This window comes from Leisingera sp. JC1, from assembly GCF_001679925.1.
Classification (GTDB): Bacteria; Pseudomonadota; Alphaproteobacteria; order Rhodobacterales; family Rhodobacteraceae; genus Leisingera.
Map to the genome: position 1 here is coordinate 1 of NZ_LYUZ01000081.1, position 55,370 is coordinate 55,370.

54 protein-coding genes (1 of these 54 running past the window's edge) are annotated in these 55,370 nt (G+C 63.3%); 22 read left to right on the plus strand and 32 right to left on the minus strand.

Features of this window, described 5'->3' with window-relative positions; all coding sequences use genetic code 11:
• The first annotated feature begins 85 nt into the window (after positions 1-85).
• A complete protein-coding gene (locus tag A9D60_RS26545) occupies positions 86-328 on the plus strand; it encodes a hypothetical protein (RefSeq protein ID WP_175392923.1) in 243 nt (80 codons plus the stop codon).
• A gap of 104 nt (positions 329-432) precedes the next feature.
• Here A9D60_RS26545 and A9D60_RS08065 read toward each other — a convergent pair whose 3' ends face one another.
• Genes A9D60_RS08065 through pdhA form a run of 4 tightly spaced genes read right to left on the minus strand, consistent with a single transcriptional unit; the run spans position 433 to position 4,414 of the window.
• Entirely contained in the window at positions 433-1,767 is a 1,335-nt protein-coding gene (locus tag A9D60_RS08065) for a pyruvate dehydrogenase complex dihydrolipoamide acetyltransferase (protein ID WP_065267104.1), read from the minus strand.
• A gap of 1 nt (position 1,768) precedes the next feature.
• A complete protein-coding gene (locus tag A9D60_RS08070; RefSeq protein WP_065267105.1) occupies positions 1,769-2,029 on the minus strand; it encodes a hypothetical protein in 261 nt (86 codons plus the stop codon).
• A gap of 8 nt (positions 2,030-2,037) precedes the next feature.
• Positions 2,038-3,408: a pyruvate dehydrogenase complex E1 component subunit beta gene (locus A9D60_RS08075; protein ID WP_065267106.1), complete on the minus strand. Its 1,371-nt coding sequence runs from the start codon at positions 3,406-3,408 to the stop codon at positions 2,038-2,040.
• Positions 3,409-3,424: 16 nt separating this feature from the next.
• Positions 3,425-4,414: a pyruvate dehydrogenase (acetyl-transferring) E1 component subunit alpha gene (gene pdhA, locus A9D60_RS08080; RefSeq protein ID WP_065267107.1), complete on the minus strand. Its 990-nt coding sequence runs from the start codon at positions 4,412-4,414 to the stop codon at positions 3,425-3,427.
• 280 nt (positions 4,415-4,694) lie between these two features.
• Between pdhA and A9D60_RS08085 the strand changes: the two genes are divergently transcribed.
• Complete coding sequence (locus A9D60_RS08085) at positions 4,695-5,450, plus strand: SDR family oxidoreductase (RefSeq protein WP_065267353.1); 756 nt, start codon at positions 4,695-4,697, stop codon at positions 5,448-5,450.
• Positions 5,451-5,501: 51 nt separating this feature from the next.
• On the opposite strand, the gene A9D60_RS08090 is transcribed toward A9D60_RS08085, so the two are convergent.
• From A9D60_RS08090 to A9D60_RS08100, 3 genes are all read right to left on the minus strand, one after another.
• On the minus strand, positions 5,502-5,801 hold the full coding sequence (locus A9D60_RS08090; RefSeq protein WP_065267108.1) for an FtsB family cell division protein: 300 nt from the start codon (positions 5,799-5,801) through the stop codon (positions 5,502-5,504).
• 147 nt (positions 5,802-5,948) lie between these two features.
• Positions 5,949-7,091, minus strand: a complete 1,143-nt coding sequence (locus A9D60_RS08095) for a M24 family metallopeptidase (protein ID WP_065267109.1) — start codon at positions 7,089-7,091, stop codon at positions 5,949-5,951.
• 140 nt (positions 7,092-7,231) lie between these two features.
• Entirely contained in the window at positions 7,232-8,422 is a 1,191-nt protein-coding gene (locus tag A9D60_RS08100; protein WP_065267110.1) for a phosphoglycerate kinase, read from the minus strand.
• Positions 8,423-8,561: 139 nt separating this feature from the next.
• Here A9D60_RS08100 and A9D60_RS08105 point away from each other — a divergent pair, with 139 nt between their 5' ends.
• Positions 8,562-9,068, plus strand: a complete 507-nt coding sequence (locus A9D60_RS08105) for a peptidylprolyl isomerase (RefSeq protein ID WP_039123978.1) — start codon at positions 8,562-8,564, stop codon at positions 9,066-9,068.
• On the plus strand, positions 9,061-9,612 hold the full coding sequence (locus A9D60_RS08110) for a peptidylprolyl isomerase (RefSeq protein ID WP_065267111.1): 552 nt from the start codon (positions 9,061-9,063) through the stop codon (positions 9,610-9,612). Before A9D60_RS08105 ends, A9D60_RS08110 begins: the two co-directional genes overlap by 8 nt.
• A 15-nt stretch (positions 9,613-9,627) precedes the next feature.
• Here A9D60_RS08110 and A9D60_RS08115 read toward each other — a convergent pair whose 3' ends face one another.
• The 3 genes from A9D60_RS08115 to A9D60_RS08125 all read right to left on the minus strand — a co-directional run bounded on the left by A9D60_RS08115 (position 9,628) and on the right by A9D60_RS08125 (position 12,177).
• Positions 9,628-10,158: a hypothetical protein gene (locus tag A9D60_RS08115; RefSeq protein WP_065267112.1), complete on the minus strand. Its 531-nt coding sequence runs from the start codon at positions 10,156-10,158 to the stop codon at positions 9,628-9,630.
• 146 nt (positions 10,159-10,304) lie between these two features.
• Positions 10,305-10,856, minus strand: a complete 552-nt coding sequence (locus A9D60_RS08120; RefSeq protein WP_065267113.1) for a bactofilin family protein — start codon at positions 10,854-10,856, stop codon at positions 10,305-10,307.
• Positions 10,846-12,177 carry a M23 family metallopeptidase gene (locus A9D60_RS08125; RefSeq protein ID WP_065267114.1) on the minus strand — a complete coding sequence of 444 codons (1,332 nt, stop codon included), beginning with the start codon at positions 12,175-12,177 and terminating at the stop codon, positions 10,846-10,848. Before A9D60_RS08125 ends, A9D60_RS08120 begins: the two co-directional genes overlap by 11 nt.
• Before the next feature lie 585 nt (positions 12,178-12,762).
• Between A9D60_RS08125 and A9D60_RS08130 the strand changes: the two genes are divergently transcribed.
• A complete protein-coding gene (locus A9D60_RS08130) occupies positions 12,763-13,248 on the plus strand; it encodes an imm11 family protein (protein ID WP_141117878.1) in 486 nt (161 codons plus the stop codon).
• 66 nt (positions 13,249-13,314) lie between these two features.
• Here A9D60_RS08130 and A9D60_RS08135 read toward each other — a convergent pair whose 3' ends face one another.
• From A9D60_RS08135 to A9D60_RS08145, 3 genes are all read right to left on the minus strand, one after another.
• Positions 13,315-13,824: a ribosome modulation factor gene (locus A9D60_RS08135; RefSeq protein WP_065267116.1), complete on the minus strand. Its 510-nt coding sequence runs from the start codon at positions 13,822-13,824 to the stop codon at positions 13,315-13,317.
• A gap of 95 nt (positions 13,825-13,919) precedes the next feature.
• A complete protein-coding gene (locus A9D60_RS08140; protein WP_065267117.1) occupies positions 13,920-14,762 on the minus strand; it encodes a ferritin-like domain-containing protein in 843 nt (280 codons plus the stop codon).
• 251 nt (positions 14,763-15,013) lie between these two features.
• Positions 15,014-15,475, minus strand: a complete 462-nt coding sequence (locus A9D60_RS08145; RefSeq protein ID WP_065267118.1) for a peroxiredoxin — start codon at positions 15,473-15,475, stop codon at positions 15,014-15,016.
• Positions 15,476-15,525: 50 nt separating this feature from the next.
• Here A9D60_RS08145 and A9D60_RS08150 point away from each other — a divergent pair, with 50 nt between their 5' ends.
• From A9D60_RS08150 to A9D60_RS08170, 5 genes are all read left to right on the plus strand, one after another.
• A complete protein-coding gene (locus A9D60_RS08150; RefSeq protein ID WP_065267119.1) occupies positions 15,526-18,993 on the plus strand; it encodes a YhdP family protein in 3,468 nt (1,155 codons plus the stop codon).
• A 61-nt stretch (positions 18,994-19,054) separates the two neighbouring features.
• Positions 19,055-20,140: a tRNA preQ1(34) S-adenosylmethionine ribosyltransferase-isomerase QueA gene (gene queA / locus A9D60_RS08155; RefSeq protein WP_065267120.1), complete on the plus strand. Its 1,086-nt coding sequence runs from the start codon at positions 19,055-19,057 to the stop codon at positions 20,138-20,140.
• Positions 20,141-20,309: 169 nt separating this feature from the next.
• Positions 20,310-21,584 (plus strand): MFS transporter, encoded by a 1,275-nt coding sequence (locus A9D60_RS08160; RefSeq protein WP_065267354.1) that lies wholly within the window; start codon positions 20,310-20,312, stop codon positions 21,582-21,584.
• Between the two features lie 138 nt (positions 21,585-21,722).
• Complete coding sequence (locus A9D60_RS08165) at positions 21,723-22,301, plus strand: DUF924 family protein (RefSeq protein WP_039182771.1); 579 nt, start codon at positions 21,723-21,725, stop codon at positions 22,299-22,301.
• A gap of 159 nt (positions 22,302-22,460) precedes the next feature.
• A complete protein-coding gene (locus A9D60_RS08170) occupies positions 22,461-22,895 on the plus strand; it encodes a GFA family protein (RefSeq protein ID WP_254656649.1) in 435 nt (144 codons plus the stop codon).
• Positions 22,896-22,901: 6 nt separating this feature from the next.
• Here the strand turns inward: A9D60_RS08170 and A9D60_RS08175 are convergent, their stop codons facing one another.
• Positions 22,902-23,315 (minus strand): hypothetical protein, encoded by a 414-nt coding sequence (locus A9D60_RS08175; RefSeq protein ID WP_175392924.1) that lies wholly within the window; start codon positions 23,313-23,315, stop codon positions 22,902-22,904.
• Between the two features lie 193 nt (positions 23,316-23,508).
• On the opposite strand from A9D60_RS08175, the gene lpdA reads away from it, so the two are divergent.
• The 3 genes from lpdA (at position 23,509) to uvrA (ending at position 29,273) form a co-directional block, all read left to right on the plus strand.
• On the plus strand, positions 23,509-24,903 hold the full coding sequence (lpdA, locus tag A9D60_RS08180) for a dihydrolipoyl dehydrogenase (protein WP_065267123.1): 1,395 nt from the start codon (positions 23,509-23,511) through the stop codon (positions 24,901-24,903).
• Positions 24,904-25,069: 166 nt separating this feature from the next.
• Positions 25,070-26,239, plus strand: a complete 1,170-nt coding sequence (locus tag A9D60_RS08185) for an MFS transporter (RefSeq protein ID WP_065267124.1) — start codon at positions 25,070-25,072, stop codon at positions 26,237-26,239.
• Positions 26,240-26,414: 175 nt separating this feature from the next.
• Positions 26,415-29,273, plus strand: coding sequence for an excinuclease ABC subunit UvrA (uvrA, locus tag A9D60_RS08190; protein ID WP_065267125.1), 2,859 nt, complete (start codon positions 26,415-26,417; stop codon positions 29,271-29,273).
• Between the two features lie 96 nt (positions 29,274-29,369).
• On the opposite strand, the gene A9D60_RS08195 is transcribed toward uvrA, so the two are convergent.
• Positions 29,370-29,804 carry an excinuclease ABC subunit A gene (locus tag A9D60_RS08195; protein ID WP_065267126.1) on the minus strand — a complete coding sequence of 145 codons (435 nt, stop codon included), beginning with the start codon at positions 29,802-29,804 and terminating at the stop codon, positions 29,370-29,372.
• 121 nt (positions 29,805-29,925) lie between these two features.
• Here A9D60_RS08195 and A9D60_RS08200 point away from each other — a divergent pair, with 121 nt between their 5' ends.
• Entirely contained in the window at positions 29,926-30,696 is a 771-nt protein-coding gene (locus A9D60_RS08200; protein WP_065267127.1) for a helix-turn-helix domain-containing protein, read from the plus strand.
• Positions 30,697-30,712: 16 nt separating this feature from the next.
• Here the strand turns inward: A9D60_RS08200 and A9D60_RS08205 are convergent, their stop codons facing one another.
• The 5 genes from A9D60_RS08205 to A9D60_RS08225 all read right to left on the minus strand — a co-directional run bounded on the left by A9D60_RS08205 (position 30,713) and on the right by A9D60_RS08225 (position 36,046).
• Positions 30,713-31,051, minus strand: coding sequence for a hypothetical protein (locus A9D60_RS08205; RefSeq protein WP_254656650.1), 339 nt, complete (start codon positions 31,049-31,051; stop codon positions 30,713-30,715).
• Between the two features lie 98 nt (positions 31,052-31,149).
• Positions 31,150-32,721, minus strand: coding sequence for a choice-of-anchor L domain-containing protein (locus A9D60_RS08210; RefSeq protein WP_065267128.1), 1,572 nt, complete (start codon positions 32,719-32,721; stop codon positions 31,150-31,152).
• 216 nt (positions 32,722-32,937) lie between these two features.
• The gene (mmsB, locus tag A9D60_RS08215) at positions 32,938-33,813 is read right to left on the minus strand and encodes a 3-hydroxyisobutyrate dehydrogenase (RefSeq protein WP_065267129.1); all 876 of its coding nucleotides are present in this window, start codon (positions 33,811-33,813) and stop codon (positions 32,938-32,940) included.
• Positions 33,810-34,856, minus strand: coding sequence for an enoyl-CoA hydratase/isomerase family protein (locus tag A9D60_RS08220; RefSeq protein ID WP_065267130.1), 1,047 nt, complete (start codon positions 34,854-34,856; stop codon positions 33,810-33,812). The genes mmsB and A9D60_RS08220 overlap by 4 nt, the downstream gene beginning before the upstream one ends.
• Positions 34,857-34,906: 50 nt before the next feature.
• Complete coding sequence (locus tag A9D60_RS08225; RefSeq protein WP_065267131.1) at positions 34,907-36,046, minus strand: acyl-CoA dehydrogenase family protein; 1,140 nt, start codon at positions 36,044-36,046, stop codon at positions 34,907-34,909.
• Positions 36,047-36,359: 313 nt separating this feature from the next.
• Here A9D60_RS08225 and A9D60_RS08230 point away from each other — a divergent pair, with 313 nt between their 5' ends.
• Positions 36,360-38,108, plus strand: coding sequence for an O-linked N-acetylglucosamine transferase, SPINDLY family protein (locus A9D60_RS08230; RefSeq protein WP_083194133.1), 1,749 nt, complete (start codon positions 36,360-36,362; stop codon positions 38,106-38,108).
• A 79-nt stretch (positions 38,109-38,187) separates the two neighbouring features.
• On the opposite strand, the gene A9D60_RS08235 is transcribed toward A9D60_RS08230, so the two are convergent.
• The 3 genes from A9D60_RS08235 to A9D60_RS08245 form a co-directional block, all read right to left on the minus strand.
• On the minus strand, positions 38,188-38,790 hold the full coding sequence (locus A9D60_RS08235) for a L,D-transpeptidase (protein ID WP_065267132.1): 603 nt from the start codon (positions 38,788-38,790) through the stop codon (positions 38,188-38,190).
• A 148-nt stretch (positions 38,791-38,938) separates the two neighbouring features.
• The gene (locus tag A9D60_RS08240; RefSeq protein WP_065267133.1) at positions 38,939-39,973 is read right to left on the minus strand and encodes a fatty acid desaturase; all 1,035 of its coding nucleotides are present in this window, start codon (positions 39,971-39,973) and stop codon (positions 38,939-38,941) included.
• 202 nt (positions 39,974-40,175) lie between these two features.
• On the minus strand, positions 40,176-41,675 hold the full coding sequence (locus tag A9D60_RS08245) for a CoA-acylating methylmalonate-semialdehyde dehydrogenase (protein WP_065267134.1): 1,500 nt from the start codon (positions 41,673-41,675) through the stop codon (positions 40,176-40,178).
• 137 nt (positions 41,676-41,812) lie between these two features.
• Here A9D60_RS08245 and A9D60_RS08250 point away from each other — a divergent pair, with 137 nt between their 5' ends.
• The 3 genes from A9D60_RS08250 (at position 41,813) to coaD (ending at position 43,826) form a co-directional block, all read left to right on the plus strand.
• Positions 41,813-42,709 carry a LysR family transcriptional regulator gene (locus A9D60_RS08250; protein WP_065267135.1) on the plus strand — a complete coding sequence of 299 codons (897 nt, stop codon included), beginning with the start codon at positions 41,813-41,815 and terminating at the stop codon, positions 42,707-42,709.
• A 55-nt stretch (positions 42,710-42,764) separates the two neighbouring features.
• Complete coding sequence (locus tag A9D60_RS08255; RefSeq protein WP_065267136.1) at positions 42,765-43,202, plus strand: CBS domain-containing protein; 438 nt, start codon at positions 42,765-42,767, stop codon at positions 43,200-43,202.
• A 123-nt stretch (positions 43,203-43,325) separates the two neighbouring features.
• Positions 43,326-43,826 (plus strand): pantetheine-phosphate adenylyltransferase, encoded by a 501-nt coding sequence (gene coaD, locus A9D60_RS08260; protein WP_065267137.1) that lies wholly within the window; start codon positions 43,326-43,328, stop codon positions 43,824-43,826.
• 87 nt (positions 43,827-43,913) lie between these two features.
• Here the strand turns inward: coaD and A9D60_RS26550 are convergent, their stop codons facing one another.
• Positions 43,914-44,057 (minus strand): hypothetical protein, encoded by a 144-nt coding sequence (locus A9D60_RS26550; protein WP_175392925.1) that lies wholly within the window; start codon positions 44,055-44,057, stop codon positions 43,914-43,916.
• A 75-nt stretch (positions 44,058-44,132) separates the two neighbouring features.
• Positions 44,133-45,134 (minus strand): type I glyceraldehyde-3-phosphate dehydrogenase, encoded by a 1,002-nt coding sequence (gene gap, locus A9D60_RS08265; protein ID WP_065267138.1) that lies wholly within the window; start codon positions 45,132-45,134, stop codon positions 44,133-44,135.
• A 244-nt stretch (positions 45,135-45,378) separates the two neighbouring features.
• On the opposite strand from gap, the gene A9D60_RS08270 reads away from it, so the two are divergent.
• Positions 45,379-46,350 carry a DUF808 domain-containing protein gene (locus A9D60_RS08270; protein WP_065267357.1) on the plus strand — a complete coding sequence of 324 codons (972 nt, stop codon included), beginning with the start codon at positions 45,379-45,381 and terminating at the stop codon, positions 46,348-46,350.
• 29 nt (positions 46,351-46,379) lie between these two features.
• Here the strand turns inward: A9D60_RS08270 and A9D60_RS08275 are convergent, their stop codons facing one another.
• Together A9D60_RS08275 and tkt are read right to left on the minus strand one after the other, a co-directional pair.
• Complete coding sequence (locus A9D60_RS08275; RefSeq protein WP_065267139.1) at positions 46,380-47,102, minus strand: hypothetical protein; 723 nt, start codon at positions 47,100-47,102, stop codon at positions 46,380-46,382.
• Positions 47,103-47,217: 115 nt separating this feature from the next.
• Positions 47,218-49,239, minus strand: a complete 2,022-nt coding sequence (gene tkt, locus A9D60_RS08280) for a transketolase (protein ID WP_065267140.1) — start codon at positions 49,237-49,239, stop codon at positions 47,218-47,220.
• A 243-nt stretch (positions 49,240-49,482) separates the two neighbouring features.
• Between tkt and A9D60_RS08285 the strand changes: the two genes are divergently transcribed.
• From A9D60_RS08285 to A9D60_RS08295, 3 genes are all read left to right on the plus strand, one after another.
• A complete protein-coding gene (locus A9D60_RS08285; protein WP_065267141.1) occupies positions 49,483-50,316 on the plus strand; it encodes a colicin transporter in 834 nt (277 codons plus the stop codon).
• Positions 50,316-50,717, plus strand: coding sequence for a cell division protein ZapA (locus A9D60_RS08290; RefSeq protein WP_039182842.1), 402 nt, complete (start codon positions 50,316-50,318; stop codon positions 50,715-50,717). The genes A9D60_RS08285 and A9D60_RS08290 overlap by 1 nt, the downstream gene beginning before the upstream one ends.
• A gap of 211 nt (positions 50,718-50,928) precedes the next feature.
• Complete coding sequence (locus A9D60_RS08295; protein ID WP_065267142.1) at positions 50,929-52,095, plus strand: calcium-binding protein; 1,167 nt, start codon at positions 50,929-50,931, stop codon at positions 52,093-52,095.
• Positions 52,096-52,175: 80 nt separating this feature from the next.
• Here A9D60_RS08295 and grxD read toward each other — a convergent pair whose 3' ends face one another.
• From grxD to purL, 5 genes are all read right to left on the minus strand, one after another.
• Positions 52,176-52,538: a Grx4 family monothiol glutaredoxin gene (grxD, locus tag A9D60_RS08300; protein WP_065267143.1), complete on the minus strand. Its 363-nt coding sequence runs from the start codon at positions 52,536-52,538 to the stop codon at positions 52,176-52,178.
• A gap of 107 nt (positions 52,539-52,645) precedes the next feature.
• On the minus strand, positions 52,646-52,879 hold the full coding sequence (locus A9D60_RS08305; protein WP_065267144.1) for a hypothetical protein: 234 nt from the start codon (positions 52,877-52,879) through the stop codon (positions 52,646-52,648).
• A 6-nt stretch (positions 52,880-52,885) separates the two neighbouring features.
• The gene (locus A9D60_RS08310) at positions 52,886-53,122 is read right to left on the minus strand and encodes a BolA family protein (protein WP_039182851.1); all 237 of its coding nucleotides are present in this window, start codon (positions 53,120-53,122) and stop codon (positions 52,886-52,888) included.
• A gap of 71 nt (positions 53,123-53,193) precedes the next feature.
• Positions 53,194-53,706, minus strand: coding sequence for a hypothetical protein (locus A9D60_RS08315; protein WP_065267145.1), 513 nt, complete (start codon positions 53,704-53,706; stop codon positions 53,194-53,196).
• 77 nt (positions 53,707-53,783) lie between these two features.
• On the minus strand, positions 53,784-55,370 hold the 3' portion of the coding sequence (gene purL / locus A9D60_RS08320) for a phosphoribosylformylglycinamidine synthase subunit PurL (protein ID WP_065267146.1). Its footprint extends 579 nt past the window's final position; only the last 1,587 of its 2,166 coding nucleotides appear in the window; its start codon lies beyond the right edge, outside the window; it ends in the stop codon at positions 53,784-53,786.

The window sequence follows — 55,370 nt, forward strand, 5'->3', positions numbered from 1 at the left end:
GAACTGTAGATCTAGCTGTCTCAGTGCACACTATGCGGACTTTGCTGCCATTGACTGCTGACCTAACAAAAAATAACCACACAGAATGGATGTGATAAAAGTGTTCCCATATTTCTCAACTGACCGAGTTCACTCGGAACGCCGTTTTGCGATTGTGAGGCGGTCGGACGGTTTTTTTGCCATTGCCGATCAATACTATTACAGATCCGCTGACGAGGATGGTTCAGTCTATGCAGAGGGCTGGGCATCACTACCAGCCAATGGAGTCTTCGCCAATGAAGCTTTGGCTGAACAAGAGATCAACACACGAATAGCGGTTTGGGGCTGACCGCTTCGGGCTCGAAGCGGCCAATTGAGACGAGCGGTTGTATCACACACTAAAAGCCCCGGCGCGGAGGCCGGGGCTTTGGTGTTTTGACTGATGGCTGCCCCTCAGGCCAGCATCACCATCGGGTTTTCCAGGTTGTCGACGATCGCCTTCAAGAGGTCCGCGCCGAGGGCGCCGTCGATGACGCGGTGGTCGACCGACATGGTGACGCTCATCACGGTGGCGACCTTCAGCTCGCCGTCGGAACCCACGACCGGCTTCTTGACGCCGGAGCCGACCGCCAGGATGCCCGCGTGCGGCGGGTTCACGATGGCGTCGAAGTTGTCGATGCCGAACATGCCGAGGTTGGAGATCGCGAAGCTGCCGCCCTGGTATTCATGCGGGGCCAGCTTGCGCTCGCGGGCGCGGGAGGCGAGGTCTTTCATCTCTGCCGACAGCGCGGAGAGCGATTTGGTGTCGCTGTCCTGCAGGACCGGGGTGAACAGACCGCCCTCGATGGCGACGGCGACCGCCACGTCGGAGGCTTTCATTTTCAGCACCCGGTCTCCGGCCCAGACCGCGTTGGCGTCCGGCACCGCTTGCAGCGCCAGCGCCACCGCCTTGATGATGAAGTCGTTGACCGAGAGCTTCACACCGCGGCCTTCGAGCTGCTTGTTCAGCTCGCCGCGGAACTTCAAGAGCGCATCCAGCTGGATGTCGCGGCGCAGGTAGAAATGCGGGATGGTCTGCTTGGCCTCGGTCAGGCGGGCGGCAATGGTCTTGCGCATGCCGTCGAGCTTGACTTCTTCATACTCGCGGCCCTCGTACATGCGGGCAACCATGTCGGCGGAGGGGCCGGCCGGGGCTGCTGCGGCAGCGGGGGCTGCTGCGGCGGGGCCAGTGTCGGTGCCACCTGCCTTAGCTGCGGCTGCAGCCTGTGGCTTGGCGTCCATGACGTCGGCCTTGACGATGCGGCCCTTGGGACCGGAGCCTTTGATGGCGCTCAGGTCCAGGCCCTTGTCGGCGGCGATGCGGCGCGCCAGCGGTGAGGCGAAGATGCGGCTGCCGTCGGCGCCCTGCGGGGCGGCGGGGGCGGCTTTGGCCTCTTCCTTGGGCGCGGCTGCGGGGGCCTCAGCTTTGGCCGCGGGGGCCTCTTCCTTGGCCGGGGCGCCGCCGCCGCTGGAGGTGCCGGAGGACTGGATGTCATCGGCGCTTTCGCCGTCTTCCAGCAGCACCGCGATGGGGGTGTTGACCTTTACGCCCTCGGAGCCTTCGGCGATCAGGATCTTGCCGACCACGCCTTCGTCCACGGCTTCAAATTCCATGGTGGCCTTGTCGGTTTCGATCTCGGCGATCAGGTCGCCGGAGGAGACGGTGTCGCCCTCCTTGACCAGCCATTTGGCAAGGGTGCCTTCCTCCATGGTGGGAGAAAGCGCGGGCATCAGGATTTCGGTGGGCATGTCAGCGCTCCTCAATCAGAACAATTTGGTCATAGGGCGCCCTGGGGCGCCGGGTGCCGCGGGCCAGTTGGGTTATCGCGGCTTCGATCTTGTCTTGCTTCTCCGCCATCCAGACGTAGGCTTCCTGATGGGAGGGCCGCGAGCCGATCAGCCGTGTGTCTGCTGCCAGCCGTTCGGGAACCAGTGCGGTGACTGTGCGCCCGTCGACGGTCAGCGTGACGCGGTAGCATTCGGTTTCGGGATCACGGCCCCTGATGTCCATCTTCGTCCTTAGCGGTAGGTCACTTGCTTCACGGCCTCTACCACCTCATCCGTGGTGATCAGCGCGTGGCGTTCCAGGTTGGCGGCATAGGGCATCGGGACGTCCTTGCCGGTGCAGGTCACAACCGGGGCGTCCAGATAGTCGAACGCCTGCTGCATCACTTCAGACGCGATGTAGCTGCCGACGGAGCCCTGCGGCCAGCCTTCCTCGACGGTGACCAGGCGGTTGGTCTTCTTGACCGATTCAATCACCGTGGGCAGGTCCATCGGACGCAGGGTGCGCAGGTCGATGACCTCAGCCGCGATGCCGTCCTGGGCCAGCTTTTCAGCCGCTTCCAGCGCGTATTTCATGCCGATGCCGAAGGAGACGATGGTGGCGTCCGAGCCTTCGCGCCAGATACGGGCCTTGCCGAAGGGGATGGTGAAATCGTCCATCTTGGGCACGTCAAAGCTTTGCCCGTAGAGGATTTCATTCTCCAGGAAGATCACCGGGTTGTTGTCGCGGATCGCGGTTTTCATCAGGCCCTTGGCGTCGGCGGCGGAGTAGGGCATCGCCACTTTCAGCCCGGGGATCTGCATGTACCAGGCGGCGTAGTCCTGCGAATGCTGGGCACCGACGCGGGCGGCGGCGCCGTTGGGGCCGCGGAACACCATCGGGGCGCCCATCTGGCCGCCGGACATATAGAGCGTTTTGGCTGCCGAGTTGATGATGTGGTCAATCGCCTGCATGGCGAAGTTGAAGGTCATGAACTCGACAATCGGGCGCAGGCCGCCGAAGGCGGCGCCGGTGGCGATGCCGGCAAAGCCGTGTTCGGTGATCGGGGTGTCGATCACCCGCTTGGAGCCGAATTCGTCCAGCAGGCCCTGGGAGACCTTGTAGGCGCCCTGATACTCGGCGACTTCCTCGCCCATCAGGAACACGTCCTCGTCGCGGCGCATTTCCTCGGCCATGGCGTCGCGTAGCGCTTCGCGCACGGTGGTCTGCACCATCTCAGTGCCTTCCGGGTAGTCGGGTTCCAGCACACGGCTTTCGACCGGTGCAGGCGCGGCGGCAGCAGCGGGGGCTGCGGGCGCCTCAGCTGCGGGTGCCGGGGCTTCAGCAGCCGGGGCAGGGGCTGCGGAGGCGTCATAGCTTTCGCCGTCTTCCAGCAGCACCGCGATGGGGGTGTTCACCTTCACGCCCTCGGTGCCTTCGCCGATCAGGATCTTGCCGACGGTGCCTTCGTCGACGGCTTCGAACTCCATCGTCGCCTTGTCGGTTTCGATCTCGGCGAGGATGTCGCCGGAGCTTACGGTATCGCCTTCCTTGACCAGCCATTTGGCCAGGGTGCCTTCCTCCATGGTCGGCGACAGGGCGGGCATCAGAATTTCAGTTGCCATGTCTTGTTCTTCCCTCTCAGGCGTAGATGTCGGTCCAGAGTTCGTCCAGGGCGGGCTCGGGGCTTTCCTTGGCGAATTCTGCGGATTTGTTGACGATCTCCTTGATCTCTTTGTCGATCGCCTTGAGATCCTCTTCGGTGGCGTGCTTGCCGGTCAGCAGCATTTCGCGGACCTGCTCGATCGGGTCGCGCTCCTCGCGCATCTTCTGGACCTCTTCGCGGGTGCGGTACTTGGCCGGGTCGGACATCGAGTGGCCGCGGTAGCGGTAGGTCTTGACCTCAAGGATGTAGGGGCCGTCGCCGCTGCGGCAGTGGGCCACGGCGCGCTCTCCTGCTTCCTTGACGCTGAGGACGTTCATGCCGTCGACCGCTTCGCCCGGGATGCCGAACGCCTTGCCGCGTTCCCAGATCTCGGCGCTGGAGGTGGAGCGCTGCTGAGATGTGCCCATGGCGTACTGGTTGTTCTCGATCACGAAGACCACCGGCAGCTTCCACAGGGCGGCCATGTTGAAGGTCTCGTAGACCTGGCCCTGGTTGGCGGCGCCGTCGCCGAAATAGGCGAAGGTCACACGGCCGTTGCCCTTGTACTTGTCGGCGAACGCAAGGCCCGCGCCGAGCGGCACCTGGGCGCCGACGATGCCGTGGCCGCCATAGAAATGCTTCTCCTTGGAGAACATGTGCATGGAGCCGCCCTTGCCCTTGGAGTAGCCGCCCTCGCGGCCCGTGAGCTCGGCCATGACGCCGTCCGGGTCCATGCCGCAGGCCAGCATGTGGCCGTGGTCGCGGTAAGAGGTGACGCGCTTGTCGCCTTCCTCGGCTGCGGCCTCAAGTCCCACAACAACCGCTTCCTGGCCGATGTAGAGGTGGCAGAAGCCGCCGATCAGGCCCATGCCGTAGAGCTGGCCCGACTTTTCCTCGAATCGGCGGATCAGCAGCATCTCGCGGTAGTGTTTGGTCAGTTCTTCGGCAGAAACGTTTGGTTTCTTTGCGCTTTTTCTAGCGGCCATGGTGGTCAGCTCCCCCTGAAGGCTAGATAGTTTAGTGTTAAACAAATTCATAGCGGGTTTTGGCCCGGCTGGATAGTGCTATTCTGCCGCGGACTGAACGCAGGGTAAAGATCCGCCGACGGCCGCGCTGAAATGCAACATCCTGAGCCGGGTGCTAGGACGGGGCCGGCCCGGATCTTGCGGTTCCGGTCCAGGCTGCGCGGCAAGCGCAAGAACCGGGTCGATCTGGCTTGGTCTTCCTCCTTAGCTGAATGGCATGCACAAACAGAAAGGCATGACCATGGAACTGAAAGACAAGACAATCATCATCACCGGGGCAAGCAGCGGGATCGGCGCCGCCGCGGCGCTCTTGTTTGCCTCCGAGGGGGCGAATGTGGTGCTGGGCGCGCGCCGGGAGGCGCGGCTGAAATCCATTGCCGGGCAGATTGAGCAAAGCAACGGGCGCGCTGTATTTCTGGCCGGGGATGTTTGCGACGGATCTTATGCAAAGGCGCTCGTCGATTTGGCCGAGGAGCAATTTGGCGGACTTGATGGCGCGTTCAACAATGCAGGCATGATGGGGGAAGTCGGCCCCGTTGCGGAGATGGCGCCCGGCAATTGGCAATCCGTTCTTGAAACCAACCTCACCAGCGCATTTCTGTCAGCCCGGGCCCAGATCCCTGCGCTGCAAAGACGGGGCGGCGGCGCTATTGTCTTTACCGGAACCTTTGTGGGGGTCAGCAACGGCGGCATGCCGGGCATGGCGGCCTATGCCGCGTCAAAGGCCGGGCTGCTGGGGCTGACCCAGTCGCTGGCCTCAGAGCATGCGGCTGAGGGCATCCGGGTGAATACGATCCTGCCGGGAGGCACCAGAACGGATATGGCTGGCGACGATCCGGCTGTTCATGAGTTTATCGCCGGTTTGCACCCGCTCAAACGGATGGCGGAGCCGAAGGAGATTGCACAGTCTGCCATGTTCCTGCTGTCTGACAGGGCAAGCTTTATGACCGGTGCTCCGGTCTCTGTTGATGGCGGTATTTCGGCCCGGCTGATTTGACTGTGCTGCCGCTGGCTGCGGAGCGGCCGGCGGCAATCTTTGCTGAAAGGATCAGCGGATCACGATCTCGTCCGCGCGGACGAGACCGAGAACCGTGCGTGCCTGTTCGTCGAGGAGGTCAAGGTCGAGGTAATCGTCGGACAGGCGGCGTGTCAGATTTTCCATCTCGCCAATGCGGGACTGGAGGCGGCCAAGATCCTGCTGAAGTTCTTCTGCTTCGGCCTGGATCTCAACCCGTCTGAACAGCCCGAAGTCGCCCTGCACCGCCGCAAAGGTGAAGTACGCGCTGAGCGCGAAGGCGATGGCAAAAAAGGCGATGGCGCCCAGGGACGGGCGGTTGCTTCGGGTCACTTTGGAGGTGCCTGTATGTTACTGCTCATATTGTATTTTGCGCCGTTTCCCGGCGTCTGAAACCAGCATGCCACAAGCGGCTATGCTTGGGAATCCCAAATCTGTCCACAGGGGTGTTTTTTATGGGCCTCTGGCGGGCCCGGATGGTCAGAGGATCATGTCCTGCAGCGCCTTGGGGTGGGAGGTGATCTGCTCGTAGCCGTCATCGGTGATGATGAAGCTGTCACCGACCTGGGCGCGGAATGTGTCTGTGGCGACAGAGCCGTCGACCGCAAACACCATGCCGGGCTGCAAGACGGTGGTGTCGCCGGTGACCAGCTGCGGGCGCTCAAGAAAGCTGAAGCCGGTGGCGCGGCCGCAGCGGAACGGGTAGCTGAAGCCTGCGTCCTGGATCACCTCTGCATAGGCGCGGTGAACGTCCTGCGCTTCAATACCGGGGCCGAGGACCTCCAGCGCGGCCTGCTGGCTGGCCACGGCCACCTCGTAGATGCGGGCCTGTTCCGGGTCAGCCTCGCCGATCCAGAAGGTGCGGTCAAAGCCCAGTTTGAAGCGGTGGAAATTGGTCATGCCGCAGAAGCAGAGGAACACCGGCTCGCCGTGCTGCATGACGCGGGTGGAGGCGCGGTGGTGGGTCTTGGTAATGTCCCGGCCTGAGGCCATGATCTGCAGGAAATGGGTGCTGGGCGACATGTTGGCATCGCGGTAATGGCTGCGCAGCAGCTCAGCCGCGGTGCGGGTGCCGGCCTGGGAGGTGGCGATGGCGACCTCGTATTCCGGCACACCGGCGGCAATGGCGCCGCGGCCGGCTGCCATCATGGCGCCGGCGACCTTGCCTGCGTGGCGGGCCAGTTGCAGTTCCTCCGCCGATTTGATCATCCTGAGGTCCGACAGCGCCGGGGTGATGCTGGTGATCTCTGCGCTGCCCGCCAGCTCATCAACGCAGGCGCGCACCATCGACGGCATGTGGTCGGGCTCAATGGCAAAGCGGGTGGCGCCTGCCAGGGCGGCTGGCAGTTCGGCGCGCCATTCGGCCCCGTCGCCGTCGTTCCAGGCGGCGATGCGGTCTACCTGCGCGACCTCCTCGGCCATTACCACGTCGATCACCGGGGTGATCAGCAGGGACGGGCCGTCGCGGTGAACCACCAGGATGGTGGGGCGGCCGAACTCCATATGCAGGTAGTCGTAATAGCCGGTGAGGTAATAGACGCTGTCGTCGTCGGTGACCAGGGCAACGCCGATGCCGGCCTCAGCCATCTTCTGCCTTAGACGGATCATGCGGTCCTGGAACATGGCGGGCCTCCGCTTTTGCCGGTGTCTTGACGCAACGCTAAGGGGGCAGGCAGGGCCGGGGCAAAGGTTTTATTGTCCCGTGACAATGAAAACGCCCCGGCGGTTAGGCCGGGGCGCGGTCATGCGGGAAGGCGTGGGGCTTACTGGTCCAGCGCCGCGACGCCGGGCAGGGTTTTGCCTTCCATCCATTCCAGGAAGGCGCCGCCGGCGGTGGAGATATAGGTGAAGTCGCCCGCCGCGCCGGAGGCGTTCAGCGCTGCCACGGTGTCGCCGCCGCCGGCAACAGAGATCAGCTGGCCGGAGCGGGTCATGGCCGCTGCTTTCAGCGCGGCGGAGTTGGTGGCGGCGTCGAAGGGTTCCAGCTCGAACGCGCCGAGGGGGCCGTTCCAGATCAGGGTCTTGCTGTTGGCAAAGACCTCGATGATGCGGGCGACGCTTTCGGGGCCGGCATCCAGGATCATGCCGTCTTCGGGGCACTGGTCTGCTGGCAGGATTTCATGCGGAGCGTTGGATTCGAACTTCTTGGCGACCACGATGTCGGAGGGCAGGATGATCTCGCAGCCCGCGGCCTCAGCCTTGGCGAGGATCTCGGCTGCGGTGTCCTTCATGATGCGTTCGGCCAGCGAGATGCCGACCGGCAGGCCCTTGGCCACCAGGAAGGTGTTGGCCATGCCGCCGCCGATCACCAGGTGGTCAACCTTCTCAATCAGGTTGCCCAGAAGTTCCAGCTTGGTGGAGACCTTGGCACCGCCGACCACGGCTGTCACCGGGCGCTGCGGCTGGCCGAGCGCGCTTTCCAGCGCTTCCAGCTCTGCCTGCATCAGGCGGCCGGCGCAGGCGGGCAGCAGGCGGGCCAGTGCCTCGGTCGAGGAGTGCGCGCGGTGGGCGGCAGAGAAGGCGTCGTTGCAGTAGACCTCGCCCAGGCGCGCCATGCCGGCGGCCAGGTCCGGGTCGTTCTTGGTTTCAGCGGCGTGGAAGCGGGTGTTTTCCAGCAGGAGAACTTCGCCCGGCTGCAGCGCGTCTGCGGCGGCCTCGGCGCCTGCGCCGACGCAATCGGCGGCAAACAGCACCTTGGTTTCAAAGGCGCGCTCCAGCGTCGGCACCAGCTGATTGAGCGACAGGTTCTCGCGGCGCTCACCGCCCGGGCGGCCGAAGTGGGCGAGCAGGATCGGCTTGCCGCCGGCGGCCAGAATGTCGCGCACGGTGGGGGCGATGCGGCGGATGCGGGTGGAGTCGGTCACCACGCCGTCGACGATCGGCACGTTGATATCCACGCGCACCAGCACGCGCTTGCCGTTCAGTTCCATGTCGTCGAGTGTTTTCCAGCCCATCTGCCGAGCTCCCTATGGTGAAAGTTCAGGTAAATCCGCGCGCTGTTTCGGGGGTTTTTGCGCATCAGTCAATGCTCCCTTGGCATTTCCGGGCGCTGCCCTTAACTATCGTTGCAAATTTCGACGACAGGAGGGCCAGATGGCCGAGATTAAAGATCCCGAAAACACCGTCATCATTGAACTGAAGGACGGCAATGTTGTTATCGAGCTTCTGCCCGACGTGGCGCCGAAGCATTCCGAGCGGATGAAGGAACTGGCCCGTGCAGGTGAGTATGACAACGTCTGCTTCCACCGCGTGATCGACGGTTTCATGGCGCAGACCGGCGATGTGGCCAATGGCGACATGGAAGACGGCTTCAACATCCGCATGGCGGGCACCGGCGGCTCCGACCTGCCGAACCTGCCGGCCGAGTTCTCCAAGCTGCCGCATGACCGCGGCACCCTGGGCGCGGCACGCTCTGCAAACCCGGACAGCGCCAACTCGCAGTTCTTCATCAACTTCAAGGACAACCACTTCCTGAACGGCCAGTACACCGTTTACGGCCGTGTCATCGAAGGCATGGAGCATGTGGACGCCATCACCCGCGGCGAGCCGCCTGCGAACCCGGACCGGATGATCTCCGTCAAGGTTGCTGCGGATGCGTAAGGCGCTGACAGCCCTGGCCCTGCTGGCGGCGGGGCCTGCCTTTGCTTCCGGCCTGGAAATCCAGGTCGAAGGCGAAGCCAACGGCACCATCAAGATCGACCTCTTTGAGGACGTGGCGCCCAAGCATGTGGAGCAGATCAGCGCGCTGGCGGCGGAAGGCCAATACGATGGCGTGGTGTTCCACCGGGTGATCGAGGGCTTCATGGCGCAGACCGGCGACGTGGAATTCGGCAAGCTGGAAGGCGGCGACATGAGTTATGCCGGGCGCGGCGGCTCCAGCCGCCCGGACCTGCCTGCCGAGTTCTCCGACCTGCCGTTTGATCGTGGCGTCGTGGGAATGGCGCGCTCGCAAAGCCCGAACAGCGCCAATTCGCAGTTCTTCATCATGTTCGATGCGGGCCACTTCCTGAACGGCCAGTACACGGTTGTCGGCAAGGTGACCGAGGGCATGGATGTGGTCGACGCCATCAAGCGCGGCGCCGGCAACAACGGCTCGGTGATCGGCCAGCCCGACGCGATGACCAAGGTGACCGTGACCGAATAAGCGGGTCCCGCCCGCTCAGGCGATACGAAGGCCGCGCTGGASGWCSTCCAGCGCGGCCTTTTGCTTGTCTGTCAGGCTGCCGCTGCCGAATTTTGCGATGTCTTTCAGGATTTCGGCCAACGCCGGGAAATCGGCTTGCCCGGACAGTTTGTAAAGCCGCCGGGTGAGCCGCGGCACGGCCTGCGCGGGGCTGCCGCATTGCTGCATGAGCCAGCGGCCGAGGATGGCCAGTTCCTCCGCATCCTCATGCGGGATGCTCAACTGCCCGCGCAGGCCGCGGATCAGCGCCTCTTTCTGCTCTGCGGTGGGATAATCCTCCAGCTCCAGAAAGCTGGCGCCAAGCGCTGCCAGCGCCACCTGCGCGTCGTCGATGCTGTCGGCCGGATGGGTGTTGCTGCGTCTGCGGAAGCCAATGCGGCGGGCGGCGAGGCGGACGTCATTGGCGGCATCCAGTACCTCACCCGCCATTTCGGCGGCATTGCGGGCGCGGATGTACCAGAAATAGGCGGCGGCCAATGCCGCAAGGAGGCCAAGAAGAATGGGCATGAGGAATCACCGTAATCAAATCTGACCGCAGTTTAACAGCAGGCAGATCGGCGGATGCAAAAAAGAAGCGCCGCAGGGRTTYCCCTGCGGCGCCTGTGCGGTCCCTGTCAGACCCGGCGGTGCTGAGGTCCTGCCGTGGCGGCGGCTCAGCTTTCGGTTTTGCGGGCCGCTGTGGCGGCCTGAACGGCGGCCGAAGGCGCCGGTGCGGCGGCTGGTGCGGCAGCAGCAGCCGGAGCGGATTTGCGGCCGCCCGGGTTCAGCGGGTCATCCTGGCGCTGCACGGAGCCCTCGAAGTGGGCGCCGCTTTCGATTGCGATGGTCTTGTGGATGATGTCGCCCTCGACCCGCGCGGTGGAGGTCAGGCGCACCTTCAGGCCGCGCACGCGGCCGACGATGCGGCCGTTGATGACCACGTCATCGGCGGTGATTTCACCCTTGATGGTGGCGGTTTCGCCAACGGTCAGCAGATGCGCGCGGATGTCGCCCTCAACGGTACCTTCGACCTGGATGTCGCCGGTGGTCTTGACGTTGCCGGTGATGTGCAGGTCAGAGCTCAGCAGCGATGCGGCGGGCTTGGCCTTGGGCATGCTGGAGGTATAGTCGCTGGCCGCCGGCGCAGCTGCCGGTGCTGCCGCGGGTGCCGGGGTTGCTTCGGCCTGCTTCGGCCCGGGCTCGTTGATTTTGCTCTTAGAAAACATTTCTCGCAGCCTTGATATAGATCATGGGGTTAACAGCTTGCCCGTTGACCCTGACCTCGTAGTGGAGGTGGGTCCCGGTGGACCGTCCGGTGTTACCCATATCAGCAATGTGATCCCCGCGCGAGACCCTTTGGCCCTTTGTCACGCGGATCCTGGAGTTATGGGCGTATCTGGTTTCGATGCCGAAAGCGTGGCGGATGGTGACCATCTTGCCGTAGCCCGATTGCCAGCCGGCATGGGTGACCACGCCGTCGGCGGTGGCAAAGATGTCGGTGCCGGTGCTGCCGGCGAAATCGGACCCTTTGTGCAGGCGGCGGCCGCCGGTTTTGGGGTCGCGGCGGTAGCCGTAGCCGGAGGTCTGGCGCACATGGCCGAGGTTCACCGGGGTGGCGAAGGGCGCCTGCTGCGCAGCAAGCCGGTAGAGGTTCAGCTGGTCCAGCTTGGCGAGGATGGCGTTGGCGCGCAGCGCTTCGGGGCTGGGTTCCTCGCCGCGGGTGGACATCGCCAACGGCTCCAGCGGGCCGCCCTGGCCGCTGTAGCCGCGGCGCACCTGTTCGAGGATGCGGTCGGGCGGCATGCCGGCGTTGCGGAACATCTTGTCAAGCGGGGTGACAGAGACGGCAACCGCCTCTTCCAGCTGGCGGAAGATCTGGCTGTTGCGCTCATTCATCAGCTGCAGTTCCAGCTCCAGCTCGTCGCGCTGCTCCAGCGCGCCGCGGGCGTCGGCCAGGATCTGATCGCGTTCGGTCGCGGTGTCGGACAGAACATCCGCCAGCAGGCCCATCTGCGCCTCGGCGCTGGCCATGACTGCTTGGGGGCTGGCGCCGCCCTCGGATTCTTCCTTCAGCTGAGCCAGTTCCCTGCGGGCGCCGTCGCGCTGGGTCATGGTGTCGCGAAGGGTCGACTGGATCACCTCGATGCCGGTTTCCAGCTCACGGCGTCGGGTCTCGGATGCCAGCAGTTCCGACTGCATGACAGAGATCTGCGCCAGTGCGGCGTTGAAGCGCTCCTGCGCGGCCAGCGCTTCTTCGGCGCGGGCGTCGCGTTCATCGGAAATGGAATTCAGCCGGGCGCGGTAGGTCTGCTGGTCGCGCTTGGCCAGCTCGCGGAAGTTGCCGGAGCCGATGCTGTCCATCAGCACGATGGCGGTGGCGACAATCGACCAGGCCACAAACAGGGTAACGCCGCCCACAGCCACCAGCTGGGTTTCGGAGCGCAGACGGATGAACCGGGTGTCGGTGTCGGACTTGAGGAACMCCCGCCGCTCCGGGAAGCGGCGTTCGAGAAAGCTGTGAATTCTGATCGCGAGCCGTGTGCGCAATGTGACTTCCCTGTCTGTCCCGTCGTCCGGTCCGGGGTGCGCCGCTGCGGGGAGCGTCCGGGACCTTGGCCGAAGTCAATAGACAGGGCTGGCCATTTGGGCAAGCCTGTTGACCCATTGCAGCGGGCCGTGGCGGTCTGGGGCAGGGGATCGGCGGGAAATTGCCGAACCGGGCGAGCCGGATTCCGCGGGCGGGATACTGAGGCAGAGGTTTCTGACAGAGGCCGGGGCCAAGCAGGCAGAAGCCGGGAGAGTTGTGCGGCCTGGGCGGGCTTGATAGCAAGCCATGGCAATTCCAAGAAAGATTTTCCCATGCCGTCCCTTCCTTCCGTCAAAGAACAGATGCAGAAGCCGGAGAATTGCCGCACGATTTTCATGTTTGCGCCGGATCTGGGAGATGCGCAGGACTTTCCGGCAGCGTTTGAACCACATGTCTTAAGCTACAGCCGAGAACGCGCGGGCTTCAGAACTGATGCACATCTTTTGGAGCTGCCAGGCACTCCTGGGAAAGCGATGATCTACCGCCCATCGGACATGAGCGGTTGTCCGGAGCTGTTAGGAAATGTCCGGCTTGCGCGGAACAGTGTGCCTGAGTTTCTGCCGGACTGCCTGTCAATTTCCGGCGATCCGGTGATCAGTGCTTCGTTCAAAATGGCGATCCAGGCGGCGGACCCGGACGGCGCGCATCAGTTCATCCCCTGCATGATGTACAATGCCAAGGGGCAGCGCATTTCGAGCCAGGACTATTTCCACTTTGTCTGCGGCCGCACGGTGTTCCTGCTGGATCAGGACAAACAGTACGGCCAGCTGCGCGGGGACGCGACGCCCTCGTTTCAGAAGGAAATGTTCGACTCGCTGGGGCGGGCGCGGTTCCTGTTTCATCTGCCTGTCTGGAGCCACAAGTCCAGCGGCGGGCTGCCAGTCTTCTTCTCGCAGGAGGCTTTCGGTCACATCCGGGCGGCAAACCTGCGGGGATTTGCGGAATTCACCAAGTATAACGGACGGGAAAAGCAGCCTGACGGAACACCGGCAGAGACGGTTGCCCATATCTGGGTGGACATGGATGGCTGAGGCGCTGCCAGAGGCAGTGTTTGGCATTCCGCCGGCGGGAGATGGGCCGTGCCGGATCGGGGCGGGTCAGCCTTGGCGGTCTTCCTGCGCTTCGCTCCAGCCGCTTTCCCAGGCCTGGTGGTCGGCGTTGTCGAAGGCGTAGGGATTGGCGGTGATCGGCTGGCCGGTCATGCCGGCACGGAACCCCTCGTCGAAATGGGCGCCACGCGGGTCCATGCCGCAAGGCTTGTGCGCGGTGTGGCGAAGGTGTTCGGCAAATTCCGGGTATCGGGCGAGGTCGGTCTGGTCGAGGCCCTCGGGGTGCTGCTCCAGCGCCCGGCGGCCGCGGCGGGTCAGCTGCCAGATGCCTGCCCCCAAAGGTTCCAGAATGCAGGCCGTCTGAAGATCCGCCAGATGGCCAGCAAGCCGGTCGCGCCGCTCTGCCGACGGCAGGCCCGGCGGTTCGTTGGCTTGCTGGAACAGGGCGTCGAGGGCGGATTCGCAGCTCTCCAGCGTGACCGGCCCGGAGCCGGCCTTGTGCATTATCAGCGCAACAAGGCTTGCAGTGCTCAGCAATGGAAAGTCGTTTTGGAACATGGGTTCAGCCGGATTGCCGGGGCACCCAGTCTACGCTTGCATGGCCGTCAGGTAAAGGCCGGCGCCTGGCTGTCAGCCCGGTCCGCCAGCCAGGGTTACCAGCCGGGCAGCGGTTTCACCTGGTCGGCCAGCGGCCAGTAGAAATCCGGCGGCAGGCCGGCATCGGCGCGTTTTTCCTCGTTGAACGGCGGTTTCAGCGCACCGCGGAAATATTTGCGCACCAGCGCGTGGAATTCTTCCTTTGGGTCCAGGTTGTCCCGCCCGCACAGGAAATTGAACCATTTGGAGCCATAGGCGACGTGGCTGACTTCCTCGGCGTAGATCAGTTCCAGCGCCTCCACCGCTTGGGGGAGGTTTGCCTTGCGGAACACCTCGATCATGCCGGGGGTCACATCGAGGCCGCGGGCCTCCAGCACCATCGGAACAACCGCGAGGCGGCCCATCAGGTCGTTTGCCGTGTCCTCGGCGGCGCGCCACATGCCGGCATGCGCAGGCAGGGCGCCGTAATGGCTGCCCAAGGCTTCAAGACAGTCGCACATCAGGTTGAAATGCTTGGATTCCTCATCCGCCGCCTTAACCCAGTCGTCGAAGAAACCCAGCGGCATTGGCACATGGGAAAACCGCGCGATGATGTCCCAGTGCAGGTCGACGGCATTGAGTTCGATATGGGCCACCGCGTGCAACAGGGCGATGCGGCCCGCCTCGGATCCGGGCTTGCGCTTGGGCACGTCGCGGGGGTTCAGGAGTTCAGGGCTGTCCGGACGGGCCGGGTGCATCGGCGGGATTGCGGTGCCGATCGGGATTTTCGGTGCCTCGCCCTTGCGTGCCGCAAACCACGCGGCCGCATGGCGGCGTGACAGCGCGGTCTTGGCACGCCCGTCAGCGGTGGTCAGCACCTCGGCGGCGCGTTCGGCAAGCGAAAGGGGCTGATCGGGCATGCGGGTCTCCTGTTGCGGTGGGACGGCTGGGCCATTGCAGGGCCGGTTCACCTGATTTGGGTGGCAGAGTCCAGAGCCGATACCGGGGCGCTCCCGCGCCTGCGGGAGATCAGCAGGCTGATCGCCCTGGCCGGCTTGGGCCTGGCAGCGCGCGTGCCGCACGCTGCGCGCCGCCCCTGGGGGCGGCGCCGGGCCAAACAGAGAAGCCTGTGCCCGTCAGGGCACGGACAGAGCTGGCGGGAGCGTCCCGCCTAAAGGGCGCGGACCGCTTCCAGAACTTCCTCGGCGTGGCCGTCGACCTTCACCTTGCGCCAGACGCGGGCAATGGTGCCATCGGCTCCGATCAGAAAGGTGGAGCGTTCGATGCCCCAGTGTTTCTTGCCGTACATGCTTTTCTCTTTCCAGACGCCGTAGTCCTCGCAAACGGTGCCCTCCGCATCCGATAGAAGCGGCGTGGTCAGGCTGTGTTTTGCGGTGAAATTCTCATGCTTCTTGAGGCTGTCTTTGGAAATCCCGAAAACGTGAGCGCCGGCATCGGCGAATGCCTGCAAAGCCTCTGAAAAGGCGATGGATTCTTTGGTGCAGCCGGGGGTATTATCGCGGGGATAGAAGAACAGCACCACGGGCGCGCCCTTGAGGCTGGACAAAGTGACCTCTCCGCCGCCGCCGCGGGGCAGGGTAAAGGAAGGGGCGGGATCTGAAACGTCGAGCATTGGCCTGTCTCCTGTCTTTTGCGCAAATCACTGCGCGGCGACCATAACCCATGAGCAGCGAAGGGAAAGCTGAGATCAAACCCGCCGGCGAGAATAACCGCGCCGCCGCCGAGGCGGTGCCGGTGACCGGTCCCGCTCCGGAAACGGATGCGGCTGTTCGGGCTGTGCCGCGGCGGCGCCGCCGCTGGCGGCTGCTGCGCGGGCTGGTCTGGGTGCTGGCGTTGCTGAGTTTTCTGGGCGCTGGCGCAGTCTATTTCGGGGTCGGCACCCGGCTGGATGCACCGGATTGGGTGCGCAGCCGGGTAGAGGCGCGGATTGAGCGGCACCTGAACGGGCTGCAGGTTGAATTCGGCGCCATCAATGTCGTGGTGAACAAGGGCTGGCGGCCGCGGGTGAGCCTGAGGGATGTGGTGCTGCGGCACCCGGACGGCAGCGTCTTTGCCCAGCTGGCCGATGCCCAGGCAAGCCTGGCGATGCGGCCCTTGCTGCAGGGCCGGATCCAGCCCAAGCGGATCGCCCTGAGCGGGCTGTTTGCGGCGCTCAGGCGCAACGAGGACGGCAGCCTGGCGCTGAGCTTTGCCAGCGGTGCGGCACCGTCGCGGCGGGCTGCAAGCCTGGTGGAACTGATCGAGCAATGGGACAGCCAGCTGCAGAAGCCGGTGCTGGCTGCGCTGACCGAGGTTGAGACCAGCGAACTGACGCTGTCCTATACTGACGACCGTCTGGGCCGCGGCTGGACTCTGGACGGCGGCAGGATCGGATTGCAGCGGGAGGGCGGCTCGGTCTCCTTGTCGGCGGCCTTCTCGGTCCTGAGCGGACGCGGCGAGGTGGGCACGGTGGAGGCGAGCTATGCCTCCGAAATCGGCAGCCCCGAGGCGGAGTTCGGGGTGCTGGTCTCCGAGATTGCCAGCGAGGATATCGCGGTGCAGAGCCCGGCGCTTGGCTGGCTGGGGGTGCTGCGGGCGCCGATCTCCGGGTCGTTGCGCGGCGGCGTGGCGGGGGATGGCGTGGTGCAGCCGGTGCAGGCCAGCCTGCGGATCGGCGAAGGGGTGATCCAGCCGGCGGCGCAGACCCGCCCGGTGCCGATCACCGGTGCGCGCAGCTATTTCACCTATGACCCGGCGGCCCAGCGTCTGGCGTTTTCGGAACTGAGCATTGAAAGCGGCTGGGGGTCCGGGGTGATGCAGGGGCAGGCAAGCCTGGCCGGGGTGCAGAATGGCCAGCTGGCCGGGCTGGTCGGGCAACTGCGGTTCTCTGATCTGAAGCTGAACCCGCGCCGCCTGTTTGAAACCCCGGTGGAGTTTCCTGCGGTGGATGCGGATTTCGATCTGCGGCTCAAACCCTTCCGGCTGCGGCTGGGCGAGATGCTGGTGCATGACGGCGGCAGCCGCATTCACTTTGACGGCACAGTCGGCGCAGGCCCGGAGGGCTGGGATTATAACCTGAACGGCAGCGTCGACCAGGTGCAGGTGAAGCGGGTCAAGGAATTGTGGCCCTCGGTGCTGGCGCCCAAGCCGCGGGAGTGGGTGGGCGAGAACCTGCATGCCGGGCTGGTGCGCGATGTGGGCTTTCACATGCGCGGCCGCGGCCGCGGCAAGCCGTTTGTCAGCCTGGATCTGGCCTTTGAGGGCGCCGAGGTGGTGTTTCAGAAATTCATGCCGCCGGTGCGGGGCGGTTCCGGCCAGCTGAGCCTTTACGGCCAGCGGTTTGTGGTAACGGCCTCCGGCGGCACGGTCACTGCGGATCAGGGCGGCGAAGTGGAGGTTGCCGGCACGTCCTTTATTATCCCGGATGTCACTGCCAAGGACGGTACGCCGGGGATTGCCCGGATCAAGGCGCGCGGCTCTGCCACGGCGGCGCTGTCGCTGCTGAACCGGGAGCCGCTCAGGGTCATGGACAAGGCCAGCCTGCCAGTGGACCTGGCGGAGGGGCAGGTGGAGGCCGAGGGCACGCTGGCGCTGCCGCTGCAGAAGAAGATTCCGGTGGAGCAGATCCTGTATCATTACCGCGGCACGGTGCGCGGTGTGCAGTCCGACAAGCTGGTTCCGGGCCATGTTGCGGCCGCGCCTCTGCTGCAGATCGAGGGCGATCAGGGGCAGGTGCGTATCAGCGGTACCGGCAGCCTGTCCGGCGTACTGCTGAGCGCCAGCTGGCGGCAGAAGATCGGCAAGGGCGCCGCGCCGGACAGCCGGGTCGAAGGGACAATCGAACTGTCGCCGGCAGCTGTCGAGGCGTTCAGGATCGGCTTGCCGCGCGGCGCTGTGTCCGGCAAGGCGCAGGGGCGCTACGCGGTAGACCTGAAGCCGGGGGTGCCGCCGCAGCTGACACTGGAGTCGGATCTGCGGGGCGCGGGGCTCCGGATTCCTGAAATCAGCTGGCGCAAGGGGGAAACCGCAGCCGGCAAACTGTCCTTGGCGGCGACCCTGGGTGAGAGCGCCACGGTGGAAAAGCTGGAATTGGAGGCGCCTGGCTTGTCAGCCACGGGCCGCGTCACGACTCACAAGAGCGGCGGGCTGAACCAGGCTGTGTTTACCTCGGCGCGGGCGGGGAACTGGTTCCAGGGCGCGGTGACCTTTACCGGCCGGGGCGCGGCAGCGCCGGCGATTGACGTCACCGGCGGGCGGCTGGACCTCAACCGGTCGCCGTTCTCGGATACGGCAAGCGGTGGCGGCGGCGGCAGCCGCGGAGGTGATGTTCCGGTGACATTGCGTCTGCAGAACCTGCAGGTGACCGACAGCATCGGGCTGCAGAATTTCCAGGGCCGGTTTTCGACCCGCGGCGGCATGAACGGGGAGTTCACCGCACGTTTGAACGGTCAGACGCCGGTGGCCGGAACGGTGGTGCCGCAGAACGGCGGCACCGCCTCGCGCATCCGCTCCAATGATGCGGGCGGGGTGTTCCGCTCTGCCGGGGTGTTCGGGCATGGCCGCGGCGGCAGTTTTGACATGACGCTGGTGCCGGCCGCAGGTGCGCCGGGCGAATATGACGGCAGGATCACGGTCCGCAACATCCGGGTTAAGAATGCGCCCTCAATGGCTGCGATCCTGAATGCAATCAGCCTAGTGGGTCTGTTGGACGAGATGACCGGCCAGGGCATCCTGTTCACCAGCATGGAGGGGCGGTTCCGGCTGGGGGCTTCGCATCTGATCCTGCACCAGAGCAGCGCGGTCGGCCCGTCGATGGGGCTGTCGGTGGATGGCAATTATGATCTGGCCAGCAGCCGGCTGAACATGCGCGGGGTGATCTCGCCTGTTTACCTGCTGAATGCCATCGGCCGGGTGTTGTCGCCGCGGGACGGCGAGGGGCTGTTCGGCTTCACCTTCACTCTGCGCGGCACCGCGGACGACCCGTCGGTCACCGTGAACCCGCTGGCCGGGCTGGCGCCGGGGTTCCTGCGTGAGATCTTCCGCGGCCCGGCGCCGACTGTGCCGGGCGACAACAGGGCGTTCACTGCCGATGGCGAGGTGCTGGAAGAGGGTCAGGAGCAGGTCCGTGAACCGCGGGGATCCGATAAGTGAACCTTGCAGCGCGCGAAAATCGCCATAGATTTCTTTCGCTGCACAGCCTATAGCGCGCGCCATGAAACTCAGCGATTTCGACTTCGACCTGCCCGACGACCTGATTGCCACCCGGCCTGCCAACCCGCGCAGTTCGGCCCGCCTGCTGGTGGCCGAGGGAGGCAGCCTGCATGACGGGCGAGTCACCGATCTGGTCCATTGGCTGCAGCCCGGCGACCGGCTGGTGCTGAATGATACCAAGGTTATCCCGGCCCGCCTGAGCGGGCTTCGCCACCGCGACAGCGCGCAAGGCCCGGTGGCGGCCAAGATCGAGGCGACCCTGCTGGAGCCGCGCGCCGATGGCACATGGGCGGCGCTGCTGAAGCCTTTGAAGAAGATCAAGGCGGGCGAGGAGATCGTCTTCTCGGAAAACCTGAGCGCGAGGCTGGAAGCCGTCGAAGGCGGCCAGGGGCAGCTGCGCTTCAATCTGAGCGGCACAGACTTTGACGCCGCACTGGCAGAAGCCGGCGCGATGCCGCTGCCGCCCTATATCGCCGCCAAGCGCGCGGCGGATGAACAGGACAAGACGGATTATCAGACCGTCTGGGCCAGGAATTCGGGTGCGGTGGCGGCGCCGACGGCCTCGCTTCATTTCGACGCCCCGCTGCTGGAGGCATTGAAAGACAGGGGCGTGGAGATTTCCTATGTCACCCTGCATGTGGGGGCGGGCACTTTCCTGCCGGTAAAGGTGGAGGATGTGACCACCCACCGGATGCACGCGGAATGGGGCAAGGTAAGCGAAGAGGCCGCGGCTGAAATCGCGGCCACCAAGGCCGCAGGCGGGCGCGTGATTCCGGTCGGCACCACAGCGCTGCGCCTGATTGAAAGCGCAGCAAAGGACGGCCGGATCCACGCCTGGGAAGGCGACACAGACATCTTTATCTACCCCGGTTTTGAATTCCAGGTGGCGGATGCGCTGATGACCAATTTCCACCTGCCGAAATCGACGCTCCTTATGCTGGTCTCTGCCTTGATGGGGCAGGAGGAGATCCGCAAGATCTATAACCACGCGGTCGAAAGCCGCTACCGGTTCTTCTCTTATGGCGATGCGTCGCTTTTGATCCCGGCAAAGGCGAATACATCTCAGAAATGCGGCACGGAATCGTAGATAAGCGCCGCAACTATGGAACCCTGAAGGCGCGCAAAGGGTTCATCAAACTGAAATCGGAATCGGCGATACCGGCCCGGCGGGCTTGATCGCCCGGACATAACAATCAAAACTGATAGCAGCCCGTCCCATTGTGGAGGGCTGCTTTGCTTTCGAAGGAGGCATGAAAATGCTGCAGGTGCTGTCGAGCGCATGGGCGCTGCTGCTGGGGGTTTGCTTGCTGATGGTGGGCAACGGCCTGCAGGGCACCATGCTGGGTGTGCGCGGCGAGCTTGAGGGTTTTTCGACCTTCCAGATGTCGATCGTGATGGCGGCCTATTTCGTGGGCTTCCTGGGCGGCTCGCGGCTGGCGCCGGAGATGATCCGCCGCGTCGGCCATGTTCGTGTCTTCGCGGCGCTGGCCTCTTTCATCTCCGCGGTCATGATCCTCTATCCGCTGCTGCCCAACACCATTGCGTGGGCGCTGGGGCGGATGATCATCGGCTTCTGCTTCTCGGGCGTGTATGTGACCGCGGAAAGCTGGCTGAACAACGCCGCCGACAACACCAACCGCGGCAAAGCGCTGTCGCTTTACATGATCGTGCAGACCATCGGCATCATTGCCGCGCAGATGATGATCCAGATCGGCGACCCGGCCGGGTATGAGGCGTTCATCATCGCGTCGATCCTGGTTTCGGTCTCCTTCGGGCCGATCCTCTTGTCGATCTCTCCGACGCCGGCCTTTGACACCACCAAGCCGATGACCCTGCGCCAGCTGTTTGAAACCTCGCCGCTGGGCTGTGTCGGCATGTTCCTTCTGGGCGGCGTGTTCTCCGCCCAGTTCGGCATGAGCGCGGTTTACGGCTCTGCCGCCGGGCTGACGCTGTGGCAGTTGTCGGTCTTTGTCTCCACCTTCTATGTGGGGGCGATGCTGCTGCAGTACCCGCTGGGCTGGCTGTCGGACCGCATGGACCGCCGTTTCCTGATCCTGGGGGCCGCCCTGGCTGGCGGCACCGGCGCGGTGCTGGGCTTCCTGTTCGGTATGGAGTTCAAGATGCTGCTGGTGGCGGCTTTCTTCATCGGCGGGCTGTCGAACCCGCTCTATTCGCTGCTGATCGCCTATACCAACGACTATCTGGAGCATGATGACATGGCGGCGGCTTCCGGCGGGCTGATCTTCATCAACGGGCTGGGCGCCATTGCCGGGCCGCTGATCACCGGCTGGCTGATGGAGGATGCGGTGTTCGGGCCTGCGGGGTTCTTCACCTTCATCGGCGCGCTGATGTTTGCGATGGCCGCTTATGCCGCCTATCGCGCGACGCAGCGTGCAGCGGTGCCTGTCGATGAAACCGGCAGTTATGCCGCGATGTCGCCGACGGCAACACCGGTGGCTGTGGAGTTTGCCCAGGAATACGCCATCGAAAGCGAACTGGAGGAGCAGGAAACTGCCCAAGAAACAGTCTGATTGCGCTAACCGGCCGGAATTGTGAGGATTATTTCACACAATGGGGTTGTCTGACGCAATTTGTGACCCAAGGTTACTTGTAAAGGTAATGTAAAATGGCCTGAAGTTAGGGTCAGGAAAAACTTGGAGTTACGACCGATGGCTGGTCCCGAAGAGATACTTGCATTCTGGCTCGACAAAGTCGGGGAGAAGGGATGGTATCTGCAGGATGACGCGCTGGATCAGGAGATCCGCGACACGTTCCAATCCACCTGGGAGGCGGCCTGCGAAGGCCGGTTCTCCTTCTGGCTTACCTACCCGAGCGGCACGCTGGCTTATATCATCCTGATGGACCAGTTCCCGCGAAACATGTTCCGCGGCGAAGGCCGGGCCTTTGCCTCGGACCGGGCGGCCCTGTCGGCGGCAAAGATCGCGATCAACAAGAACTGGGACCTGAAAATCGACGAACCGGCGCGGCAGTTCTTCTACCTGCCGATGATGCATTCCGAAAACCTGTGCGATCAGGAACGCTGCATCCGGCTTATGATGGAGCGGATGCCGCAGACCGGCACCAGCAACCTGCTGCACGCCCGCGCCCACCGCGAAGTGATCCGCCAGTTCGGCCGCTTCCCCTACCGCAACGAGGCCCTGCACCGGGCCAGCACCAGCCCGGAACTGGCCTATGTGCAGGCCGGCGGCTATGGCGAGACCGTGCGGCAGATGCAAGCGGCCGGCTGACGCCGGTTCTGCTGGAAGGTTTATACGCCGCGCCCTGAGGAGGGGCGCGGCGTTTTCTTTGACCGTCCCTTGCCTGCGACGCGGCGCTGCGGCAGGAAGGTGCTCCCGCATTTCAGAAAATTCTTTGAAAGAGTGAGCATGACTGAATCCTCCTTTCCCATGACCGGCAGCTGCCGCTGCGGCGCCACCGGAATAGAAGTGTCCGCACCGCCGGCACTGACAGCTGCCTGCCACTGCCGCGGCTGTCAGAAGATGAGTTCCAGCGCCTTTTCCCTGACCGCGATGTTCCCGGCTGAGGCGTTCCGGGTTGTCCAGGGCGATCCAGTCATTGGCGGTGCCAAGGATGCCGAACTGGCCCACTATTGCTGCCCTGAGTGCCAGACCTGGATGTTCACCCGCATCACCGGCGTGGAGGGGTTTGTGAACGTGCGCCCGACGATGTTCGAGGACTGCAGCTGGTTCCGCCCGTTCATTGAGACCTGGACAGCGGCCAAGCATCCGTTTGTGCAGGTCACCGCAGAACACAGCTTTGAGCATTTCCCCACGATGGAGGAGTTCGGCGGGCTGCTGGCGGCCTGCGCCGGAAAAGGCTGAGCGGGGTCAGCTTTGGCCTGAACCGCAGGCGCTGCCGTCCTGCAGCAGAGGCGCGGCCCGGATGATACGGCCGGCCAGTTCAGCAGCGCCTGTGCGGGCTGCCTCCGCCGCGGCCTGCCGGGGCAGGGCGCGCATATCTGCGAGGCTGGCCTGCACTTGTGCGAGGCGCGCCTCCAGCCGGGTGAGGCTTGCGGCAGCGGCGGTGCCGTCCTGCACCGTGCTGTGCAGAGCGGCGGCCTCCTCTTGCAGTCCTGAGACGGCCGTGCGCAGCGGGGACACCTGGTCTGCAATTGCGGCCGCATTGGCGGTAACGCCTTCCGCTGCGGCCATCAGTTTCCATCCCAGGAACAGGCACAGGGCCAGCAGGATCAGGGTGGCGTTCAAGAGCGCCTTGGCGAGTTCGAAAAGGGTTTTTGTCATATGCATGCGGTCCAGGGTTGTGGATTGCAGAAAGCTTCCGGCCTATGCTGGCCCGGAGCTGCCCGTTCTGCCAAGCGGAAACCTGCCGGAAAATGCATGGCCGCTATGCCGCAGCAGTGGGTGATTGCAGTGTAGCGAAAACTAGTTTAACGGTAAACTAGTTTTGGAACCTGTTCGAGGGCGAGGGAGCAACATGGCCGCACAATCTTATGACGTGATCGTAATCGGCGCCGGGCCGGGGGGCTATGTCGCCGCCATCCGTGCCGCACAGCTGGGCCTGAAGACCTGCGTGGTCGAGCGTGAGCATCTGGGCGGCATCTGCCTGAACTGGGGCTGCATTCCGACCAAGGCATTGCTGCGCTCATCCGAAGTGTTCCACCTGATGGAGCGCGCCAAGGACTTCGGCCTGAAGGCGGAAAACGTCGGCTATGACCTGGACGCGGTGGTGAAACGCTCGCGCGGGGTGGCGAAACAGCTGTCCTCCGGCATCGGCCACCTGATGAAGAAGAACAAGATCGACGTGGTGATGGGCGAGGCCTCCATTCCGGCCAAGGGCAAGGTGTCGGTCAAGACCGACAAAGGCACCCAGGATCTGACTGCCAAGAACATCGTGCTGGCCACCGGCGCCCGCGCCCGCGAGCTGCCGGGGCTTGAGGCGGACGGCGATCTGGTCTGGACCTACAAGCACGCCCTGCAGCCGGTGCGGATGCCAAAGAAGCTGCTGGTCATCGGCTCCGGCGCCATCGGCATCGAATTTGCCAGCTTCTACAACACCCTTGGCGCCGACACGACTGTTGTCGAAGTCATGGACCGGGTTCTGCCGGTGGAAGACGCGGAAATCTCTGCCTTTGCCAAGAAAGCCTTTGTCAAACAGGGCATGAAGATCATGGAGAAAGCCATGGTCAAGCAACTGGACCGCGGCAAGGGCAAGGTGACGGCCCATATCGAAGTTGGCGGCAAGGTCGAGAAACAGGAATTCGACACCGTGATTTCCGCCGTGGGCATCGTCGGCAATGTCGAGGGGCTGGGGCTGGAAGAGCTGGGCGTAAAGGTCGACCGCACTCATGTGATTACGGACGAATTCTGCCGCACCGGCGTGGATGGGCTCTATGCTATCGGCGACATCGCCGGCGCGCCCTGGCTGGCGCATAAGGCGTCCCACGAAGGCGTCATGGTGGCGGAACTGATCGCAGGCAAGCACGCGCATCCGGTGAAGCCTGAAAGCATTGCAGGCTGCACCTACTGCCAGCCGCAGGTCGCCTCCGTAGGCTATACCGAGGCCAAGGCCAAGGAACTGGGGTACGACATCAAAGTCGGCCGCTTCCCCTTTATCGGCAATGGCAAGGCGATTGCGCTGGGGGAGGCCGAGGGCATGGTGAAAACCATCTTTGACGCCAAGACCGGCGAGCTGCTGGGCGCCCACATGGTCGGCGCCGAGGTGACCGAGATGATCCAGGGCTATGTGGTGGGCCGCCAACTGGAGACCACCGAGGAAGACCTGATGAACACCGTCTTCCCGCACCCGACGTTGAGCGAGATGATGCATGAGAGCGTGCTGGATGCCTACGGCCGGGTAATCCATATGTAAGCTGCCGAAGGCAGTGGACGTTCTGAAAGGCGGTCTGTAACAGGCCGCCTTTTCTTCGTGGAGCCGCGCTGGGGGGTGTCGCGCTGCGTCGGTTTGTCTGTGCGCTCTGGCCTCCCGGAGCGGACCGGGGTAACCAGAGGCAAATCAAGAACAAAAGGCACCGGACATGAGAACAACCGGGAAAACCCGCTGGGGCGCTATTCTTGCGGTCTGGGCCGCTGGGCTGGGCGCGGCGGCGCAATACGGCAAGGTTTCGGTGGTCTTTGACCAGCTTGGCGAGCTGTATCCGGAGGCTGGCGCGGGTTTGAGTCTGAGCGTGTCCATGACCGGTGTGCTGGGCATTCTGATGGGCGCGGTGGCCGGGCTGTTTGTCTCTGCCTTCGGCTACCGGCGAACGCTCGTTTGGGCGCTGTGGACCGGTGCTGCAATGTCGGCGCTGCAGGTGCTGCATCTGCCCTATGGTCTGTTTCTGTTGACCCGCGTGGTCGAAGGGTTGTCGCATCTGGGCATCGTGGTGGCCGGTCCGACGCTAATGGCGCTGCTGGCTGATGACCGCCAGCGGGGTACGGCGCTGACGGTGTGGAGCACGTTCTTTGGCGTTGCCTTTGCACTGCTTAACTGGCTGGGGCTGCCGCTGGTGGCGTCCCATGGGCTGCTGGCGCTGTTTGCCGCCCATGCGGTGCTGATGGCGGTGCTGGCGGTGCTGCTGCATTGGGCCATGCGCGATTTGCCGGTGCCGCCGCGCCAGCCGATGCCGCAGCTGGCGATGCTGCCAGCGCTGCATCTGAAGATCTACCGCTCGCCGTTCAAGCTGGCGCCGGCCGCGGGCTGGCTGTTCTACACCACCTGTTTCGTGGCGCTGCTGACGGTGCTGCCGCCGCATCTGCCGGAGGGGCAGCGGGCCTTTGTGATGGGGGCGTTTCCTCTGATCTCCATCGCCTCGTCGATGGTGATCGGCGTGGCGCTGCTGCGGGCGATACCGGCGGTGCAGCTGATTCAGCTGGGTTTTGGCCTCTGTGCGGCGGGCGGGCTGTGGCTGTGGGCCATGCCGGGGGACTGGCTGGCGTGCTTCGCACTGGCCGCGGCCTTTGGCCTGGTGCAGAGCGGCAGCTTTGCCTGTGTTCCGCAGCTTAACACAACGGCAGCGGATCAGGCCGAGTCGAACGGCGCCATGTCGCAGGCGGGCAATGCCGGCAATGTGATCGGCACGCCGCTGCTGCTGGCCTCGCTGGGGATGGCGGGATACGGCGGCATGATGCTGGTGGTCTGCGCGCTGTTCCTGATGGGCATCCTGGTGCATCAGCTGCTGGCCGCGCGGCGGCGCGCCTGGGCTTAGACGTGCCGGATTCCGGGCCGGAAAACATGTGGTTTCGGCCTGCTGCCAGCTGCTGTCAGCAAGTTTCAACCTGTTCGCTCTATGTTCTCTTTTAGGGCTTGGCGTTTTCCACCGCATTCCCTATCTGTAGGGCGGGCGTCCGCCAGGGGTTCGGCGGCGCGGGTACGGGGGCATTATGGCTGAGCTGAAATCCATCGAAGTGCGCGGCGCGCGCGAGCACAATCTGAAAAGCATCGACGTGGATATCCCGCGCGATGAGCTGGTGGTGATCACCGGTCTTTCGGGCTCCGGCAAGTCCAGCCTCGCGTTCGATACCATCTATGCCGAGGGCCAGCGCCGGTATGTGGAAAGTCTGTCTGCTTATGCGCGCCAGTTCCTCGACATGATGGAAAAGCCGGATGTGGACCACATCAGCGGTCTGTCCCCGGCGATCTCCATCGAGCAGAAGACAACGTCGAAGAACCCGCGCTCCACCGTCGGCACGGTGACGGAGATCTATGACTATCTGCGCCTTTTGTTTGCCCGCGCGGGCACGCCCTACAGCCCGGCCACGGGCAAGCCGATCGAGGCGCAGCAGGTGCAGGACATGGTCGACCGGATCATGGAGATGGAGGAGGGCACCCGCGGCTACCTCCTGGCGCCGATCGTCCGCGACCGCAAGGGCGAGTACAAGAAGGAATTCCTGGAGCTGCGCAAGCAGGGCTTCCAGCGGGTGAAGGTGGACGGAGAGTTTTACGAACTCGACGAACCGCCGGTGCTGGACAAGAAGTTCCGCCATGACATTGACGTGGTGGTCGACCGTCTGGTGGTGCGCGAGGGGATGGAGACGCGGCTGGCTGACAGCTTGCGCACCGCGCTGGACCTCGCTGACGGCATTGCCATTCTGGAAACCGCGCCAAAGGAAGGTGATCCTGAGCGGATCACCTTCAGCGAAAATTTCGCCTGCCCGGTCAGCGGCTTCACCATCCCGGAGATCGAGCCGCGGCTGTTCTCCTTCAACGCGCCCTTCGGGGCCTGCCCGGAGTGCGACGGGCTGGGGGTGGAGCTTTTCTTTGACGAGCGGCTGGTGGTGCCGGATCAGTCCCTGAAGGTTTATGACGGTGCGCTAGCGCCCTGGCGCAAGGGCAAGTCGCCCTATTTCCTGCAGACCATTGAAGCCATCGCGCGGCATTACGATTTCGATAAAAACACTGTCTGGAAGGACCTGCCCGAGCATGTGCAGCAGGTGTTTCTGTACGGGTCCGGCGACGAAGAAATCATGTTCCGCTATGATGAGGGCGGGCGGGTCTATCAGGTAGAGCGCACCTTTGAGGGTGTCATACCAAACATGGAGCGGCGCTACCGCGAGACCGATTCCAACTGGATCCGCGAGGAATTCGAGCGCTACCAGAACAACCGGCCCTGCCACCATTGCGGCGGCTACCGGCTGCGCGAAGAGGCGCTGGCGGTGAAGATTGCCGGCATTCATGCGGGGCAGGKGGTGCAGAAATCGATCCGCGAGGCGCTGGCCTGGATCGAGGATGTGCCGAACCACCTGAGCCAGCAGAAGCAAGAAATCGCCCGCGCCATCGTCAAGGAAATCCGCGAGCGGCTGGGCTTCCTGAACAATGTTGGTCTTGAATACCTGTCGCTGAGCCGCAATTCCGGAACTCTTTCGGGCGGCGAGAGCCAGAGGATCCGTCTGGCGTCGCAGATCGGCTCCGGCCTGACCGGGGTTTTGTATGTGCTGGACGAGCCGTCGATCGGGCTGCACCAGCGCGACAATGACCGGCTGATCGGCACCCTTAAGAACCTGCGCGACCAGGGCAACACCGTGATCGTGGTTGAGCATGACGAGGACATGATCCGGCAGGCGGATTACGTCTTTGACATCGGCCCCGGCGCCGGGGTGCATGGCGGCGAGGTGGTGAGCCACGGCACGCCGCAGATGATTGCCTCTGACACCAATTCGATCACCGGCCAGTATCTGGCGGGCACGCGGGAAATCGCGGTGCCCGCGAAGCGGCGCAAGGGCAACAAGAAGAAGATCAAGGTGGTCAAGGCCACCGGCAACAACCTGAAAGAGGTGACGGCGGAGTTCCCGCTGGGCAAGTTCGTATGCGTGACCGGCGTGTCCGGCGGCGGCAAGTCGACGCTGACCATCGAGACGCTGTTCAAGACCGCCTCGATGCGGCTCAATGGCGCGCGCCAGACGCCTGCGCCCTGCGAGAGCATCAAGGGGCTGGAGCATCTGGACAAGGTGATCGACATCGACCAGCGCCCGATCGGACGGACTCCGCGGTCGAACCCGGCGACCTATACCGGCGCCTTCACCCCGATCCGCGATTGGTTTGCCGGTCTGCCGGAGGCCAAGGCGCGCGGCTACAAGCCCGGGCGGTTCTCCTTCAACGTCAAGGGCGGGCGTTGCGAGGCATGCCAGGGCGATGGTGTGATCAAGATCGAGATGCATTTCCTGCCCGACGTCTATGTCACCTGCGAAACCTGCAAGGGCGCGCGCTACAATCGCGAGACGCTGGAGATCAAGTTCAAGGGCAAGAGCATTGCCGATGTGCTAGATATGACGGTGGAGGACGCGCAGGAGTTTTTCCAGGCGGTGCCGGCGATCCGCGACAAGATGGACGCGCTGATGCGGGTGGGCCTTGGCTATATCAAGGTGGGCCAGCAGGCGACGACGCTGTCAGGCGGCGAGGCGCAGCGAGTGAAACTGTCCAAGGAGCTGTCCAAACGCTCCACCGGGCGGACGCTGTATATCCTGGACGAACCGACCACCGGGCTGCATTTCGAGGATGTGAAAAAGCTGCTGGAAGTGCTGCATGAGCTGGTGGAGCAGGGCAATTCGGTGGTGGTGATCGAGCACAATCTGGATGTGGTCAAGACTGCCGACTGGATCATCGACATCGGCCCCGAAGGCGGCGACGGCGGCGGCGAGATCGTGGCGGCTGGCACGCCGGAGGCAGTGGCCGAGGAGCCACGCAGCCACACCGGGCGCTATCTGAAGGACATTCTGGCGGCCCGGAAGGTGGCGGCGGAGTGAAGAAGAGGGGCGCTGCCCCTCTTGGCCTATGGCCAATTCACCCCGGAGTATTTCTGCAAAGGTGAACAGGGGGAGGGGGCGATTGCGCCCCCTTTCTCATGCGGTTTGCGCGGCGGCAGGGCGGGCCAGCATCAGAGGCGCAAGGAACAGAGCCAGGAAAGGCGTGTTCATCACCACGTTGAACCAGGCGCCGGCGGCAAGGGAGCCGAGGCTGTCAGGGATGTACCAGGCCAGCAGCGCCGGGATCAGCAGGCGGCGGCCAAGCGCCGGGTTGCTGCTGTAGACATGCTCTGTCACCAGGTAGATCAGCACACAGAAGCCGCACATCAGCCCGCCGCTGATCGCGGTCATCAGCGAGGCCGCGCCAGGGGTGAGGGCCTGGCCGCCATCCACGGGCAGGAAGGCCAGGTCGATGAACAGGCCAAGCGCCGCGCCCAGCGGGGAGGCCAGCGCCAGCACCATGGCGAGGCCGAAGGCGGCCGAGAGGATCGAGACGGTCTTGAGCATGCGGATTGCTGCGGTGTGGGTCATTTTAAGCTCCTGTGAAAGGTCCCGCTCAGACTGCAAAAGCGCGGGGAAGCAAGACAATTTCCTTGGAGGTAAGTGTTATCAGGTTCAGGTCCGGTTATGGTTCTGAAAACGGAGGCAGGCGATGGCGGAAGGCTTTGGTGCGGTTTTGAAGAAATGGCGCGGGCTGCGGCGGATGAGCCAGATGCAGCTGGCGCTGGAGGCAGGGGTTTCGGCCCGGCACCTGTCGTTCCTGGAGAGCGGGCGGTCGCGCCCCAGCCGCGGGATGGTGCTGCGGCTGAGCGAGGAACTGCAGCTGCCGGGCGGCGCACAGAACCAGATGCTGACCGCTGCCGGGCTGGCGCCGGCCTATGCGAGCCGGGATCTGGAGGATGCGGAGCTGGCGCCGCTGAGACAGGCCGCGGAACAGATGCTGGAAGCGCATGCGCCCTTTCCGGCGATGATGATCGACCGCCACTGGACCCTGCTGGATCTGAACCGCCCCATGCAAATCATGCTGGGCAATGCCGGGATAGCCAAGGGCAGCAGCCTGATCGAAGCGCTGCTGGATAATGCGGCGCTGCGGGCGGCGCTGGACAACCTGGAGGAGGTGGAGCGGCACAGCCTGGCACGTCTGCGAACGGAACTGGCGCATTTCGGTGCTGACCCGGTTCTGGAGCGCGCGGTGGCGCGGCTGCAGGAAAATGCTGCGGGGCACGCGGAATCGCAGGAGGGGGTACTGCCGGCAGTAATCCCGGCACGCTACCGGATGGGCGGGCAGGTGCTGGCGTTTTTCTCAACCATTACCCAGTTCGGCGGCACTGGCGACCTTGCAATGTCGGAGCTGCGGATCGAGATGCTGTTTCCTGCCGATGAGGCGACACGTCAAATGATGGCGGCGATGGCCGGGTCGTGACCGGGCAGTCCGGCATTTACTGAGCGAGATTGTCTGCAGAACCGATCAGGCGCAGAACCTTCTGGGTTTCCCGGTTCACCTGATAAACATAACCGCCGGCCTGAACATAGGTGGCATAGGGGTCCGGCGCCCATTGGCCCGGCTCACCGATCCAAGTGTAGTCATCCAGGATGTGGTCGCCGCGGCGGTAGAACTTTTTGGTTACCGGCCCGGGCGTGCAGTGCGAGGCTTTCATTGCCAGCCCCTGCGGGCATTCCAATGCGTCCTTGTCCGGGCCGACATTGCCCGCGGCCAGCGGAATCGCCAGCGCGCTGGCAGCGGCAAGAACAGATATTGGAACAAGGCGGCGTAACATTTACAGCGGGTCCTCTTTGCGCTGTCCTTCACATAAAGGGTCCGGCGGCAAAGCCAAGAGGGGCTGAAAACAGGAGGCGGCGGGTTGCCGGTTGCAGCTCAGGCGGCGGCAAGAACCCGCGCTTCGAAGCTCCGCAGCGAGAGCCGGGCGGCATTTCCGTAGCCACGGCCGGTTTCAGCGCAGAGTTCCGGGAACAATTCGCGGATTTCCGCCTGTGTTCCGGCATCGAAGCCGGCAGCGGTTTCAGGGCCGGGCTGGTAGCTTTCGCTGAGGGCGCCATCGGCCCAGACAATCTGGTGGCTGCCAAACAGGAGGTGGAAATATTCTGCCCTCTGCATCTCAAGTGCCGGGCGCACGGTCTTGTCGTTGACCAAGTCCTTGGCCTTGACCAGGACTTCCTTCTCGCCGAACAGAAGCTCTGCCAGCGGGCCGGACACGACCATCCGGTGCTGCGGGGACACATAGAGGTCGCGGGTGTTGCCGAAGCTGCCCTTGGCAAAACGGATCGGAGCCGTTTCGGCCGTGCACGCCGTGCTGCGGCTGCCGGTCCACTGCAGAACCTGCGGGCCGTTGTCGTAGGTCAGAACTTCCATGCCCGGGCGCAGGTCCTCGACCGGGATCTCGCCATCCGGGGTCCGGATCAGGGTGCCGCGCAGGAAACAGGGCACAGTCTGGGTAATCTCCACCAGGCCGGTGTCCGAGTTCCCCTGGCCGTTGTCCGCAGTATAGTTGAAGTAGACGGTTTCCAGATCGCCGTCAGTCACTACGGTGAAGGTGCCGTCAGCGTTCAGGGTGATCTGCTGGCCGGTCGGCAGGGTAACGGTGTCCCCGGCGGTGACCGGCTGACCGTTGATATGGGTCACGGTCAGCGTGCCTGCGGCAGTGGTGTCATTGTCCAGAACGTCCAGCACCCGGGTCTTGTTGATGGCGAATTCCGCCTCATCATCCTGGGCCACCACGGCGGTCTGGACTGAGCCGCCGGCGATCAGCAGGTTGGTGTCATAGCTGCTGTCGGAGGTATCAGCGACGCCGATCTTCAGCGAGTTGATTTCACCTGGGTTCACGGGAGCGATGAACGTCAGGGTGATGGTGAACCCGTCCATCTCGGTGTTGTACTGGTCGCCGGTGTTGTCGACGTAGACGTTCTCGGTGCCGTCGTTGATGTTGCCGATCGATGCAGTGCCGTCACCGATGGAGACCTGCGCCTCAACACCGTTTACCCAGACGCCAATGACGTCGTTGTATTGGGAGCTGGCAAACTCAGGGTATTCTTCGGAGGAGAGCACGAAGTCGATGGTCAGCGTGTCACCGTCCGGGACAAAATCGACCTCAAGGAAAGATGCGTCAAAGGTGCTGGCGCCCGCCAGCGCGTCGAAATCTGCATCGCCGTTTGCACCGCTTGTGTTGGTGGAGGTGTTTGTATTCTGGTTGGTATTGGTTGAGCCGTCGCTGTTGGTGAAGTCCCGGACATAACCGGTTGACAAGATGACGCCTGAATCCGCAGGGGCAACGCCTGGGGTGGTGGTGTCCGCGCCGGTGTAGATGCCGGAGGACAGGTTGTCACCGCTGTAGCTGGCGCTGGTCACAGTCACGCCGTCGCCGAAAATCTCCTCAGCCATCTGGGTGGCGGTCGCGGAGGAGTCGATGTTCAGTTCGGTTGCAGTGGCCATGGCGGGCGCCTCAGTCCGGGTGCTGGTTAACGGGTTGCTTTCCGGAATGCTGCTGAATTGCGGCGGAATAGTGGCGAGCCTTGGCCGAAATCCTGAAGTTTACTCGAATTTTAGGGGAATTTTCCCAATGCCGGAAAAGATAGAGGCCGTCCCCGTCAGGGACCGGCCTTGCGCGGTGCCGGTTTGGGAGGTGGCCGCGAGCCGCGGCTGGGCGTATCAGCCCTCCCGGCTGCGCTTTTCGAACCGTGGCAGCATGGCTGAGAAGTCCATGCCCTTGCCGTCCTCGTCCTCGACGAATTTTTTGTAGAGCGCCATGGCCAGTTCGCCCATCGGGGTGTCGGCATCGGCACTTTCGGCGGCCTGCTGGCTGAGGCCCAGATCCTTGAGCATCAGCTCCGCCGCAAAACCCGGCTGGTAGTTGTTGTCGGCGGGCGACTGCGGGCCGACGCCGGGTGCGGGGCAATAGGCATTCATGGTCCAGCTGTAGCCGGAGGAGGTGGAGACCACATCGAACATCTTCTGCCGGTCAAGGCCCAGTTTGTCGGCCAGGGCAAAGGCCTCGCAGGTCGCGATCATGGTGACGCCGAGGATCATGTTGTTGCAGATCTTGGCCGCCTGGCCTGCGCCGGCCTCGCCGCAATGCACGGCCTTCTGGCCCATGATGTCGAACAGCGGTTCCGCCGCCGAGAACGCCTCAGATGAGCCGCCGGCCATGAAAGTCAGCGTGCCGCCCGCCGCGCCGCCGATGCCGCCGGAGACCGGGGCGTCCACGGACAGTAGGCCTGCAGCCTCAGCCTGTTCGGCCACTGCACGGGCGGAGTCCACGTCGACGGTGGAGCAGTCGATGAAGGCGGCGCCCTTGGCCATAGCCGGGATCACCTCTGCCGCGACAAGACGCAGGATGGCGCCGTTGGGAAGCATGGTAATGACGGCATCAGCACCTGCAGCGGCCTCAGGGCCGGAGGCGGCCATGGCCACACCTTCGATGCTGACTTCGGCCATGTCGAAGCCGGTGACCTCATGGCCGGCCTTGGCGAGGTTGGCGGCCATCGGCCCGCCCATGTTGCCCAGTCCGATAAAACCGATCTTCATTGCACATCCTCCTCAAATGTCAGCGCATCAGCGCCCAGGGGCGCCAGCATGTCCTCCACCGCCTGCGCAGGCACGGCTTGACCCGCATATTGCCATTGCGGGTTGCGGTCCTTGTCAATGATCTGGGCCCGGATGCCCTCCAGGAAATCGCTTTGTTCCATGGCGCGGAAAGTGTAGCGGTATTCCAGATCCAGCGCCCGGCGGATCGCGGGGCCATCCCTGCGCAGGCGGCGCAGCATCTCCAGTGTGCAGGCCATCGACAAGGGCGAGTTGCGTTTCAGCGATTTCAGCGCAGAAGCGGCAAATTCGCTGTCATCCGCCTCCAACCCGGCAAGGATGTCCTCCAGGCTGTCCTTACCAAAATGCTTGGCGGTGTCCGTGCGAAGCGTGCGCAGTTTACCCTCTGGTGCAGATTGCACAGCATCCTCCACCAGTTTGGCGCTGCCGGATTCCTCCAGGGCGGCGATCAGCGCGGGCCATTCACCTTCAGGGATGAAATAGTCGGCAAAGCCTGCAAGGATCGCATCGCCGGCGCCCATCCGCGCGGCCGTCATTCCGAGGTATTCGCCCAGGTGGTCCGGTGCCAGCGCCAGCATCAGCGAGCCGCCCACGTCCGGCACCAGGCCGATGCCGACCTCCGGCATGGCGATCTGGCTGCTTTCGCCGACTACCCGGTGGGTGCCGTGGCAGCCGATGCCGACACCGCCGCCCATGGTGAAGCCCTGCATGAAGCTGATCACCGGCTTCTTGTACTCAAAAATCAGCGCGTTCAGCCGGTATTCATCCCGCCAGAAGGTGCGGCCATATGAATAGTCGCCCTTGGTGCCGGTGTCATACAGCTCGGCAATATCACCGCCCGCGCAGAAGGCCTTATCGCCCTCGGCGTCGATCACCACCAGCTTGACGGTGTCGTCATTTGCCCAGTCGCGCATGGCGGCGTCGATCGCCATGCACATCTCATAGCTCATCGCATTCAGCGCCTTGGGGCGGGTGAAAGTGATGCGGCCGGCCTGGCCGGATTTGCGGATATGGATGTCACTCATCGGGTGCGCTCCATCTAATGTTCTTGCCGGGCAGTCTGGGGCAGGGAGGCTCAGCCTGCAATCAGCTGACGCGACACAATCAGGCGCATGATCTCGTTTGTGCCTTCCAGGATCTGGTGCACCCGCAGATCGCGGACGATCTTCTCGACGCCGTAGTCGGCCAGGTAGCCGTAGCCGCCGTGCAGCTGCAGGCAGCCGTTGGCGACGTCAAAGGCGGTGTCGGTGACCATCAGCTTGGCCATGGCGCAGAACTTGGTGGCGTCATGGGCACCGGTGTCCAGCTTCCACGCGGCCTGGCGCAGGAAGGTGCGGGCGGCCTGCAGGCGGGTTTCATATTCCGCCAGCCGGAACTGCAGCGCCTGGAACTGGTTGATGGATTTACCGAAGGCCTTGCGCTCCGACATGTACTGCACGGTCTGGTCCAGCGCCGCCTGGGCGCCGCCAAGTGCGCCGGCCGAGATGTTCAGGCGGCCGCCGTCAAGGCCCGCCATCGCGTATGAGAAGCCCTTGCCTTCCTCGCCGATCAGGTTGTCCGCAGGAATCGCGCAATCGTCGAACTGCACCTGCGAGGTGGGCTGCGCCTTCCAGCCCATCTTGTCTTCCAGGGCGCCGAACGAGAGGCCCTTGGTGCCGTCCTCGACCACCACGGTGGAGATGCCCTTGGGGCCGTCCTCGCCGGTGCGGCACATCACGACATAGGCGTCGGAGTAGGAGCCGCCGGAGATGAATGCCTTGGTGCCGTTCAGGATGTAACCCTCATTGCTGCGCTCGGCGCGGGTTTTGAGAGCAGCGGCGTCAGAGCCGGAGCCCGGCTCGGTCAGGCAGTAGGAGAAGATCTTCTCCATGGTGCAGAGGCTCGGCAGCCATTTCTGCTTGGTCTCCTCGGAGCCGAACTTGTCGATCATGCCGCCGCACATGTTGTGGATCGACAGGAAGGAGCCGATGGCAGGGTCGGCCATTGCCAGCGCTTCGAAGACCAGCGTGGCGTCCAGGCGCGAAAGGCCGGAGCCGCCGTATTCCTCAGAGACGTACAGGCCGCCAAAACCCAGCTCTGCCAGCTGCGGCCACAGGGATTTCGGGATGGTGCCTGCCTTTTCCCACTCGCGGGAATGCGGCGCGATGTTGTCCTGGCCGAATGCGCGGGCCATGTCGAAAATGGCCTGCTGTTCCTCTGTCAGTGCAAAATCCATGCGCCGCTCCTCCCGCCGGTTAGATGAATTGAACAGTTGTTAATTTAATAGCGGCCGGGGGACGCTGAGGCAAGCTGCGCAATTGCAAAGCCGCCGTGCAGCATTGCCGCGGCATCTGGCACCCGGGGTCAGGAGAAAATTAAGAAACTTCGGCGAAACTCTTTCTCAAACCGGTCATGTGCAGGTGAACCCTGCATTACGCATTCCAAAAGGAGCAGGCGACGTGTCAAATTCAGGGGCGCAGCATTTTCTGGCATCCAACCTCAGAGGATCCGCAAAGGGGGGTGGAAAAACACCGGATTTCCCGGCGGCCGTGGCCAGCAATGAACGGGCGAATTTCACAATGGCCATGCGCCACGGCCTGCTGAAATCAAACGACGTTCCGGTTCGCGAACAAGTGGTGCGACTGATGAAACTGTCGCGCCGCAAGGCAGTGGAACGCAGTTTCAAGGACGCGGTCTATCTGATGGAGCAGGCGCTGGAACTGGATCCCAAGAACCGCTCGATCCATACCGCGCTAGGTGAGATTTACGAACTGATGGAAAAGCGCGACAAGGCGATTCTCTGTCATGTCGAGGCGCTGCGGCTGGAGCCGCAGAACCCGGAATGCCTGGCCTATATCGGCAGCTATCTGATGCGGATCGGGCAGGATGAGGAAGCCATCAATTACTTCCAGGACTGTCTGAAGTTCGCGCCGTCGAATGAGGTTGTCTTTGCCCGCATGATGCACCTGAAGCGGCGTAAATGCGACTGGTCCGAATTCGGCAAGGCCCGCAAGAAGATCAAGAACTTCTCCAAGGTCATGAAAGCGATTGACCCGTTCTCCTTCCTGAGCGTGGTTGACGATCCGGAGATGCAGAAACAGTACTCAGTGCTTGCCGCCAATGCCAACAAGGTCTGCAAGGAAGAGACCGCCAGCTTTACGGCGCCGCTGGCAAAGAAAGACAAGATCCGGATCGGGTATTTCTCCTGCGACTTCCTGGATCACGCGACAATGTACCTGATCGGCCGGATGTTCGAACTGCATGACCGGGACCGGTACGAGATCTACATCTACGACTACGGCGCGATGACCCAGCAGCAGGGACGCCTGCGGGCGGAGCAATCCGCGGATGTCTACCGGCAGGTCGGCGGCGTCGCGAGCGAAGTCATTGTTGAACAGGCGCGGGCGGACGGGCTGGACATCGCCATTGATCTGAAGGGGCACACCAAGGGCAACCGGATCAACCTGTTCGACCACCGTATGGCGCCGGTTCAGATTTCCTATCTCGGCTATCCCGGCACCTCTGGTGTGGATGCCATTGATTACATGGTTGCCGACCCGGTTGTGGTGCCGCCGAAATACCGCAAGCACTACACCGAGAAGGTCCTCTATATGCCGGACTGCTACCAGTCGAACGACGACAGCCGCAAGGCCTCCGAAGATGTGCCCACGCGGGCTGATGTGGGCCTGCCGGAAGATGCGCTGGTGTTCTGCTCTTTCAACAGCCCCTACAAGGTGTCACCGGAGGAATTCGACATCTGGATGAAGCTGATGAAACTGGTGCCGGACAGTGTGCTGTGGTTCTACGCTGCCCATGACGACATCCGCGACAACATCCGCGCAGAAGCCAAGCGGCGGGGCGTCAGCCCGGACCGGATCGTGTTTGCCGGCTTCGCCCAGCAAGCGGAGCACCTTGCCCGCCTGCCGCTGGCGGACGTGTTCCTCGACACGTTTGCGGTGAACGCGCACACCACCGCCAGTGACGCGCTGTGGGCAGGGGTTCCCGTCGTCACAAAGGTTGGCAAGCAGTTTGCGGCGCGTGTTGCCGCCAGCCTGCTGCACTCTGTCGGAATGGATGAGCTGACCACCACAACGCCGCAGCAGTATCAGGCCCTGGCCCTGAAGTTGGCCCGCGACAAGGACTATCTGGCCGATGTGAAAGCTAGGGTGCGTCAGGGGATCGAGACCGGCCCGCTCTATGATACGGAGAAATTCACCCGAAACTTTGAGGCGCTGCTGGAGAAAACGCTGGAGCGGTTCAATGCAGGACTGAAGCCGGACCACATCAGCCTGAACTGACGCAACTGACCAACGAAAAAGGGCGCGGGATATTCCCGCGCCCTTTTACATTCGGGGCCTGCCGGTGCTGGCCCGCAGGTCAGAGCAGGCGCACCTGGGTGCCGATCTGCACCAGTTCATACAGCTCTTCAACGTGCTGGTTATAAAGGCCGATGCAGCCGGAGGAACTTTGGCGCCCGATCTTGCGGGTGTCATGGGTGCCGTGCACCAGATAGGCCGGCCAGTCCAGATACATCGCGCGGGTGCCCAGCGGGTTGTTCGGCACCCCGCCTTCGATTGTCACTGGCAGCGACGGATCGCGCTCCCGCATGGAGGCGGTCGGGGTCCAGCTGGGGTTTTCCTTTTTGCGCACCACCTCGGTGTAGCCGCGCTTGGTCAGGTCCTCGGTCATCGGCACCGAGGAGGGGAACAGCCGGTAGGTTTCATTGTCCGGCCCCCAGTAGTGCAGCGCGCGCGAGCTGATGTCTGCCAGCAGACAGCCTACGCCCAGCGTTTCAAAATGGTCCTGCCAGTTCTGCTGGGTGAAGGCGGAAGTGTTTCTCTGGACCGGAACTTCCTCGCGGATCGCCGCTTCGTTCTGGGGGAAGGCGTCGGTGGACTGAGCGCGCAGGAGGGCCGGGGTGGCGAGTGTGGCGCCAAGGCCCATAAGGGTTGCGCGGCGGGTGATGCGGAGCTTGGTCATTTTGCCTCTACCGTGCTGCTCGAAAACTCCGCAGCAAGATAAGCATGCCAACGGGTTTTCCTAGGTGCGGCATAACGGAAAATCCGCTTCTCACAACCTTGTGTTTTTCCGGGCGGCGGAAGATTGCCGCCCGGAAGGCGTTTGAAGGTCAGGCCGGCAGGCTGCGGGCCTGGGCAAAGGACAGCAGGCGTTTGCTGTCCTCGTCCCACAGATGCAGACGGGCGTTGGCCAGGCTTTCGCGGATGGTCATCCGGTTGCCTTCGGCCAGTTCGGCGTGATCGCGCAGCACCTCCGGCAGGCGGTAGAACGGGATGCGGCTGTAAAGGTGGTGCACATGGTGGATGCCGATGTTGGCGCTCAGCCATTGCAGCACCGGCGGCAGCACGTAGTGCGAGCTGCCGTGCAGCGCGGCGTCATGCAACTGCCAGTCCTCTTCCTGCTCCCACTGGGTGGTCTCGAACTGGTGCTGGACATAGAACAGCCACAGGCCCGCGGTGGCGGCAATCAGAGTGGCCGGCAGGAAGATCAGCACCAGCGGCATCAGCCCGCCGAAATACCAGATCAGCCCCAGCGCGGCCAGGATCGATGCATTGGTGCCCATGGCGCTGATCCAGTAGCGGGCCTGGCCGGTCAGGCCGTAGGGGATGCGGTTCTGCAGGAAAAACAGGTAGCCGGGGCCAAAGCCGAACAGCGTCACCGGATGGCGGTAGAGGCGGTAGACCAGCCGGTCCCAGCGGCTGGCGGCGCGGTATTCGGCAACGGTCATCGTGTGGATGTCGCCCATGCCGCGTTTTCCGAGGTTGCCGTGGGTGCTGTGATGGATCGAGTGGGTGCGGCGCCAGACGTCATAGGGCGTCAGCGTCAGCACGCCGATGACGCGTCCCACCCAGTCGCTGACATGGCGGTTGTTGAAAAAGGATCCGTGGCCGCAGTCATGCTGGATGGTGAACAGGCGCAACAGGAAGGCAGCGATGCAAACCGACAGGGCCAGTGTCAGCCAGTAGCTGACCGACAGCGACCACCAGGCCAGTGCCCAAAGCACCAGAAAGGGCACTACTGTAACTGCCAGCTCAAAGCTGCTGCGCAGGGAATTGGGTTCGCGGTATTGGGCCAGGATCTTGACCCAGTCGCGGGCGGTTCTTGCAGCCGCCTGCGGCTGGTCCGGTTCTTCTGTCTTGCTCATGCGCCTGCCGTTTGTCTGTCTGTTGCAGACCGGATAGACGAGTTACGCTGCGGAACAAGAGAAAATTGGCTGAAAAGCTTATTTTAACCGACTCCGTGCCGGCAAAAGCGCCATGGAATCTGGCGCTGCATTTTCAGCGGAATGCCGGGAATGAAAAAGGCCCCGGAATGTCCGGGACCTTTTTCTGTTAAAGCGCAGATGGTTAGTCCATGGCCTTGAAGTTGAACTCGCCGCCTTCCTTGATGCCCGAGGGCCAGCGGGAGGTCACGGTCTTGGTGCGCGTGTAGAACTTGAAGCTATCCGGGCCGTGCTGGTTCAGGTCGCCGAACATCGACTTCTTCCAGCCACCGAAGGTGTGGTAGGCCAGCGGCACCGGGATCGGCACGTTGATGCCCACCATGCCGATGTTCACGCGGGAAGCGAAGTCACGCGCGGTGTCGCCGTCGCGGGTGAAGATCGCGGTGCCGTTGCCGTACTCGTGATCCATCGCCAGCTTCAAGGCTTCCTCGTAAGTACCTGCACGCACAGTGGAAAGCACCGGACCGAAGATCTCCTGCTTGTAGATGTCCATGTCGGTGGTGACATGGTCGAACAGGTGGGCGCCGACAAAGAATCCGTCCTCGTAGCCCTGCAGTTTGAAGTCGCGGTTGTCGACCACAAGCTTGGCGCCCTGGTCAACGCCGGACTGGATCAGGCCCAGGATACGCTCCTTGGCGGCCGCGGTCACAACCGGGCCCAGGTCCACATCGTCGCCCGCGGTGTAGGGGCCGACCTTCAGTTTCTCGATGCGCGGCACCAGCTTTTCGATCAGCTTGTCAGCGGTTTCCTCGCCAACCGGAACCGCAACCGAGATTGCCATGCAGCGTTCGCCGGCCGCGCCGAAGCCTGCGCCGACCAGCGCGTCCGCGGCCTGGTCCAGATCGGCATCGGGCATCACGATCATGTGGTTCTTGGCGCCGCCGAAGCACTGGGCGCGCTTGCCGTTGTCGGTGGCACGGGAATAGATGTACTGCGCAATCGGGGTGGAGCCGACGAAGGACACGCCCTGGATGATTTCGCTGTCCAGGATGGTGTCAACCGCCTCGCGGTCGCCGTTCACCACCTGGAACACGCCTTCGGGCAGGCCTGCCTCAACAAACAGCTCAGCCAGCATCAGCGGCACGGAGGGGTCGCGCTCCGACGGTTTCAGCACCACGGCGTTGCCGCAGGCCAGGGCCGGGCCGACATGCCACAGCGGCATCATGGCGGGGAAGTTGAACGGCATGATCGAGCCGACAACACCCAGCGGCTGACGCATGGAGTACATGTCGATGCCGGGGCCTGCGCTGTCGGTGAATTCGCCCTTCAGCATCTGCGGCGCGCCGATGCAGTATTCGATCACTTCCAACCCGCGCTGCAGGTCGCCCTTGGCGTCCGGGATGGTTTTGCCGTGCTCGCGGCTCAGCGCTTCTGCCAGCTTGTCCATGTCGCGGTTCATCAGGCCGACCATCGCCATCATCACGCGGGCGCGTTTCTGCGGGTTGGTGGCGCCCCATGCGGGCTGTGCCGCGGCGGCCTTTTCGATCGCGTCTGTGGTTTCCGCGACGCTGGCCATCGGGCACTGGTACTGCACTTCGCCGGTTGCGGGGTTGAAGACATCGTCAAAGCGGCCCGAGGTGCCGGAGACCAGTTTGCCGTTGATAAAGTGGCCGAGTTCTTTCATCGGATCCTCCTCTGTTCATCTTGCCCATATCGTAGGCTTGCAAAAAACATCGGAAAAGAGGAAACATTTCAAAGAGGCTTTGCAGGAACGCAAAAGGTTAACGCCAGGTTAGCAGCAGAACGGAGGACCCGGGGCCAATGGATCCGCAGTGGGATGATATGAAAGTGTTTTTGGCGGTGGCACGGGAGGCGAGTCTGTCCGGCGCCGGCCGCATCCTCAAGATGGACCCCGCCACCGTCGGCCGCCGCATCGCCCGGTTCGAGGCGGCCCTGGAAACCCCGCTGTTCGTGAAATCGCCGCAAGGCTATGCCCTCAGTGCGGCTGGCGACCGGCTGCTGGTCCATGCCGAGGCCGCCGAACAGGCGATGCGGGCCGGGACGGAAGCCTTGAGCGGCCCCAGCGACACCATGTCCGGCCAGATCCGCATCGGCGCGCCGGATGGCAGCGCCAACTACATTCTGCCGCAGGTTTGCGCCCAGATTGCCGAGGAAAACCCGGATCTGGACATCCAGATCGTTGCGTTGCCGCGGGTGATCAACCTCAGCCGCCGTGAGGCCGACATGGCGGTGACGGTCAGCGCCCCCACCGCGGGCAAGCTGCTGGTCCAGAAGATCTGCGACTATAAGCTGCACCTTGTCGCCTCGCGCCATTACCTGAAAGAACACCCGCCAATCGAAAAGCTGGAGGACCTGAAGGGCCACAAGATGATCGGCTATATTCCCGACATGATCTTTGACAAGGAACTGGACTACCTTAACGACATCGGGGTTGAGCGGGTGGCGCTGGCATCCAACTCTGTCTCGGTGCAGATCAAGATGGCGGCGCAGGGAACGGCGGTCTGCGTGGCGCATGATTTCAGCCTGCCGGCCCACCGGATGCTGCGCAAGATCCTGACCGACAAGGTGAGCCTGACGCGCAGTTTCCACCTGGTGCGGCATCAGGGCGACCAGCGCAGCGAGCGTCTGAACCGTTTTGCCCAGGCATTGTCCAAGGGTATCCGCGACGAGGTGGCCCGGCTGGAAGCCTTGACTTAAAGCTGCGTTGCGGCACACTTAATTTATTGAGAAGTTATTTCCGGAGGTCCCCAGCGTGCTCGTTCAAGAGATTTTAAAGTCCAAGGCCGGCTCGGGTGTTGTTACCGTCAGCCTGTTTGCGAGTGTCGCCGAAGCTGCAAAAGTGATGGCAGACAACCGTTTCGGCACCGTTGTGGTTTCCGCAGACGGCGAATACCCGGACGGCATCCTGTCGGAGCGGGATATCGTGCGGGAACTGGCCAAGGACGGCGCAGGCTGCCTGACGGAGCCTGTCAGCGGCTATATGACCAAGGAACTGGTCACCTGCACCAGCCAGTCAAACGTCGGCGAAGTTCTGCAGCAGATGACCGATGGCCGGTTCCGCCACATGCCGGTGGTGGAAGACGACGGAAAGCTCATCGGGATCATCACCCTGGGCGATGCGGTCAAGGCGCAGCTGGCCCAGGTAGCGATGGAGAAGGACGCGCTGCAGGACATGATCATGGGCCACTGAGCCGCAGGCCACCGCGCGGGGCACTTGGCCGCAGGCGGGGCCTCCGTATTTCTGCCCCCTTGCAATGACGGCCGCAAATATGTTTGCGTGCGCAGAAATTTCTGACAAGGCAGGAGGCCGCCCATGCGCGTTGGTCTGTATCCCGGCACTTTTGACCCGATCACCATCGGGCATATCGACATCATCCGCCGCGCCAGCGCGCTGGTGGACAAGCTGGTGATCGGCGTCGCCATCAACCGCGACAAGGGGCCGCTGTTCCCGCTGGAGGAGCGCGTGGCGATGATCGAGGCGGAGTGCGCCAAGCTGAGCGACGAGACCGGCACCGAGATCGTGGCGCACCCTTTCGAGAACCTGCTGATCGACTGCGCCCGCGACGTCGGCGCCCAGATCATCGTGCGCGGGCTGCGGGCGGTTGCCGATTTCGAATATGAATTCCAGATGGTCGGCATGAACCGGGCGCTGGACAGCTCGATTGAGACCGTGTTCCTGATGGCAGAAGCGCGGCACCAGGCGATTGCGTCAAAACTGGTCAAGGAAATCGCCCGGCTGGATGGTGACGTGTCGAAATTCGTTACACCCCTGGTCAATGACAAGCTGATGGAACGGCTGGGTAAAACCACCTGACACCGTTCACAGAATTGGACACAGGCAAAGCCGGGCTCACGCCCGGCTTTGTGCCTTTGGCGGCGAACTGCGGAAATGTGCTGGGGATCAGCGCCAGAAGGCGGCCCAGTCGATCAGCGCAAACAGCTTCTTGCCGAGAAAGATCATATGCGTGTCGCCGAAAATGGCGATGTCGATGACCGCGGCGGCGATCAGGAACAAGCCAAGGCAAATGGCAATCCGGTTGGTCATGAAGGCTCCGCCGCAAATGAAAACGCCCGCCCAGATAACCTGAGCGGCCGCGAATTCTCAAGAGGGCAGGGCAGGTTAGCTCAGCTTGCCCATCGCCACGGCGACATCGGCCATGCGCACCGAGAAGCCCCATTCGTTGTCGTACCATGCCAGCACGCGCACCATGCGGTCCTCGACCACGCGGGTCTGGTCCGGCGCGAAGATCGAGCTTTCCGGCGAGTGGTTGAAGTCAACGGAGACCAGCGGCGCCGGCTCATAACCCAGAACACCCTTCATCGGGCCTTCAGCAGCCTCTTTAACGGCGGCGTTGACCTGCTCGGCGGTCACGTCGCGGCCGGCGCGGAAGGTCAGGTCCACGGCGGAGACATTCGGGGTCGGCACGCGGATGGCGGAGCCGTCCAGGCGGCCCTTCAGGTTCGGCAGCACTTCACCCAGGGCCTTGGCGGCGCCGGTCGAGGTCGGGATCATCGACATGGCGGCAGCGCGGGCGCGGTACAGGTCCTTGTGGCGGCGGTCCAGGGTCGGCTGGTCGCCGGTGTAGGCGTGGATGGTGGTCATGATGCCGTGCTCGATGCCGAAGGCTTCGTCCAGCACCTTGGCCAGCGGCGCCAGGCAGTTGGTGGTGCAGGAGCCGTTGGAGATCATGGTGTCGCCAGCTTCCAGCTGGTCGTCGTTGACGCCGAACACGATGGTCTTGTCGACGTTCTTGCCGGGGGCGGACAGCAGCACTTTCTTGGCGCCGCGCTCCAGGTGCGCCTTGGCCTTCTCGCCGTCGTTGAACTTGCCGGTGCATTCCAGAACCACGTCGCAGCCGTCCCAGTCCAGCTCGTTCATGTCGTAGGTGGAGAACATCTGCATGTCGCCGCGGCCAAGGTTCATGGTGCCGTCGCCGATGGTCACTTCACCCGGGAAACGGCCATGCACGGAGTCGTATTTGATCAGATGCGCTGCGGTTTCCAGCGGGCCGGTGGCGTTCACCTTGATCACTTCGATGTCGTCGCGGCCCGAGGCGGCGATGTGCGACAGGGTGCAGCGGCCGATGCGGCCAAAACCGTTGATCCCGACTTTGATGGTCATGAGTACGTCTCCAAGCGAGCAAAACCTTTGGCCGCCATATAGACCGGAGGCCCTGTGGTCTAAAGGGGTAAAAGCGTCATTAAATGAAACTGTTAGCGCAAAATCATGATGTTGGCGGTAACGGTTTGGGGCGGTGGCGGTAACGGAAATCCGTGTCCCGCGCGCGGTGGCGCTAACGCTTGTGCTGCGGCGCGGAACCGGGCAGATTGCCACCCAAACGCGAACAGGATTTGAGGGAATTGGCATGAGCGGATTGCTGGCGCTGCTGGATGACGTGGCGGGGATTGCCAAGGTGGCGGCGGCCTCGGTCGACGATGTGGCGGCAGCGGCCGGCAAGGCCGGGGCCAAGACCGCGGGCGTGATTATCGACGACGCCGCAGTGACGCCGAAGTACCTGCAGGGGTTTGCGCCTGCCCGCGAGCTGCCGATCATCTGGCGCATTACCCGCGGCTCCTTGTTCAACAAGCTGATCCTGCTGATGCCCGTCGCCATGCTGCTGGCAAACTTCGCGCCCTGGCTGATTACGCCCTTGCTGATGCTCGGCGGGTCGTACCTGTGTTTTGAAGGTGCTGAGAAGGTTTTTCACGTGCTGTTCCCGCACGCCAGCCACGCCATCGACGAGGATATGAGCGTCAAAGACCCCGGCCATCTGGAAGAGCAGAAGATCAAGGGCGCGATCAAGACCGATTTCATCCTGTCGGCAGAGATCATGACCATCGCGCTGGCCGCCATCGAGGCGCCGAATGTCTGGATGCAGGCGGCGACGCTTGCAGTGGTGGCGATTGGCGTGACGCTGGCGGTCTACGGCTCTGTCGCGCTGATCGTGAAGATGGATGATGTGGGCCTCTACCTGGCGCAGAACGCACCGACGCCGGTGGGGCGCGGGCTGGGGCGCGGGCTGGTCAAGTTCATGCCGGTGCTGATGAAGATCCTGTCGGTGGTCGGCACCGCGGCGATGCTGTGGGTCGGAGGCTCCATCATCATCCACGGGCTGGAGGTCTTGGGTTTTGACTGGCTGGGCCATCTGATCCACGACTGGGCCTATGCCGTCGGCCACGCGGTGCCTGCGGCCTGGGAAGGCTTTGCCGAGTGGACCGCCAAGGCGGCAATGGACGGGGTGTTTGGTGTGGCCTGGGGGCTGGTGCTGATCCCGCTGGCGACGAAGGTGATCGGGCCGCTAACCGCTAAGGTAACTGGCGAGGGCGGCAGTAATTGAACTGAGGCCCAGTGACTAGAACCGGAAAATCACTCAATTGCGTCTGGAAAAAAGTCTCCGTCTTGGCGATGACGAACCTTGATTGGGCGGCTTTCGGATAGGAGACCACGCAATGAGTATAGAAGTTCAGGAATGTATACGAGTAACTGCTTCTCCCTCTTTTTGACACCTTCAGGGCTTGTTCTATAACCGTTGTTTTCTATTTGCAGCGCGCCATAGGTGCACGACCCAAAGTGAACAAAGCCTCTCTTTGTCACCCTCGACCTCGTTTCCCTTAGCCAAGTTTTGTTATCGCGGAACCATTGAACGGTATAAAAAACTTCATCGTCCGGATAGCTTAATACGAGTTCAGTGGGGATGATCGAGTACTCGTAGGAAGTTCGGTTACTTCCCTCGGCTTGTTGCTGCAACAAGTTGTACAAGCCATTGCTCTTTTTTGTAATCCACGTTGCTGTGGTTGCTGGTGTTATGTCTTTGTCAATTGCAGACGCAGTTTCGTTAAAACTCTCAAAAAGCCTTTCCAGTTTTCCGTCCGTTAAGAAGTAGCTTGCGGTAATAGTGTCGTTATCGGAAGCTTTGCGGTGGGACTTGACAATGTACCCATGGTCCTTTGCGAGCTCTTCCTCAAAAACAATACCACGCGCTAGGTCCTCAGAAGTAGGACACGATGCTGCACGTTCGATGAAAAAAGATACGCCGAGCCAAGCAATTGGTATTGCTGAAATCGCGAGGACAACTGGCACTACCTTCATATGACTTCCTCACGTTCCCTATTCGGTTTCTTACTGAGAGTTCTGCAGAGCTGAAAGTCTTAAAAGAAAAGACGCCCGAAGGCGTCTAGTCAACTTGTCTTTCTGCGTAAACCGTTCAGCCCAGCAGCTCTTTCACCTTCGCCACTGTGCCCTCAGCCGTAATGCCGAAGCGCTCGAACAGCTCACCTGCCGGGGCGGAGGCGCCGAAGCGGTCCATGCCGACGAAACCGGCTTTCTTCTCCTGGCCGCGCTCGCCCAGCAGCCAGCGGTCCCAGCCGCCGTCGCGGACAGCGGCCTCGATACCCACGCGCACCGGGCCCGCGGGCAGGACCTTGCGGCGGTAGGCTTCGTCCTGCTGTGCAAACAGCTCCATGCAAGGCATGGAGACGACGCGGGTGCCGATGCCTTCGGCCTCCAGCTTGGCCTTGGCGTCCATTGCAACCGAAACTTCGGAACCGGTGGCGATCAGAATGACCTGGCGCTTGTTCTCGGCCTCGGCCAGAACGTATGCGCCTTTCTCGACCATGTTGGTCAGCTTGTGCTCAGTCCGGACTGTGGGCAGGTTCTGACGGGTCAGTGTCATCACCGACGGGGTGTCCTTGGAGGTGAGGGCGATTTCCCAGGCTTCGGCGGTTTCGACGGTGTCGGCGGGGCGGAACACATAGGTGTTCGGGGTCGCGCGGCAGATCGCCAGATGCTCCACCGGCTGGTGGGTCGGGCCGTCTTCGCCGACGCCGATCGAGTCGTGGGTCATCACGAAGACCGACGGAATTTTCGACAGTGCCGCCAGACGCATCGCCGGGCGGGCATAGTCAGTGAAGCAGAAGAAGGTGCCGCCGTAGGGGCGCATGCCGCCGTGCAGCGCCATGCCGTTCATCGCGGCGGCCATGCCGTGCTCGCGGATGCCCCAGTAGACATAGCGGCCCTTGCGGTTGTCGGTGTCAAACACGCCCAGATCGCCGGTCTTGGTGTTGTTGGAGCCGGTGAGGTCGGCGGAGCCGCCCACGGTTTCCGGCATCAAGGGGTTGATGACGGCCAGCGCCATTTCAGAGGACTTGCGGGTGGCAACTTTGGGCTGCTCCTCGCTCACCTGCTTTTTCAGCGCCTTGATGACGGCGGACAGTTTCTTGGGGGCGTCCAGGTTGTAGGCGCGGTTGAAGCGGTCCTGCTTCTGCTGCGACAGCTCGGCAAAGCGGGCTTCCCAGGCTGCGCGCTCGGACTTGCCGCGGGCGCCGATTTCTTCCCACTGGGATTTGATCTCTGCCGGAMCCTCAAACGCACCGCCGGTCCAGCCGTAGGCGTCCTTGGCCGCCTGCAGCTGCGCGGGGTCGGTCAGCGCGCCGTGGCCCTTGGAGGTGTCCTGTGCGGCGTGGCCCAGGGCGATATGGGTCTTGCAGGCGATCATCGACGGTTTCTTCGACTTCTTCGCCGCGGTGATTGCCTCGTCGATGGCCTGAGGGTCGTGGCCGTCGATTTCGATCACCTGCCAGCCGGACGCCTTGAAGCGCTGCACCTGGTTCGTGCGGTCGGACAGATCAACGGTGCCGTCGATGGTGATGTTGTTGTTGTCCCAGAAGACAATCAGCTTACCCAGCTGGTGGCGGCCTGCGAGGCCGATGGCCTCCTGGCTGATGCCCTCCATCAGGCAGCCGTCGCCGGCGATCACATAGGTATGGTGATCGACGACCTTCTTGCCGTAGTGGGCGCGCTGCATTTCCTCTGCCATGGCAAAGCCGACAGCGTTGGAGATGCCCTGGCCCAGCGGGCCGGTGGTGACTTCCACCGCGTCGATCAGGAAGTTCTCCGGGTGGCCCGCGGTGATGGCACCGGTCTGGCGGAAGTTCTTAATCTGATCCAGGGTGACCTGCTTGTCGCCGGTGAGATACAGCAGCGAGTAGATCAGCATCGAGCCGTGGCCCGCCGACAGGATGAACCGGTCGCGGTCCGGCCACTGCGGGTTCGATGCGTCGAACTTCAGGTGCTTTTCAAACAGCACGGTGGCGACATCGGCCATGCCGATCGGCATGCCGGTATGGCCGGAGTTCGCGGCGGCAACGGCGTCCAGTGCCAGCGCGCGGATGGCGGCGGCCTTGTTCCAATGGTCGGGATTGGCGGTGCGCAGGGCTGTCAGGTCCACTTGGATTGTCCTTTGGCGTTAACAGGCATTTGCTGCGCTCAATAACAGCGATGCGCCAAAGATCAAGCGTGGTTGCGCCTATTGCGGCCAATCTGCGCGAACTAGGCGCGGCAAGTGGTTGAAACGCAAAGGGGGGTGATTTATTCCTGAAATGGAAGAACTGGCCCAGGCCGGCCGCGCCCGCTCGATTCGGACGGGCAGCGGAACGATAATGGAACGGCCGGGTGCGGGTGAGGGACAGGCATGAACCAGATTGAAGAATTGCAAGGCCGCATTCAGGCCGCGCTGGAGCGCATCAGCGCCGGCTCTGCCGCGCTGCAGGAGGCGCGCGCCGCGGACAGGGTCAAGGCCGAAGAAGCAACGGCTGCGGCTGTTCAGGCCGCTGAGGCCGCAGCCGCCGGGGCCGCCAACGCCGAGCTTGAGCAGGCATTGGACGAAGAGAGGACTGCCAACGCCCAGCTGGAAGAGCGGGTGAAGGTGCTGCACGCCCGGCTGAAGGAGGCTGAGGGCAACGCGCCTGCGGGTTCTTCTGCCAGCAGCGAAGATGTGGCGGCGATGCAGGCCGAGCTGGAACTCTTGAGAAACGAAGCCGGCGACCCGGCTGAGAAACAGGCCCTGCGGTCCGAAGTCTCCCGCCTGAAGGGCCAGCTGGAAGCAGCGGCCAATACCGCGGCAAGCGACAAGGAAGCGCTGGAGGATGAACTGGCCGAAGCCAAGGCGGCCAAAGACGCCCTGCAGGCTCAGCTGGAGGCTGCTCCCGCTGGCGGCACACAGGCGGATGCTCCGGACATGGACGCTGAACTGGCACGCCAGAACGAGGCCCTGGTGCGGCTGGACAGCGAACTGCAGCAGCTGCGGCTTGCCAATGAGGAGCTGCGCGCCTCCAATGCCGCTCTGCGGGAAGCCAACGCGCAAAGCCTGGGCGATGCCGGGCTGATCAACACGGCGATGGAAGCTGAAATCGAAGGGCTGCGCGCAGCGCAGGCCAGCGATCAGGCCCAGGTAAACGCGGTTCTGGCCAAGCTGGAGCCGCTTCTGGTCAACGCAAGAAACCTGCCTGAAGGGGAGGAAGTCTGATGCCCGAGGTGACCATACATATCGGCGGCCGCGGCTTTGAAGTCTCCTGTCAGGAGGGTGAGGAAAGCTATCTGCACGCTGCTGCCAAGATGCTGGATGACGAGGCGCAGGTGCTGTCGGACCAGATCGGCCGCATGCCCGAAGCACGGATGCTGCTGATGGCCGGGCTGATGCTGGCCGACAAGACCGCGGCGGTCGAGGACCGGATCAAGGAAGTCGAAGCCGAACTGTCTGAGCGGATGCAGGAGCTGGAAGCGCTGAAGGCCGCGCCCGCACCCGAGCCTGAGCGGATCGAGGTGGCCGTGGTGCCGCCGCAAGTGACCGAGAGCCTGGCTGAACTGGCCGCCCGGACCGAGTCCCTGGCGCAGGAAATCGAAGAGAAGGTGCAGCCCGCCGGCTGACACCAACGTTCCTCTCCCTGAGGTTTCAGGTTGTTAACGCCCCCGGTTGCGCCGGGCGGTGCGGGGGGCGCGTTGCTTCCATCGTTTCGAATTCCGGAACAGTGCGTTTCCAGTACCGTAGCGTTACACGTCTAACGCGTGCTGGACCTGTACACTGCACCGTAATATTAAGATTGTGGAAAATTTTATCTTTCTGCTTTTGGGGGAATACATGATTGGGGCGCTTCTTTTCGGGTCCTTGGCGGTAGCCGGGATCGCAATCGGCTTGGACAATGATGACGATGACAACGGCACCGGCCCTGAAACAGGGCTGGATGACCTGCCCGCGGAACCGGCTGAAGATCTGCCCACCGCTGGTCCGGACGATCTGGTGCTCGGCGACGGTGATGATTTCGTTGAAAGCGGGACCGGATTTGACACCGTTCATGCGGGCGCCGGGGATGACCAGGTGTATTCGGGTGACGGTATGGATGTCGTCTATGGCGAAGAGGGTAACGATACCCTTTCCGGCGGCAGCCACCACGACATTCTCGATGGCGGCACAGGCGATGACTCGCTGTCCGGTGACGGCGGCATGGACACGCTGGTTGGCGGTGACGGCAACGATACGCTGAGCGGCGGCGACTGGAATGACCATCTGGTCGGCGGCTCGGGATTTGACCTTTTGGACGGCGGCAACGGCAATGATGTGCTCTCGGGCGGCGCAGGCATGGACACGGCCTTTGGCGGTGACGGCAACGACAGTATCTCCGGCGGTGCGTTTCATGACATCGTCTATGGCGGTGACGGTAATGACGTGCTGTCCGGCGACGGCGGAAAGGACGTGTTGTTCGGCGACAGCGGCGACGACACGCTAAACGGCGGCGACTGGGACGACGACCTGATCGGCGGCGACGGTGCAGATATGCTGAACGGCGGGAACGGCAACGACGCGCTGAGCGGTGTGAACTTCTCCCGCGAGGTCAGCCCCGAAGAAATCGACTTGCTGCGCGACGAGGGAACCCCGCTCACCGGTCTCAGCCTGTCGGATGCCGCCGACGGGGCCGATACCCTGGATGGCGGTGCCGGCAGTGATTTCCTGCTGCTTGGAGCAGGTGACACCGGCACCGGCGGCGGTGGTCAGGACAGTTTTGCTCTGTATATGTCCCAGGACGCGGAAGGCGTGACCAGCATCACGGATTTCACGCCGGGCGAGGATGTGGTTCAACTGCTTTTCAGTGCTGACGGCGGCGCGGTTAACGCAGACGATTACACTGTTGAAAACGATGCTGACACCGGCGACGCGTTGATCCTGGAGCGGGGCGAGATCGTGGCCCGCCTTGAAGGCGCCGGAGAGACTTTTACCATCGACGATCTGGTTCTGGTCGGCGCGGAGTAACGCGCTGGCGCTGGCGTAACGAAAAGGCCTGCCGTATCGGAACACGGCAGGCCCTTTTTTGTTTCTGGTACCGCTTGAAGTCAGGCGTTGGCTTCGCGGATCTTGTCGGCGGCTTCCTTGTTGAAGGCGATGCCGTTGTCGTCAAACAGGGTGTCCAGTTCCGAGGACAGTGCCATCTCGGTGATGATATCGCAGCCGCCGACGAACTCGCCCTTGACGTAAAGCTGCGGGATGGTCGGCCAGTCGGAATATTCCTTGATGCCCGAGCGGATTTCCTCATCCGCCAGCACGTTCACGTCGGTGTAGTCGACGCCGATGTAGTTCAGCACAGCCGCCACGCGCGAGGAGAAGCCGCACTGCGGCATTTCCTTGGTGCCTTTCATATACAGCACCACGTCATTGGCTTTGACGGTTTCGTCGATGCGGGTCTTTGCGTCGGTCATGTATTCATTTCCTTTCGGCTGCTGCGCCGTTTCCGTTGGCGTTCATATAGGGAACGAGGTGCGTTTTGCCAATCCGCCCCAATGAGAGCGCCAGAGTGGGCGCAGCGCTATTTCAGTTTGTTCTTGGGAACAAAGAAGCGGGCGTATTCCTGCGGGTCCTTGGGGACTTTCCAGGTCCGGGCGGATCCGCCGCCCATGCCGGATTGATAGTCGGATCGCAGGGTGTGGTAATCCGGGTCTTCGTCGTCCTCCTCCAGCGGGCGGCGACGCTGGGATACGAGCGCCACTATGGCGGTCATGATCACAATGCCAATCACCAGGATGGAGGAGAACAGCGACATCCCGGGTTATTCCGGCGCCTTGGTGGTCAGCGCCAGCGCGTGCAGCTCGCCGTCGGGGCCGTCCATCTTGCCTTTCAGCGCGGCATAGACAGCGCGCTGTTGCTGGACGCGGTTCTTGCCGCGGAAGCTTTCGTCGACGACCATCGCCGACATGTGCACGCCGTCGGAGCCGCCGACCTGGATTTCGGCATCCGGGAAGGCATCTCGCAGCAGTTCTTCGATTTCGTGGGCTTGCATGGGCATCCGGGGAAGTCCTTTGTCTTGTTTGCCAAAAATGTAGGTGTGCGGCAGGGGCTGTGCAAGCAGGATTAGTCTCAGCCCTGCGCAAAAGGCGCAATGCTTTCGACAAATTCCGGCACCTCTGCCAGGGCCTCCTGCACCTCGTCTTCCTCAAAGTCCCAAATAGAGGAGGGGGCCTCCGGGCAGAGTGACCGGGTCAGCTTGGCACAGCGCTCCTGCAGCGCCTGCGGCAGCGGCAGTGCGGCGGCCTCCAGCAACACCAGCAGAGCTTCGTGGACCGGGCGTACAACCCGAAGGGCATAGGTCATATGGGTCATCAGGTCCGGGTCATCCTGCCAGGTCTCGCCATCGAACAGCTCTTGCGTCACCCGCTGCCCGGCACCGGCGCAGGAATAGGCGACACAGCCGCCAAAGCCGCATTTGGAAAGATCATCATGAATGTTGCAGCGGAAATCCGGGGCAAGGTTGGGGCAGGGCGTGTCTGCTGCTTTCAGCAGGCCGAAATCCTCATGCGCCTCAAACGGATAGGCCACGCAGCACAGGCCCGCGCAGCGGCTGCAATCCTCGGTGAGTTCAGGAAGGGGCATCGGCCGGTCCGGTCAAAGGAAAGGGCGGGACAGCTGCGCCGTCCCGCCCGAATAGAGTCAACGCTTTCCGCTGCAGATCAAGCCACGGCAGCGGCAAAGCTGGAGCGGAAGATGTCCTTCAGCTCAGCCAGCGGTGCTTCGGAAGTGCCGATTTTCACCATGTCGCCGCCGAACTTGCCGACAGTGGTGACGGTGACCCCCGCCTGGCCCGCGGCCAGCATCAGCGCCTCGGCCTGGTCGAAGTTGCAGGCGATCAGGTAGCGCGCCTGGTCCTCGCCAAACACGGTCTGGGTGTCGCCTGCGTCGATTTGCACGCCGACGCCGGCCTCTTCGGCCATCTCGAACGCGGCCAGCGCCAGGCCGCCGTCGCCGAGGTCGGTGCAGGCCTTTATCAGCTCGCGGTTGGCGCGGATGAATTCACCGTTACGCTTCTCGGCGTCCAGGTCCACCGCCGGGGCGTCGCCGTCCTCGCGGTTGAAGACCTCTGCCAGCAGCGCCGACTGGCCCAGGTGGCCGGTGGTTTCACCCACCAGCAGCGCCACATGGCCGTCGCGCGCCTCGCCGATGATCGGCTCCTCGCCCGCGGCAATCAGGCCCACGGCGCCGATGGTCGGGGTCGGCAGGATGCCCTTGCCGTCGGTCTCATTATACAGCGACACGTTGCCGGAGACGATCGGCATGTCGAGCGCCGCCACGGCCTCGCCGATACCCTTGATGGCGCCGACGAACTGGCCCATGATTTCCGGCTTTTCGGGGTTGCCGAAGTTCAGGTTGTCAGTGGTTGCCAGCGGCTTGGCGCCCACGGCTGTCAGGTTGCGGTAGGCCTCGGCCACTGCCTGCTTGCCGCCCTCAAACGGGTTCGCCTTGACGTAGCGCGGGGTCACGTCGGAGGTGAAAGCCAGCTTCTTGTCGGTGCCATGCACCCGCACGATGCCGGAGCCTGCGCCCGGACGGCGCTGGGTGTCGCCCATCACGGTGGTGTCATACTGCTCATAGACCCACTGCTTGCCTGCGTAGTTGGGCGAAGACAGCAGCGCCTTCAACCCGTCGATCGGGTCGATGGAGGGCACGTCGGCGTCAGTCAGCGGCTCGGCTGCCGGGGTTTCCACCCACGGACGGTCGTATTCCGGCGCGGTGGAGGACAGTTTCGACAGCACCAGATCGGCTTTCACTTCGCCGTTGTGCATGATCAGGAAGCGGTCCTCGGCAATGGTCTCGCCAACGATGGCAAAGTCCAGATCCCACTTTTCGAACACCGCGCGCGCCTCGGCTTCCAGCTCCGGCTTCAGCACCATCAGCATCCGCTCCTGGGATTCCGACAGCATCATCTCGTAGGCGGTCATGTTCTCTTCGCGCTGCGGCACCTTTTCCAGGTCCAGGCGCACGCCCAGCTTGCCCTTGTCGCCCATTTCCACGGCAGAGCAGGTGAGGCCCGCTGCGCCCATGTCCTGGATCGAAATCACCGCGCCGGTCTGCATCAGCTCCAGCGTGGCTTCCATCAGGCGCTTTTCGGTGAAGGGGTCGCCGACCTGAACGGTGGGGCGCTTTTCCTCGATGGTGTCGTCGAATTCCGCCGACGCCATGGTGGCGCCGCCGACGCCGTCACGGCCGGTCTTGGCGCCCAGGTACACCACCGGCATACCAACGCCAGAGGCAGCGGAATA

Excerpts from the sequence above, each read along its gene's own strand:
- A9D60_RS08275 (WP_065267139.1), bottom strand. The coding sequence starts at position 47,102 with ATGAAGGTAGTGCCAGTTGTCCTCGCGATTTCAGCAATACCAATTGCT.
- A9D60_RS08210 (WP_065267128.1), bottom strand. The coding sequence starts at position 32,721 with ATGGCCACTGCAACCGAACTGAACATCGACTCCTCCGCGACCGCCACC.
- mmsB (WP_065267129.1), bottom strand. The coding sequence starts at position 33,813 with ATGAAGATCGGTTTTATCGGACTGGGCAACATGGGCGGGCCGATGGCC.
- A9D60_RS08200 (WP_065267127.1), top strand. The coding sequence starts at position 29,926 with ATGGCGGAAGGCTTTGGTGCGGTTTTGAAGAAATGGCGCGGGCTGCGG.
- pdhA (WP_065267107.1), bottom strand. The coding sequence starts at position 4,414 with ATGGCCGCTAGAAAAAGCGCAAAGAAACCAAACGTTTCTGCCGAAGAA.
- A9D60_RS08235 (WP_065267132.1), bottom strand. The coding sequence starts at position 38,790 with ATGACCAAGCTCCGCATCACCCGCCGCGCAACCCTTATGGGCCTTGGC.
- A9D60_RS08250 (WP_065267135.1), top strand. The coding sequence starts at position 41,813 with ATGGATCCGCAGTGGGATGATATGAAAGTGTTTTTGGCGGTGGCACGG.
- A9D60_RS08065 (WP_065267104.1), bottom strand. The coding sequence starts at position 1,767 with ATGCCCACCGAAATCCTGATGCCCGCGCTTTCTCCCACCATGGAGGAA.
- A9D60_RS08315 (WP_065267145.1), bottom strand. The coding sequence starts at position 53,706 with ATGCCCCTTCCTGAACTCACCGAGGATTGCAGCCGCTGCGCGGGCCTG.
- A9D60_RS08305 (WP_065267144.1), bottom strand. The coding sequence starts at position 52,879 with ATGTCGCTGTTCTCCTCCATCCTGGTGATTGGCATTGTGATCATGACC.
- A9D60_RS08270 (WP_065267357.1), top strand. The coding sequence starts at position 45,379 with ATGAGCGGATTGCTGGCGCTGCTGGATGACGTGGCGGGGATTGCCAAG.
- A9D60_RS08110 (WP_065267111.1), top strand. The coding sequence starts at position 9,061 with ATGCGTAAGGCGCTGACAGCCCTGGCCCTGCTGGCGGCGGGGCCTGCC.
- queA (WP_065267120.1), top strand. The coding sequence starts at position 19,055 with ATGAAACTCAGCGATTTCGACTTCGACCTGCCCGACGACCTGATTGCC.
- A9D60_RS08150 (WP_065267119.1), top strand. The coding sequence starts at position 15,526 with ATGAGCAGCGAAGGGAAAGCTGAGATCAAACCCGCCGGCGAGAATAAC.
- A9D60_RS08100 (WP_065267110.1), bottom strand. The coding sequence starts at position 8,422 with ATGGGCTGGAAAACACTCGACGACATGGAACTGAACGGCAAGCGCGTG.
- A9D60_RS08220 (WP_065267130.1), bottom strand. The coding sequence starts at position 34,856 with ATGAGTGACATCCATATCCGCAAATCCGGCCAGGCCGGCCGCATCACT.
- A9D60_RS08140 (WP_065267117.1), bottom strand. The coding sequence starts at position 14,762 with ATGCCCGATCAGCCCCTTTCGCTTGCCGAACGCGCCGCCGAGGTGCTG.
- lpdA (WP_065267123.1), top strand. The coding sequence starts at position 23,509 with ATGGCCGCACAATCTTATGACGTGATCGTAATCGGCGCCGGGCCGGGG.
- A9D60_RS08070 (WP_065267105.1), bottom strand. The coding sequence starts at position 2,029 with ATGGACATCAGGGGCCGTGATCCCGAAACCGAATGCTACCGCGTCACG.
- grxD (WP_065267143.1), bottom strand. The coding sequence starts at position 52,538 with ATGACCGACGCAAAGACCCGCATCGACGAAACCGTCAAAGCCAATGAC.
- A9D60_RS08245 (WP_065267134.1), bottom strand. The coding sequence starts at position 41,675 with ATGAAAGAACTCGGCCACTTTATCAACGGCAAACTGGTCTCCGGCACC.
- A9D60_RS08145 (WP_065267118.1), bottom strand. The coding sequence starts at position 15,475 with ATGCTCGACGTTTCAGATCCCGCCCCTTCCTTTACCCTGCCCCGCGGC.
- A9D60_RS26550 (WP_175392925.1), bottom strand. The coding sequence starts at position 44,057 with ATGACCAACCGGATTGCCATTTGCCTTGGCTTGTTCCTGATCGCCGCC.
- A9D60_RS08160 (WP_065267354.1), top strand. The coding sequence starts at position 20,310 with ATGCTGCAGGTGCTGTCGAGCGCATGGGCGCTGCTGCTGGGGGTTTGC.
- A9D60_RS08225 (WP_065267131.1), bottom strand. The coding sequence starts at position 36,046 with ATGGATTTTGCACTGACAGAGGAACAGCAGGCCATTTTCGACATGGCC.
- gap (WP_065267138.1), bottom strand. The coding sequence starts at position 45,134 with ATGACCATCAAAGTCGGGATCAACGGTTTTGGCCGCATCGGCCGCTGC.
- A9D60_RS08135 (WP_065267116.1), bottom strand. The coding sequence starts at position 13,824 with ATGTTCCAAAACGACTTTCCATTGCTGAGCACTGCAAGCCTTGTTGCG.
- A9D60_RS08310 (WP_039182851.1), bottom strand. The coding sequence starts at position 53,122 with ATGCCCATGCAAGCCCACGAAATCGAAGAACTGCTGCGAGATGCCTTC.
- A9D60_RS26545 (WP_175392923.1), top strand. The coding sequence starts at position 86 with ATGGATGTGATAAAAGTGTTCCCATATTTCTCAACTGACCGAGTTCAC.
- A9D60_RS08240 (WP_065267133.1), bottom strand. The coding sequence starts at position 39,973 with ATGAGCAAGACAGAAGAACCGGACCAGCCGCAGGCGGCTGCAAGAACC.
- A9D60_RS08285 (WP_065267141.1), top strand. The coding sequence starts at position 49,483 with ATGAACCAGATTGAAGAATTGCAAGGCCGCATTCAGGCCGCGCTGGAG.
- A9D60_RS08075 (WP_065267106.1), bottom strand. The coding sequence starts at position 3,408 with ATGGCAACTGAAATTCTGATGCCCGCCCTGTCGCCGACCATGGAGGAA.
- A9D60_RS08290 (WP_039182842.1), top strand. The coding sequence starts at position 50,316 with ATGCCCGAGGTGACCATACATATCGGCGGCCGCGGCTTTGAAGTCTCC.
- A9D60_RS08120 (WP_065267113.1), bottom strand. The coding sequence starts at position 10,856 with ATGTTTTCTAAGAGCAAAATCAACGAGCCCGGGCCGAAGCAGGCCGAA.
- A9D60_RS08195 (WP_065267126.1), bottom strand. The coding sequence starts at position 29,804 with ATGACCCACACCGCAGCAATCCGCATGCTCAAGACCGTCTCGATCCTC.
- A9D60_RS08085 (WP_065267353.1), top strand. The coding sequence starts at position 4,695 with ATGGAACTGAAAGACAAGACAATCATCATCACCGGGGCAAGCAGCGGG.
- A9D60_RS08095 (WP_065267109.1), bottom strand. The coding sequence starts at position 7,091 with ATGTTCCAGGACCGCATGATCCGTCTAAGGCAGAAGATGGCTGAGGCC.
- coaD (WP_065267137.1), top strand. The coding sequence starts at position 43,326 with ATGCGCGTTGGTCTGTATCCCGGCACTTTTGACCCGATCACCATCGGG.
- A9D60_RS08105 (WP_039123978.1), top strand. The coding sequence starts at position 8,562 with ATGGCCGAGATTAAAGATCCCGAAAACACCGTCATCATTGAACTGAAG.
- A9D60_RS08165 (WP_039182771.1), top strand. The coding sequence starts at position 21,723 with ATGGCTGGTCCCGAAGAGATACTTGCATTCTGGCTCGACAAAGTCGGG.
- A9D60_RS08185 (WP_065267124.1), top strand. The coding sequence starts at position 25,070 with ATGAGAACAACCGGGAAAACCCGCTGGGGCGCTATTCTTGCGGTCTGG.
- A9D60_RS08295 (WP_065267142.1), top strand. The coding sequence starts at position 50,929 with ATGATTGGGGCGCTTCTTTTCGGGTCCTTGGCGGTAGCCGGGATCGCA.
- A9D60_RS08205 (WP_254656650.1), bottom strand. The coding sequence starts at position 31,051 with ATGTTACGCCGCCTTGTTCCAATATCTGTTCTTGCCGCTGCCAGCGCG.
- A9D60_RS08170 (WP_254656649.1), top strand. The coding sequence starts at position 22,461 with ATGACCGGCAGCTGCCGCTGCGGCGCCACCGGAATAGAAGTGTCCGCA.
- A9D60_RS08175 (WP_175392924.1), bottom strand. The coding sequence starts at position 23,315 with ATGACAAAAACCCTTTTCGAACTCGCCAAGGCGCTCTTGAACGCCACC.